This window comes from Alistipes intestinihominis, from assembly GCF_040095975.1.
GTDB lineage: Bacteria > Bacteroidota > Bacteroidia > Bacteroidales > Rikenellaceae > Alistipes > Alistipes senegalensis.
Genome location: NZ_JBBMFL010000012.1, coordinates 1 through 57,671, shown reverse-complemented (window position 1 = coordinate 57,671; position 57,671 = coordinate 1). Strand labels below are relative to the sequence as shown.

Here is a 57,671-nt window from a genome sequence, read left to right as displayed (position 1 = left end):
ATAGAGTCCCGAAACCAGCTTGGTTTCGAGGGAATGGTGCAGCTGCGTGGGCGGAAAATAGTCGTATTCGATGGCGTATCCGGGGCGATAGATGTGCAAATCTTCGAATCCCTGAATCTTATGCAACGCTTTCCATTGCACTTCCCAGGGCAGCGACGATGAAAAACCGTTGAGATAATATTCATTGGTCGTGCGTCCTTCGGGTTCCAGAAAGAGCTGATGTTGGTCCTTATCGGCGAAAGTTCGGAGTTTGTCTTCGATCGAGGGGCAGTAGCGCGGACCGATGCCGCGGATGGTTCCGTTGAACAGGGGCGACTGGTCGAAACCGCTGCGCAGGATGTCGTGAACCTCGGCGGAGGTATAGACCAAAAAACAAGGAAGTTGGTCTTTAACCGGTTGTGTATCAGGTGAAAACGAAAATTTAGCCGGATTTTCGTCGCCGTACTGGGGTTCGAGCCGTTCGAAGTCGATGGTCCGGGCGTCGAGACGCGCCGGAGTTCCGGTTTTCATGCGTCCGCTTTCGAAACCGATTCGGCGAAGGCACTCGGTGATTCCGTGCGAAGCGGCGTCCCCCGCCCTGCCGCCTTCGGCGTGCGAAATTCCGCAATGCATCAGTCCTCCGAGGAAAGTTCCCGAGGTGAGCACGACGGCGCGGCAGGTGAATTCGACGCCCATGCGGGTCCGGACCCCCGTGATACGGTACGTTTGCGCGGCGGACCGGAGGTTGTTCCGATTCGGGTTTGCTTCTGCGCCCGGGGTGGCCAGTCGCGCGGAATCCGTGCGCAGGGCGTCGTCGAACAGCAGTTCGGTCGCCGCATCCTGCCAGATATAGAGGTTTCGGGTGTTTTCCAGCGTATGCTGCCACTCCTCCGAGAAGCGGGTTTTGTCGCATTGCGCCCGGGGACTCCACATCGCGGCGCCTTTCGAACGATTGAGCATCCGGAACTGGACGGTCGTCAGGTCGGTGATGCGGCCCATCTGACCGCCCAATGCATCTATCTCTCTGACAATCTGACCTTTGGCAACTCCTCCGACTGCCGGGTTGCACGACATGGAGGCCATTTTGCCCATGTCCATCGTGAGCAGCAGCGTGCGCGAGCCCAAGCGTGCGGCGGCCGAGGCGGCTTCGCATCCGGCGTGTCCGCCGCCGATGACGATGATGTCGTAATCGAGTGTCATTGTTCGTTCTCCCAGAATTTCAGGTATTTATCCTCCTTGCGGTGCATCTGCGCATTGGTGCGGGGGGTCTTGTCGCCCTGACCGCAGAGGTGCAACACCCCGTGGACCACTACCCTGCGCATCTCCTGCAACGCCGTGAAGCCGTATTGACGGGCATTGTCGGCCACGGTCTCGACATCGATGAAGATGTCGCCCGAAACGATCCGCGTGCCTTTGCGGTCGCTGTAATCGAAGGTGATAACGTCGGTGAAATAGTCGTGCCCGAGGTATTGGCGGTTCATCTCCAGCAGGCGCTGTGCCGAGCAGAAGATATAGGTGACATCGCCCAGCGTATAGCCTTCGGCCTGTGCCACCTCGTGCAGCCATCGGGCCGTGAGGCGTTTCTGCGGGAGGCGGTAGGAGCAGTCGTCGGTATAGTATCTGACAGCCATTTTTCGTCGTTGTTAAGTCGTGCCCGTCCCGGGCTTCGGTGCGCAGGGGCGGCGGTTTCACTTGAAACAGTCTTCGGCGCGCATCTTCTGCCCGGGATTGGGCGGGTAGATGCCGAAGACGAGTTTGTATTCGGTTTCCATGGTCATCACGTTGACCGACGAGCCGATGGTTCCCAACTGTGCGTTTCTCGCCACTTTCTGGTCCTTTTCGACGCAGATCGTCCCCAGGTTGGCATAGGAGGTTATGTATTCGCCGTGGGCCACGTAAACGTCGTATTTGTTGGTGATGCGGTTGCGTTTGATGTCAACGACCTTGCCGTCGTAGATCGAGATCACGTGGGCGCCCTTCGGACCCGTGATTTCGGCCATGTTCTCCTTGTAGCGTTTCACGCGCCCGGCCGTGACGGGAAGCCGCAGTCCCGATGTCTTCGTCGAGAACGAGGCGCCTTCGGTGTTGCCCTTCGTGAGCTTGCGCAGTTCGCTGATCGCCACGCCCAGCTGCTGTTCCTGCGACATCTTGCGCTGGAGGGCCTGCTTCTCCTTCTGCGATAGCGAACGGATGCTGGCCTTGGCGTTGCGGGCGTCGCGCTGGAGTTTTGCGCGCTGGGCCGAGAGGCTTCGCGTCACCGAGTCGAGCGACCGTTTGCGGAGGTCGAGCTCCTCCTTTTCGTGACGCATCTGAACGGTCAGTTCCTCGATGTCGCGCAGTTTGCGTTCGCGCAGCGAGGCGACTTCGCGCAGCGCGGTGATCTTGCGGGCTACGTCCGCGAAGTCGCGCGACGAGAAAAGGAAGGTCAAATAGTTGTTGTGCTTGTAGTTGCGGTAGGCTTCGCGCACCATCTCCCCGTATTGGGCACGGTCGCGTTCGAGCGTCGCCGAGAGATTGCCGGCCACGCTGTCCGTGCGGGCTATCTCCTCGCACAGCAGGCGGGCCTGCTTCTCGGTTTCGTCGAGCAGCTGGTTCCGGGAGTCGATCTGACGCGCCAGACGGCGGACCCGCTCTTCGGTGGCCGAGCGGCCCTTTTGGAGCTTGGATATCTCCTGCTCCTCGGAGGCGATCCGCTTTTCGAGGACCGCGATGACCTTTTTCTGCGCCTCGATGCGGCTGTCGTGCTGGGCGGCGGCCGCAAAGGCGAAGAGCAGGAAGACGAGGGGCAGTGTGCGGAAGGGTCTCATGGCGTGTTATTCGGCGGTTTTGGAGCTTTTGGCGGGCTGTTTCAGCCGCAGTTCGATCTGTCGGGCATCGTAGCCCTTTTCGAGGGCGCGTTTCCAGTAGATTTCGGCCATGAACTGTTCGCCCAGTTCGTGAAGGATGTCGCCGTAGTGGACCATCAGTTCGGGACTCTTCTGCCCGTCGAGCGCCACGGCCTTTTGCAGGACCTTCTTGGCTTCGTCCGTGCGTCCCAGCTTGAAAAGCACCCACGCATGGGTGTCCAGATAGGTCGGATTGTTGTCGGTGAGCGCCACCACGCGGCTCGACATCGAGAGGGCCCGTTCGAGATCGCGCTCCTCCAGCGAGAGGAAATAGGCGTAGTTGTTGAGCACCAAGGGGTTGTCGGGACGGTACGCGAGACTGCGCTCGTAAGCCTTGTAACACTCCTTCATGGCCTTGCGGTAGGGTCCCGAACGGCCCTCCTTCGCCGTGCGGCTCTCGTCCTGTTCGGAGATGCCCGCGGCAGCCTGCTGGTGCCACGTGTCGCCGATCATGCCCCAGATCACGCCCCGCAGCGAGTCGGTGTCGGCGTAGCGGAGCGACTCCTTGTAGGCTTTGACCGCCTGGCCGTACTGCTTCGAGCTGTTCATCACATGCCCTTTCGAGATGTGGAAATCGACCTTGTCGGGGAAGAGTTCCAGCGCCTTGCCGACGTATTTTTCCACCGAATCGGGGTGTTGCAGATAGGTTTCGATGTCGATCACCGTCCGGTAGAAGTCCTCCACGGGCGGACGGTCTCCGAGACGGCTCTTGTAGAGCGTAAGGGCCTGTTCCAGTTCGCCCGAGGCGATCAGGTGGTTGGCGTAGAGCTCCACGACGCGCCGATCCTCGGGATAGCGGATCGCCAGGATCGAGGCCAGGTCGTTCAGCTGGAAATAGTATTCGCGGTAGAAGCGCGTGTCGGAGGTGAACTGTTCGAAGCGCTTGATCTTCGTTTCGAGCGGCAGGGCGTCCGAGAGAAACAGTTTCCGGGTGACGGCCAGCAGCGAGCGGTAATCCTGCCGTCCGGTGTGGAAATCAGCCAGCGACATCAGCGTCTGTACGTTCGTGGAGTCGATCTGCAACGCCCGGCCGTACTCGGCGAGGGCCAGCGAGTCCTTGCCGTCGAGCCCGTAGAGGTCGGCCAGCACGACGTGGTGCTGCGCTTCGTAGGGTGCGGCTTCGACCATTGCGCGGGCTTCGTCGATGGCTTTGCCGATCTGGTTCGTGGCCACCAGCATCTGCCGTTTCATGGCGCTCAGCAGCGGGATGCGTCCGAAACGCAGCTCTGCCGAATCGAGCGTCGCAAGGGCCATGAACGGCGACCGCTTCTGTTCGTAGAGGGCCGCCACGATGCGGTAGTTGTCCGGGTCCTTCGGGTCGTTTTCCAGCAGGCGGCGGTAGACTTTCAGCGCTTCGTCGAGGCGGTTGGAGATGATCAGCGCCTGTCCGTAGAACTGGTGGTACCATTTGTTCGCGGTGTCGAGCCGGTAGGCGCGGCGGGCCATTTCGACGGCCTCTTCGGGCGACGAATTCAGAAGGTTCCCGGCCAGTTCGTACCACGCCGGGGCATAGGTCGAGTCGTTGCGGACCGCTTCGAGAAACAGTTCCCGGGCCCGGGCCGTGTCGCCCGCGATGATGTTTTGCTTGATGCCCTCGGTGTAGAGCCACACGCTGCGCAGCGAATCGGGGTATCCGGGCGTTTCCGCAGGGCCCTTCCCGGCGACGAACGCCGAAAAGAAGAGCAGGCAGAAAAGCGTTGTCGCTGTCAGGCGTTTCATGGGCGGCGGGGGTTTAGAGCGCTTCGTCGAACTGGTGGAGGAACCGCACGTCGTTTTCGAAATAGAGACGCAGGTCCTTCACGCCGTATTTGAGCATGGCGATGCGTTCAATACCCATGCCGAAAGCGAATCCCGAGTACTTTTCGGGGTCGATTCCGTTGGCTTTCAGCACGTTCGGGTCCACCATGCCGCAGCCCATGATCTCCAGCCACCCCGTGCCTTTGCAGACCGGGCATCCCTTGCCGCCGCAGAGGTTGCACGAAACATCGACTTCGGCCGAAGGCTCCGTGAAGGGGAAATACGACGGGCGCATGCGGATCACCGTCTGCTCGCCGAAGACCTCCTTGGCGAAGTAGAGCAGCGACTGTTTCATGTCGGCGAACGAGACTCCCTCGTCGATGTAGAGACCCTCGATCTGGTGGAAGATGCAGTGCGCACGGTACGAAATGGCCTCGTTGCGGAACACGCGGCCGGGGCAGATGACGCGGATGGGGGGCTTCTGGCGCTCCATCGTGCGGACCTGGATCGACGAGGTGTGCGTGCGCAGCAGGATGTCGGGGTCCTTCTCGACGAAGAACGTGTCCTGCATGTCGCGCGCCGGGTGCTCGGGCGGGAAGTTCAGGGCCGAGAAGACGTGCCAGTCGTCCTCGATCTCCGGACCGTCGGCCACGGTGTATCCCAGCCGGGAAAAGACCTCGACGATCTGGTTCTTGACCAACGAAATCGGGTGGCGTGACCCGAGGTGTTCGGCCGATCCGGGGCGCGTCAGGTCGTCCGTCCGGGCGGCGTTGTCCGCCGCGGCGTTCTGCAACTGCTCGCGCAGGGTGTTGATGCGCTCCGTGGCCTCGTTTTTGAGGCGGTTCAGCTGCTGTCCCAACTCGCGTTTGAGCTCGGGGGCAACCGTCTTGAACTCCTCCATCAGGGCGGTCAGCTCGCCTTTCTTGCCGAGGATTTTGATGCGGAAATCCTCGATCTCGGCGGCGGCTTTGGGCTTAAACTCCTCGACTCGTCGGAGGAGTTCATTGATTTTGTCGGTCATATTTTGCTCGTGTTTCTTTTTTGTCTACTTTTGAGAGACATCGTAGTAACGTGCAAAGTTATAAAAAAATTGAGATATGTTGCGTAAAATCGGCTCATTTGTCCTGACGTGCCTGCTGGCCGCGCTCCCCGCCTCGGCCCAGAAGGTCGGGGTCGTGATGAGCGGCGGCGGTGCGAAGGGGCTTTACCATATCGGCGTTTTGGAAGCGCTCGAAGAGAACGGCGTGCCGATCGACTATGTGGCCGGAACCTCGATGGGCTCGATCATCGCCGCGATGTACGCCGCCGGATACTCCCCGGCCGAAATGCGTGCGATCGTCAACTCCGGCGTGGTCCGCGAGTGGGTGTCGGGGCGCATCGACCCCAACCGCTACATGGCCTACTACCGGCAGCTGGGGAGCAATCCCGGCTTCCTGAGCATGCGCATCGACGTTGAAAGCCCCGCCGGAAAGCGGCTGCGGGCACCCCGGAACCTGATCTCCTCGACGCAGATCGACATGGCCCTAACGGAACTGTTCGCTCCGGCGACGGCCGCGGCGGACGGTGATTTCGACCGTCTGATGGTCCCCTTCCTCTGCGTGGCCAGCGACATGAACCACCGCGGACCGGTGGTGATGCGCCGCGGCGACCTGAGCGAAGCGGTCCGTTCGTCGATGTCCATTCCGCTGGTATTCAAACCCATGAAGGTCGATTCGATGCTGCTCTACGACGGCGGCATCTACGACAATTTCCCCTGGAAGCCTCTCGACCGGGATTTCCGGCCCGACGTGATCGTCGGGTCGATCTGCACCGAGGGCAACACCCCGCCCAGCGAGCAGAGCAACATCATGGACCAGGCTTTCATGCTGGCCATGCACGACACCAACTACACGCTGCCCGAGGGGCGCAGCGTCACGATCCGCCGCGCCGTGGATGTCAACATGCTCGACTTCGACCAGGCCGAAGCGATCATGGACGCCGGTTACGAGGACGCTATGGCGGCGATGCCGCAGCTGCTCGAAAAGGTCGGGGAGCGGCGCGATTCGGCCTATTACGCCGGGCGCCGCGAGGCTTTCCGCGCGAAGTGTCCGCCGCTGATCTTCAACGACTACAAGCTCGAAGGGCTGAAACGCACCCAGCGGGAGTATATCCGCGATTTCGTGCAGGTGGACCGCCGCACGCCGGGCATCCAGCGGCCGATGGGCTTCGAGGAGCTGAAAGACAATCTCTTCGAGGTGCTTGCGGGCGGCGATTTCACGATGGATTTCCCCGTCGTGCGTTACGATTCGCTCCGGAAGGGCTATTCGTTCGAAGCCCGGTTCGAGACGCGGCCCAATTTCAAGATCACCGTCGGCGGAAACATCTCCTCGACGGCTTTCAACCAGGCTTACATCGGCGTCAACCACCATTGGATCGGCCGTGTGTCGCAGCAGCTGGGGGCCGACCTCTATCTGGGGCCCATCTACACGTGGGGTGCGGTCGGCGGCCGCACGGATTTCTACGCCTGGAAGCCGATTTTCCTCGACTATTCCTACAACTTCGCGGTCCGCAACTTCCGCCACGGCTACTTCGGCAACGTCACCAAGGTCCGCAATGCCGAGCAGGTCAAGAACAGCGAGAGCTTCTTCTCGACGGGCGTGGGAATGCCGCTGACCCACCGCAGCGTCCTGACGCTGCGCGCCAATGCCGGACACATCAACTACCGCTACGATTCGGACGTGCTGTTCGCCGACGACACCGACCATTCGCGCTTCTCGTTCTTCGGCCTGCGGGCCGGGGTCGCCCGCAATACGCTCGACAAGTTCCTCTATCCCCGGCGGGGTTCCGATCTGCGGCTTTCGGCTGTTTTTATCACCGGCCGCGACAAGTACCAGCCCTATGATTCGGGCCGTTTCATCTCGCGCGAAACCCGCCAGTGGTTCGGCGGGCGTTTCACCTGGGACAAGTTCTTCGACGTGCCGGGAATCAGCTGGTTTTCGTTCGGCATCAACGTGGATGCCGTTCTGACGAACCATCCGAGGTTCCGGACCGCATCGGCGACGCTGATGTCGATGCCCGACTACGCGCCCGTGTCGCATATGCAGATGGTCTACATGCCCGACTTCCGGGCCCGGCGCTTCGTGGCCGGCGGGCTGATGCCGACCTTCGACCTGATGCCCAACTTCTTCTTCCGCACGGGATTCTACGCCATGTACCGCGACAAGCGCGACTTCAATCCGCTCGGGGAGTCCGACCGGCGCTGGCATTGCGTCGCCGAGGCATCGTTGGTCTACCATACGCCGATCGGTCCCGTGAGCCTCGCCCTGACGAAATACGAGGTGCAGAACTGGAAGAACATGTACCTGACCTTCAATTTCGGCTATGCGATCTTCGCCCCCAAGGGGACGTTCTATTGACGAAACTCGCACGGCCGCCAAAAGCGGCCGTGCGAGTTTTTGAGCCTTCCCCGGTGTCTGTTCAACGCACTTCGATGCTGTTCAGCAGGTCGGTTTTGCCCTCGTCGGCCAGCCGGAGAATCAACTCGCCGAAAAGCGTGTTGGCCCACGCGAACCAGGGGCGGGTGAAGTTCGAAGGGTCGTCCTTGTGAAAGGATTCGTGCATGAATCCGGTTCCCCCGTCGGTGTTTACGAGCGTTTCGACGCATCGTTTGATCTCCGCGTCGTCGTCGCTGGTCAGAGCCCGCATGATCAGGCTCATGGGCCAGATCATGTCGGCGCCGATATGCGGCCCGCCGATCCCTTCGGCCGCCGTGCCCCGGAAGAAATAGGGGTTCGATTCGCTCCATACGAAACGCCGGGTATTCCGGTAGACGGGGTCGTCCTGCGCGATGTCTCCCAGATAGGTCATGGCGAGCAGGCTGGGGACGTTGGCATCGTCCATCAGCAGGCGGTTGCCGAAGCCGTCTGTTTCGAAAGCGTAGATCTTCCCGAACTGCGGATGGTCGCAGACGGCATGCTTTTTCAGGGCCTGTTCGACCTCGTCGGCGAGCGTTTCGCAGGCGGATGCCAGGGTTTCGTCGCGGTTTACCGTGCGCAGGATCTCCGCAGCCTTGCGCAGCGACGAGACGGCGAAGAAGTTGGACGGAATCAGAAACGGAAAGGTCGTGGCGTCGTCCGACGGCCGGAACGACGAGGCGATGAGTCCGACGGGTCTGGCCGGATGTCCGTATCCGTTTTTGAGCTGGGTGTCCAGTGCATCTTCGGTCACGCGCTGGAATCGGTACGCCCCCGGCCCTTCGCGGCGCTGCTGGTCGCGCAGGGTTTTCAGCACGAGGCGCATGGCTTCGGTCCACCGTGCGTCGAACACCGAGGCGTCGCCCGTGGCTTTCCAGTAGCCGTGGGCCAGTCGGATCACGTAACACGGGGAGTCCAGCTCCCATTTGCGTTCGTGCAGTTCGGGCTTCATCTCCGTCCAGTCGTCCTGCCAGCCGGTTCCGGTGGGGCCGTCGTTGAAGGCGTTGGCGTAGGGGTCCGTCAGCAGGCATTTCAGCTGGCGGCGGACGACGCCCCGGATCAGCCGGCGCAGGGCTTCGTCCTCGCGCGCCAGCGGGAGATAGGGCCACACCTGCGCCCCCGAATCGCGCAGCCACATGGCGTGGATGTCGCCCGTATATACAAAGGTGTCGTCTTCGCCCTCCTCGTCCTGACGGTAGTGGACGGTGGTGTCGAGCGTATTGGGGAAGCAGTTTTCGAACATCCATGCCAGCTTGGGAACCGTGACCGTCTGCCGGATGCGTTCGATCTGCCGTTCGACGGCCTGCGAAGTGAAGAGCCGCTCCGAGGCTTCCGGACGGTTGGATGTCCCGTAATCGGGGCCGGATGCGCCGACGGCTGCCGCCGCGGAGAGCATCAGGGGCAGAAGAAGCAGTTTTTTCATGCGGTTGAGTTATTGGTTTCTGCAAAAATAGCAGGATTGCCGTCCGCTCGCTTCCCGATATGCGCGTCCGGGTCTTCGTTTTGCGCAGGTTCGCCGTGCGTCAGAATTTGGCCCGTATGACCTGCTGCCGGTATTCCGAGGGGGTTATGCCCTTGATCTGTTTGAACGAGCGCGAAACGTTTTTGAGGTCGGAGAATCCCAGTTCGACGGCCGCCTCCGAGACGCTCATCCCTTCGCACAGCAGCTGCGTCATCTTTTCGATCCGGACCTGAATGATATAGTCGTAGATCGACGTGCCCATGCTCTTCTTGAACCGGGTCTCCAGCAGGCGGCGCGAGAGCGGTACGAGCGAGACCAGATTATCGACCGAGATTTTCAGGCTGATGTTTTCATGGATGTATTTCAGCACCTCGGCGATGTGGGGGTCGTTGTTGGCGTAGATGTCCGTTGACTGACGGGTCACGATGTGGGTCGGGAACACCATGACATCCTCCCGTTCGGCCTTCGGGTCGCGGATGATCCGGTCGATCAGCCGGGCCACGTCGTATCCGCCCTGTTCGATGTTCTGGTTAAGCGACGAGAGATTCGGGTCCGACAGCCGGCAGATCGTCTCGTCGTTGTCTACGCCGAGTACGGCAATGTCGTCCGGGATGCGGAATTTCCCCCCCCCTCCGCCTTCGGCCTGCAAACAGGCTTCGGTGATGTGATAGGCCTGATTGTCGTCGCAGGCCATGATTGCGACCGGTTTGGGCAGCGATTGCAGCCAGGTGGTCAGCTGGATCGGGTCGTAGAGCCACAGGTCGGTCTGCGACGTGTTCCGTAGCGCCGAGAAGGTGAATTCGGGATTGGCCCGGCGGACCGTTTCGCGGAAACCCTGATAGCGTTCGTCGGACCATACGATTCCGCGGGTGCCGTAGAATGCGAAGTGGCGGAATCCTTTTTTCAGGAAGTACTCCGCGCCCATCTGCCCGGCCCGGTAGTGGGGTCCGGTGATGTTGGGGATCGTCGTGAAGCGGGCTTTGAAATCCTGTGCGACGGCGATGATGCCGTTGCGGGCGAACAGTTCGACGTTGTCCGTGTTGTAGAACTGTCCGATGACGGCATCGGCACGCATGCGCAGCGCCCAGTCGATCACGGCTTCGATGCCGAATTTGTCGCGGATGGAGAGAGGCAGCCGGCAAAGGCTCCAGGCTTGTCCGGTGTCGTGGGCGTAGCGTGCGATACCCAACAGAAGGCCCCGGGCGTAGGCTTCGGAGAAATCCGTCAGAAAGATAATGCGTGCCATTTTGGTGCTCTTTTGTGGGTTAAAGATAGCTTTTTTTGCAGAAACGGCGCTGTCCGGTCCGCTTTTTTGTCCGCAATTTTTCGCGGTGCGGGGTTTCTCCGGCGAAATGTCTGCGTGAAATGAGGATGCAAAAGCGGAAATCGCCGCTGGTTGCGGCGGCGGCCTTGTGTATATTTGTGTACACGAAACTCCAACCCATCCGAACGACCATGATGCGAACCTTGATTTTGGCATTTGCAGCGCTTGCGGGCGCCGCCTGTGCCCGCTCTTTCGATCCGCTCGAATACGTCGATCCCTTCATCGGGACCGGATTCCACGGCCACACCTATCCCGGTGCCGCAACTCCGTTCGGCATGGTGCAGCTCAGCCCCGATACGCGGGCGGACGACTGGGACGCCTGTGCGGGCTATCACTACGACGACACGACGATCGACGGATTTTCCCATACGCATCTGAGCGGAACGGGGTGCGCCGATCTGGCCGACATCCTGTTCCATCCCACCACCCGGACCGAAGTGGTGTGCGACGGCGAGTATCTGCCGCAGCCTTACGCCTTTTCGCACGACCGCGAACGGGCCTCCTGCGGTTATTATGCGGTCGAACTGCCCGAAGAGGGGCTTGCGGTCGAACTCACGGCGGCGCCCCGTACGGGCGTGCACCGCTATGCGTTCCGCGGCGCCGGGCCGCGGAGGGTGGTCATCGATCTGATGCACACGATCACCGATGAGAAAATCGACCTGCGCGAGCTGCGGCAGACGGCGCCCGACGAGATCGCGGGCATGCGGCGCACGCAGGGATGGGTCTCCGACCATTACGTTTTCTTCTCGGCCCGCTTCTCGGAGCCTTTCGCCGACGTGCAGCTGCTCGGGGACAGACAGGCCGTGCTGACGTTCGCCCCCGATCTCAAGACGCTGACCGTCGCAGTCGGACTGTCGTCCGTGAGCGCGGAAAATGCGCGCGAGAACCGGATCGCCGAGGTTCCCGAGTTGGATTTCGACGCCGTGCGCTCGCGCGCGGAGGCGTTGTGGCGCGATGCGCTCGGCGACATCGTCGTCGAGGGCGGCACCCGCGGCGAGCGGATCAATTTCTATACGGCGCAGTACCACGCCAAACTGACTCCCAATCTGATGAGCGATGTCAACGGGGAGTACCGCCGCAGCGATCGGACCATCGCCCGCGTCGCCGACGGCCGTGCGTACTATTCGACGTTCTCGCTGTGGGATACCTTCCGGGCGTGGCATCCGCTGCAAACCCTCGTCGATACGGCGCGTGTGAACGACATGATCGCCAGCCTGCTCGACATGTACGACGCGACGGGCGAACTGCCCGTCTGGCCCCTCGCCTCGGGAGAGACCGGCACGATGATCGGCTATCACGCCGTGTCGGTCATAGCCGACGCCTATCTGAAGGGCATCCGTGGCTACGACGCCGGGAAGGCGCTCGATGCGATGATCCGCTCGTCGAACATCAACAAGAAGGGTTCGGAATACTACGTGGCGCAGGGCTTCATCCCGTCGAACGTCTGCCGCGAATCGGTCTCCTGCGCCCTGGAATACGCCTATGACGACTGGGCCGTCGCCCGCATGGCCGAGGCGATGGGGCGGACCGAAACGGCCCGCGAGTACGACCGCCGGGCGCTCAACTACGTCCGTGTCTTCGACGGTGCGACCCGCTTTTTCCGGGGCCGGCAGGCCGACGGAGGCTGGTCGGAGCCTTTCGACGAATTCATGGCCGGACGCGACTATACCGAGGCTACGCCGTGGCAGTACCGCTTCTTCGCGCCGCACGACGTGAACGGTCTGGAACAGCTTTTCGGCGGCCGGGAGGCTTTCGTCCGGGAGCTGGACCGCCTCTTTACGCTCGAATCGCCGCACGAGGATGCGGGGCTGGTGGACATTACGGGCCTGATGGGGCAGTATGCCCACGGCAACGAGCCGAGCCATCACATGGCCTACCTGTACAGTTATGTCGGTCAGCCGTGGAAGACGCAGGAGCTGACGCGCCGCCTGCTCGACGAGATGTATGCCCCGACCCCGGAGGGAATCATCGGCAACGAGGACTGCGGGCAGATGTCGGCCTGGTATATCTTCTCTTCGCTGGGTTTCTATCCGGTGTGTCCGGGTTCGAACGAATTCGTGCTGACGGCGCCGCTGTTCGAAAAGGCGACCGTGCGGCTGGCCAACGGCCGCACGCTGACCGTGACGGCCGACAAGCCGCGGCGCAACCGCTATGTCGGGAGCGTGACGCTCGACGGGCAGACGATAGACAAGAATTTCATCACCTACGATCAGCTGATGGAGGGCGGAGAGCTGCATTTCGAGATGGTGCCTCAGCCCGCTTTCGACCGGGCGTCGGACCCGGCCGCACAGCCCTATTCGCTGACCCGCGGCGAGGCGGTCTCGATCCCCTATACGACGCAGTCGGTGAGTCTCTTCACCGAGCCGGTCGATGTGGCGCTGGCGACGACGACTCCGGGAGCCGAAATCCGCTATACGCTCGACGGCTCGGAGCCCGATTCGCTCTCGGCGCTTTACCGGACGCCGCTGCGGGTGGACCGTTCGCTGACGCTCTGCGCCAAAGGCTTCAAGGCGGGGGCCGCACCCAGCCAGACCCTGACGCTGCGGGCCGAGAAGGCCGTTTTCCTCTCCCCGGCGGCTGCGGCTGCGACTGTTCCGGGAGTCCGCTTCGCCTATTACGAGGGGACCTTCTCGAAGGTGGCCGACATCACTCGCGGGAAATTCGTCTCCACGGGCGTGATAGCTGCTCCTTCGATTGCCGAAGCGCCGCAGGAGGACCATTTCGGTTATGTGTTCGAGGGTCTGATCCGGATTCCCGAGCGGGGCGTCTGGGAGTTTTTCACGCGGAGCGACGACGGCAGCGTGCTGCTGATCGACGGCCGCAAAGTCGTGGACAACGACAGTTCGCACGCCGCGGTCACGGCCACCGGGCGCGTGGCCCTCGAAGCGGGGCTGCATGCCTGCGAACTGCTCTATTTCGAGGATTACGAGGGGCAGGAGCTCGAATGGGGCTGGAAAGCCCCCGGCGAGGCGGCGTTCTCGCCGATTCCCGCTGAAAATCTGTTCGTAAAATGATACGGCCATGAAGAAGTTGCTTTTTCTGCTGACGCTGACGGCTGCGGTTTCCTGCAACACCCCGCAAGAGCTGGCCGTGATGACGCTCAATATGCGCTATGACAATCCCGAAGACGGGATGAACAACTGGCGTTTCCGCCGCGAACGGATCGCCGGGCTGATCCGCTCGGAGGCGGTCGATCTGCTGGGGACGCAGGAGGTGCTTGCCAACCAGTTCGACGACTTGCAGGCCCTGCTGCCCGGTTACCGGGCGGTCGGCGTCGGCCGGGAGGACGGGGCGCGGGCGGGCGAGTTCAACGCCGTGTTTTTCCGCAGCGACCGTTTCGAACTGCTCGACTCCGGGGTGTTCTGGTTGAGCGAGGAGCCCGAGACGCCCGGTTCGAAGGGGTGGGACGGGGCCTGCGAACGACTGGCGACATGGACCGTGCTGCGCGATAAAAGCGGCCGCGAACTGCTCTTCATCAACACCCATCTCGATCATGTCGGGGAGCAGGCCCGCCGGGAGGGTGTCGCGTTGCTGCTGCGGCGCATTGAGACGCTGCGCGACGGCCGTCCGGTGATCCTTACGGGCGATTTCAACGCCGAACCCTCGTCGCCGGTCATCGCGCACGTGGTGGCCGACGGAACCCTGCGCAGCGCCTGGGACACGGCGCCCGAACGGCACGGAACGGCGTGGAGTTTCTCCGATTTCGGGCAGCTTCCGGAGGAGGAGCGTCCGTTGATCGACTATGTGTTCTGCGGCGGCGGCCTGGAGGTCCGCTCCTGCTCGATATTGCCCGACACGCTCGGCGGAGGGTACCTCTCCGACCATGCACCCGTCGAGGCCCGTTTGAAATATGTACGATAAAAAATAGACCGCTATGAAAAAGATTTTGAGAATCGGGTTGTCCGCCGCGGCGTTGTTCGTCTGCGGCGTGGCTGCCGCCCAGCCGCCCGTGCTGATCCATTCGCACAACGATTATGCCCGGCGGGTGCCCTTCTATCAGGCTTACGCCCAGCAGGTCGCCTCGATCGAGGCCGACGTGTTCCTGCAGGACGGAAAGCTGCTCGTGGGACACGAGGTCGGGGAGCTGTCGCCCGACATGACCTTCGAGGCGCTCTACGTGGAGCCTGTCGTGACGCTTTTCAAACGGAACGGCGGACGCGTCTGGAGGGATTCGGACCGGCATCTGCAACTGATGGTCGAACTCAAGTCCGAGACCGGTCCGACGCTGCGCGCCGTCGCCGAGGTGCTGGGGCGCTGGCCCGAGGTGTTCGATCCCGCGGTGAATCCCGACGCCGTGCGCGTCACCGTGACGGGGCGGGTTCCCGAGCCTGCGGATTTCGGCGATTACCCGGCTTACATCCGTTTCGACGGGGCGTGGGACGCGGAGTACACGCCCGGCCAGCTGGAGCGCGTAGCCCTGATAAGCGCCGATTTCAAACGGTTCTCCCAATGGAACGGCAAGGGCTCCATCATCCCCGCCGAGCGCGAGAAGCTCGAACGGGTCATCGACAAGGCCCATGCGTGGGACAAGCCCGTGCGCTTCTGGGGAGCTCCCGAGGGGGTGACCGTCTACTACACGTTCTACGACATGGGCATCGACTACATCAACACCGACCGTCCGGAGCTCTGCGCCGAGTTCTTCAACGATTTCGGCAACAAGAATTTCCAGATCGGCGAGCGCCGCGCGGCCTCTTCGACCGTGACGGGCACGAAGCGTCTGGACAAGGCGACCCGCGATTTCAAGGGCTTCCAGAGCGATAAGTTGCAGCTTTCGAAGGGCATCGACGTTTATACGCCGACCTACCGCAACGACGGGGGCAAGGGAAAGGTGAAGAACGTGATCTTCCTGATCGGCGACGGCATGGGGCTGTCGCAGATCGTGGCGGCCATGTTCGCCAACAAAAATCTGACGCTGATGGGGCTGAAGAACATCGGCTTGCAGCAGAACAATGCGCTGGACGCCTTTACGACCGATTCGGCCGCCGGAGGCAGCGCCCTGGCTACGGGCGAGGTGCATGCGAACCGTCATATCTCGGCGGGGGTGGACGGAACGGCCTATCCTTCGCTGAGCGACTTCTTCTACGACCGCGGCCGTGCCGTCGGCGTCGTGACGCTGGGCGACATCGCCGACGCCACGCCGACGGCGTTTTTCGGCCATTCGGTCGAGCGCGACAATTCGGACGAGCTGACCGCGTGGCTGCTGAAAGGGCGTCTGGACCTGCTCTGCGGCAGCGGCATCCGCAAATTCACGCACCGCGACGACGGCATCGACCTGGTGGGCGAGCTCTCGAAACAGTACGATTTCGTTCGTTCGGTGGACGAGCTCAACGCCGCGAAGGGCAAGGTGATCTGCATCGACGAGGAGATGGACGAAGCCGCCGAAGAGAAGAACCTCACCCTGCTGGCCGACGCCACGCGCGGGGCCATCGAGAAGCTGCGGGAGCGTAGCGGCAAGGGCTTCTTCCTGATGGTCGAGGGAGCCAAAATCGACTATGCGGGCCATTCTCGCTGCCTGCCCGGCTCCGTCATCGAAACGCTGAGCTTCGATCTTGCGGTCGCCGAGGCGCTGAAATTCGCCGATTCGAACGGCGAGACGCTCGTCGTCGTCACGGCGGACCACGAGACGGGCGGCCTGACGCTGATCGACGGCGACGAGGCTACGGGGCGGATCATGGGCGTTTACGTCTCCGACGACCACACGCCGGTCATGCTTCCCGTCTTCGCCTACGGGCCGGGTTCCGACCGTTTCCGCGGCACCTACCGCAATACGGAGATTCCGCGCAGAATCAAATCGCTTGTAAAATAGACCGGTATGAAGATCGGAAGAGATATGGCGCTCGTTTTGCTCGCCGCAGCCGCACCGGTTGCGGCCGGAGCGCAGGATTTGCGTTCGGGACCCTACCAGCTGCCCTATAAGAACACCTACGTCAAGGAGGTGTTCGTGGCCGAGAACGATTTCCGGACGATGAAACCCGAGACGATACGGCCCCGTCCGTTCGCCGAGGCCCGGAAGATTCTGCCCGCACCGATTTGGGAGGGGCATGACCGGGAGATCGAAATGTACTGGCATGCCTGGCGGATCGCCGTGGGCAACATCCGTCAGCCCCGGGAGGGTTCGGGATTCGTCTCTCCTTACCTCGACATCGCCTACAACGGCAATATTTTCATGTGGGACGCCTCGTTCATGATGATGTTCGCCCGTTACGGCTACCGCTTCTTCCCCTTCCAGCGGACGCTGGACAACTTCTATTCGCACCAGCATCCCGACGGCTTCATCTGCCGGGAGATCCGCGCCGACGGCTCCGACTGTTTCGAACGCTACGACCCCACCTCGACCGGGCCGAACCTGCTTCCGTGGACCGAGCTGATGTACTACCGCCAGTTCGGGGACATCGACCGCCTGCACAAGGTTTTCCCGGCCCTGTGCGCCTATGCCAAGTGGTGGAAGCTGAACCGGACGTGGCCCAACGAGACCTACTGGTCGAGCGGCTGGGGCACGGGCATGGACAATACGCCCCGGGTTCCGGAGGGGTACAATCAGATCTTCTCCAACGGCCACATGGAGTGGCTCGACGCCAATTTGCAACAGATGCTCGTCAACGAGTCGCTGCTCCAGATCGGATTTTACATCGAACGCTGGCAGGAGATCGAAGAGGTCGAGGACGAAAACCGCTTCCTCAAAAAGCATATCAACGACTTCATGTGGAACGACGCGGAGGGCTTCCTCTTCGACCGTTACGCCGACGGGTCGCTGGGTACGGCCAAAGGCATTTACGCCTATTGGGCGTTGCAGACCGACGTTCTCGGCAAGGAGCGTCTGGACCGTTTCGTGGCTCACTTGAGCGACTCGACGGAGTTCGACCGTCCTCACCGCGTGCCGTCGCTCTCGGCCGACCACCGCAAATACAACGCTCTGGGCCGCTACTGGCAGGGCGGCGTCTGGCCCGGGGCCAACTATATGGTGATCGACGGCCTTTGGCGCAAGGGCTACCGCGCCGAGGCGCAGCGGATCGCCGAGAACCACTACGCCGCGGTCTTCGAGGTGTGGAAGAATACGGGGACCTTCTGGGAGTATTACGCGCCGGAGAAGCTCGAACCCGGATTCATGGCCCGCAAGGATTTCGTCGGATGGACCGGACTGCCGCCCATCGCCGTCTTCATCGAGTACATCCTCGGCATCAAGTCCGACTATTCGGAGCGGCGGATCGAGTGGGACCTCACCCGGACCGAGGCGCACGGCATCGAACGCTATCCGTTCGGTCCCGACGGCGTCGTGGACCTGAGGGTCCGCGCCCGCAAATCGGCCGACGAAACGCCCGCGGTGACTGTCTCGACCAACGTGCCGTTCGAGTTGGTGGTGACGTGGGGCGACGGCCGCAGCAGCACCGTGCAGGTGGAGAAGAGCGGCAGCGTGAAGTTGAACCAATGAATTTTCAGGAGATGAACAAGTGGATTCTCTCGGCCTGCGCCCTCTTCGTCTGGGGTGCGGCCTCCGTCCGGGCGCAGCAGCCTGTGCTGCGCTTCGGCAGCGACAAAACTTTCAAGATAGCGCAGTTCACGGATATGCACCTCGACCCCTCCAAACCCCGGAGGCTTGCCGAGGCCGAAAAGACCTTTGCCCGCCTGGACCGCATTCTGGCGACGGAACGTCCCGATCTGGTCGTCTTCACGGGCGATGTGGTGACGGGGGCCCCGGCCGAAGGCATGTGGCGCCGCCTGCTCGATACGATGACTGCGCGCAGGGTGCCTTTCTGCGTGGTGCTGGGCAACCACGATTCCGAGCAGGACCTCAGCCGGCAGCAGATCGGCCGTATCGTGACCTCGTATCCCGGAAGCCTGAATACGCTCGACGCGGCCGGGGAGCTGGCGGACCGGGAGCTGGAGATTCTCGGCAGCGGCTCGCGGCGGCCCGCGTGGCTGCTCTACTGCCTCGATTCGCACTCCGAGTCGCTCTTGGAGGGGATCGACGGCTACGACTGGTTCCGGCCGGAGCAGGTCGCGTGGCTGCGCGACCGTTGTACGGCCCGCCGGACGGCCAACGGCGGCCGTGCGGTGCCTTCGCTGGCGTTCTTCCACATCGTGCTGCCGGAGTACCTCGCGGCGTGGCGCAATCCCTCGAACACGCATATCGGACGGGCCGCCGAGGCGGAGTGTCCGGGCGCGCTGAATACGGGGATGTTCGCGGCCATGATCGAGACGGGCAGCGTGGCGGGAACCTTCGTGGGGCACGACCACGACATCGACTACCTGGTGGCCGAGAAGGGCGTTTGCCTCGGTTACGGCCGTTTCTCGGGCGACAATACGACTTACAACAACCTGCGTCCGGGCGTGCGGCTGCTGCTGCTGACCGAAGGGGAGCGGGGATTCGAGACCTGGATACGCGAAGACGACGGCCGCATGGTGGATCATGCCCGTTTCGCGGAGGGTAAAATCACGGAAATAGCAGTGGAGCGATGAGAATAGGAGTGGATTTGGGTGGCACGAACGTGCGCGTCGGTCTGGTGGCCGGCGGCCGGATCGTGCGGATGATTTCCGAACCTTGCCGGGCGGATGGTTCCGAGGCGGAGGTTCTGGATCATATCGCTTCGCTCGTCGATCGGCTCATCACGCCCGATGTCGAGTGCATCGGCATCGGTGTCCCTTCGGTGGTGGATGCGGAGCGGGGAATCGTCTACGACGTGGTCGGCATTCCCTCCTGGCGGGAGGTGCATCTCAAAGAGCGTTTCGAAAAACGCTTCGGGGTGCCCGTTTCGGTCAACAACGACTGCAACTGCTTTGCGCTGGGCGTCTGCCGCTTCGGCGAGGCGCACGGATACCGCGACGTGGTTTGCATCGCGCTCGGCACGGGGGTGGGCGCCGGCGTCGTGATCGGCGGGAAACTCTACTGCGGCCGCAACACGGGCGCCGGGGAGATCGGGGGCATCCCCTATCTGGACCGCGATTACGAATACTATTGCAGCAGCCGCTTTTTCGTCGGCCGCGGCACGTCGGGCAAGGAGGCTTATGAACGGGCCCTGGCCGGCGATTCCCGGGCGCTGGAGCTGTGGCAGGAGTTCGGAACGCATATCGGGCAGCTGGTCATGCTGGCGCTCTATGCCTACGATCCGCAGGCCATCGTCTTCGGAGGGAGTATCTCCCATGCGTTCGGGTTTTTCCGCGACGCCATGTACGAACAGCTGAAACGGTTCCCCTATGCAAAGACCGTCGAGAGGTTGCATATCTGCTGCTCGGGGATCGAATATGTCGGGTTGCTGGGGGCTTCGGCCTGCGAATAGAACAACGCTATGGGAAAATTACGGATATTGCTTGTTTTGGGCGTGCTGTGCTGCGGGTGCGGCCGTGTGGTTCCGGTGGACGGCCCGGTCTCCGTGGTGCCTGCGCCGGTGAGCGTGACGCCCGCCGAAGGGGTTTTCCGACTGTCGGCATCGACGCGCGTGGTCGTCCGGTCGGCGGACGAGCGGATGTCGTTCGTGACCGATGCGCTGGACGACGTGCTGTGTCCGATTTTCGGCCGGGGGCTGACCGTGTGCCCTGCGGCCCCGGCACAGGACGGGGCGGTGAATTTCATCGGGACCGATTCGATCCCCTCGGACGGCTACTCCCTGACGATCGCGCCCGACCGGATCGAGGTACTTTCCGGAGGTCCCGAGGGGGCTTTCTATGCCGTGCAGACCCTGCGCCAGCTGCTGCCCGCGGCGGCATTCGGGGCGGGACGGGTGAAGGCTGTCGAACTGCCGGCCGTGGTCGTCGAGGACTATCCGGGGATGGGTTACCGCGGGATGATGCTCGATGTCGCGCGGCATTTCTTTACGGTGGAGGAGGTGAAGCGCGTGCTGGACCTGCTCGCTCTGCACAAGATGAATGTTTTCCACTGGCATTTGACCGATGATCAGGGTTGGCGGATCGAGATCGTGAAATATCCCGAACTTACGCGCATCGGTTCGGTGCGCGCCCGCACGCTGATCGGCAAGGACCCGGGCGGCGAGTACGACGAGACCTGCCGCTATGACGAGACGCCTCACGGAGGGTTCTACACGCAGGACGAGATCCGCGATGTGGTCGAATACGCCGCCCGCCGCTTCATCACGGTCATTCCCGAGATCGAGTTTCCGGGACACGCCGTGGCCGCGCTGGCCTCCTACCCGTGGCTGAGCTGCACCGGGGAGCAGTACGAGGTGCGCCAGACGTGGGACATCGACGACCGTGTCTTCTGCATCGGACGCGATTCGACCTTCCGTTTCATCGAAGGGGTGCTGGAAGAGGTCGTCGCTCTTTTTCCGTCGGCTTATATACATATAGGAGGCGACGAATGCCCGACCGACCGCTGGGAGCGGTGTCCCCGGTGCCGGGAACGGATGCGCGCCGAGGGGCTGTCCCGCCCGCGCCAGTTGCAGGGCTATGCCACCACGCGCATCGAGCGTTTTTTGAGGAGTCACGGCCGGCGGCTGATCGGCTGGGACGAGATTCTCGACAGCGGCGTTTCGCAGACGGCGGTCGTCATGTCCTGGCGCGGCACCGAGGGCGGCATCCGTGCGGCGCGTCGGGGGAACGAGGTCGTCATGGCGCCCACGACCCACTGTTATTTCGACTATTACCAGACCGCCGACACCGCCGGAGAGCCGCTGGCATGGGGCGGCTGCCTGCCGCTCGACAAGGTCTATGCCCTGAATCCCTGCGAGGGGCTCGATTCCGTGCAGCGGGCGTCGGTCCTCGGCGTGCAGGCGAATCTGTGGACCGAGTATATCCCCGATTTCGCGCAGGCGCAGTACATGCTGCTGCCGCGTCTGGGTGCGCTCGCCGAGGTGGGCTGGGCGCCCGACCGGAAGGACTATGCGGAGTTTCTGCCGCGGCTGAGACGCCTGACGCGCCTCTACGACGCCTGCGGATATGTTTACGCGCCGCATCCGCTGGCGGATTAGGCCGCCGGAGCCCGTCTGAAAACCGGGGAGGACGAAAAGTCCTCCCCGGTTTTTTCGTCCTCTCAATTGTGCGGAATGTGAGGACTTAAATACGTAAAATTCGCCCGTTCCGACTGTTAAGATGGATAATTTTGAATATTGAAAAAGTGAGAATATTACAAATGCGTTACGGTGTCGGGTATTTATTAAATAATTTAATAAATTATTCTCTGTCGCTGCTTACAACCAGATATCTTAATTATTAACCTTAACTTTATGGAAATGAATTTGACTTTTACGGGGAAGAGACGGAGGATCGTCCGTTTTCTTCTGATGAGCCTGCTGAGTTGCATGCTCATTCTTCCGGCCCAGGCTCAGGACCGTGTCACGGTTTCGGGCCGCCTGACCGATACCGGTCAAAATCCGCTTATCGGCGCTTCGGTCATAGAGCGCGGCACGACCAACGGTGTTACGACCGATGTGGACGGCCGCTACCAGATCTCCGTGGCCAAGAACGCCACGCTGGATTTCTCGTTCGTAGGCTATAAAACGCAGAGCGTTGCGGTGGCGAACCGCACGCAGATCGACGTTACGCTGGAGGAGGATGCCATGATGATCGGCGAGGTGGTCGCCATCGGTTACGGCTCCCAGCGCAAGGAGGACCTTTCGATGGCCGTTACGACGGTCAAGGTGGACGAGGGGGCGCGCAGCCGCGCCGCAGACCTCGGAACCCTGCTCCAGGGCCGCATGCCGGGCGTGACGATCCTGCAATCGGGCGGCGACCCGATGCGCAAGGCGTCGTTCTCCATCCGCGGACGCGGCTCGAAAGGCAACGATGACGATCCGACCTCGGGCGACGGCGTGCTGGTCGTCGTGGACGGCGTTCCCAACGCTCCCTACTCGGTCGAGGACGTAGAGACGGTGACGGTCCTGAAGGATGCGGCATCGGCGGCCATTTACGGTGCGTCGGTCGGATCGAGCGGCGTCATCCTGATCACCACCCGGAAGGCCGAGGCGGGCAAGATGCGCGTGAACGTGAATGCCGCGATCGGTGTCCAGAAGGCGATGAATCTGCCGAACATGCTCAATGCCCGGCAATACTGCGACGTATGGGCCAAGGCCGTCGGCAATTCGGTGAACGGATCGCTGCCCAACCTGGCCAATCCGGAGGTGTACGCCGGTGCGGACGTGACCCGTACCGACTGGCTCGACGAGATTTTCCGGACGGGCATGACGCAGCACTACGGCATCTCGCTCAGCGGCGGAACGGAGAAGATTTCGTCGATTCTTTCGGTGACCTACGACAAGAAGGAGGGTACGATCATGAATACCTGGAGCGAATCGCTGGGCGCAAAACTCCATACGGACCTCCGGCCGACCAAATGGCTGAAGGTTTCGGAGCATGTTTCGTTCGAATACCTGGACGGACAGGGCAAAGTCAACCGCTCCCATACCGGACCTATTCTGGGCGCCATGTGGTTCCCCTCGTCGGCTTCGGTGTATGACCGCGACGCCGAGGGCAATATCATCTACGACGACAAGGGCAAACCCAAATACGGCGGCATCGCTTCGTCGGCCGATATGGCAGCGGGCGTCACCGGCCCCAACGTCGTGAATCCCGTCGCCCAGCTCGAAACGATGCACAGCCGCGCTCCGGAGATGCGGTTCTTCTCGACGACCTCGTTCGAGGTGAAGCCCGTGCGGGGACTGACCCTCAAATCGGATTTCACGGCCGATCTCGACGTTCTCGAAACGGATGCCTTCCAGCCGGTCATCGACGTTCCGGGCGGCTCCACCACGACGCTCCGCGAGCAGGAGCACACCCGCACGTTCCACTATCTGTGGGAGACGACGGCCACCTATGCCGAGGTCTTCGGCAAGCACCACATCTCGGCCATGGCGGGCTTTACGACCGACTACAAGAAACTGCGCCTGTACGACTTCCGGACGCAGAACTATCCCAGCGACACGTGGGACAAATACCAGAACCTTTGGCAGAACGGATCGTGGTACCGCGACCCGACGGAGAACTACTACGAGTATGCCATGGTGTCGTTCCTCGCCCGTCTGGGCTATTCGTTCGACGACCGTTATTTCCTGACGGCCAGCATTCGCCGCGACGCCTCGTCGAAGCTGCCCTCCTCGAAGAACTACGACTGGTTCCCGGCCGTTTCCGGTGCCTGGAAACTCTCCTCGGAGAAGTTCTTCGCCAATTCGTCGCTCGCCGGTGTCTTCGATCTGATCAAGATCCGCGCCGGCTGGGGTATGGTGGGTAACGTGGACCTCTACCCGAACACCTCTTCGGTCGATGTGCCGCTCTCCATCTATCCCGACGGTTCGCTCATCGGCGGCAACACCGTCTACGGAAGCTATTACGACACCATCGCCAATCCCGGCGCCACGTGGGAGACGACCGTGCAGACCAGCGCCGGTATCGACCTGACGCTTCTGAAAAACACGCTGGACATCTCCGTCGATTATTACGACAAGGAGACGCGCGACCTGGTGGACTACGTGCCTACGCCCCCGCAGATGGGCGTCACCACCTCGCCGATGGGCAATATGGGCCGTGTGACCAACAAAGGCTGGGAGTTCTCGGTGGCCTATCGCAATACGGCGGCGCAGGGCAAGCTCAATTATAGCGTCTGGGGCAACTTCTCGACCAACAAGAGCAACGTGGAAGAGTACGGTTCGCAGCCGCTCGTGCGACACGAAAATCCCAACATCAACAGCCAGTCGATTCTCTATTCGGGCGTCGGACATCCGTGGTACTCCTATTACATCTATCGCACCGACGGCATCTTCCGTTCGCAGGAGGAGATCGACCGCTACGTCAGCAAGAACGCCGAGACGGGCGAGGTCATGCAGGTGCAGCCCAACGCCAAGGTGGGCGACCTGAAGTTCATCGACACGAACGGCGACGGTGTCATCACGGACGCCGACAAGGTGCTGACGGGCTGCTATACGCCCAAGCAGACCTTCTCGTTCGGGGCTTCGCTGGATTGGAAAGGCTTCGACTTCAGCTTCATGTTCCAGGGCGTTGCCGGCAACTACATCTACAACGGCACCAAGCAGATGGGCATGAACGGTCATGGAGGCGATTTCGGCAATCTGATCGAGGACGTTTTCGATACGTGGGACTTCAATCCTTCGGGCAGCAAATATCCGCGTCTGGGCCTTGCCGAAGACAATAACGGCAACTACACCAAATTCTCGGATGCCTTCCTCGAAAAGGGCGACTACCTGCGTTTGAAGAATATCACCCTGGGCTATACGCTGCCCAAGCACATCGCCCGCCATATCGGTCTGACGAACGGTTCGCTGCGCGTCTATGTCAGCATCGACAACGTTGCGACGATCACCGGTTATTCGGGCATCGACCCCGAGGTGGGCAACTACGGTCTCGATGCCGGCATCTATCCGTCGTCGCGTTTCTTCAACTTCGGTGTAAACCTCAACTTCTAAACTTTAAGGACCATGAAAAAAATCATATTCAGCATTTGCCTGGTCGTCGGCGTTCTCGCCATGTCGGGGTGTGCCGATTTCCTCGAGCGGGAATCCTACGGTAAAGACGAGACCTGGAAGACGCAGGAGGACGTTATGCAGGCCATATACGGGCTCTACCATTTCGTCTCGCCCTATTGGAGCGAAGAGATCTGCGGCCGCGGCCACATGTGGTTGGAGTGTGCCAGCGACAACATTCTGATCGGCCGCGACCGTGCGTCGGTGGACGAAATCCGCGAATTCCGCATGTCCCCGTCGAACAGCAACGACGTGTCGCGCGTCTGGGAGGTGATGTACCAGAACGTAGCCAAGGCCAACAATATCATCAAACTCGTCCCCGACATGAACCTCGACGGGTCGTTCAAGAACCAGGCGTTGGGAACGGCGCTCTTCTTCCGTGGATTCTCGATGCTGTGGATGGTGCCCTACTACGGTGACGACACCAACGGCGGCATTCCGATCATCACGGACAAGACGCCGACCGCCGAGATCGACTCTCCGCGTCCGTCGCACGTGCTTCAGAACTACGACCAGATCATCGAGGATTTCCGTGCGGCCGGCGAGATCCTGCCTTACTATTCGCAACTTCCGGCAGATCAGATCGGTCTTCCGCACAAGGCTGCGGCCTGGGCCTATGCCGCCCGTGCGGCGCTTTACGCCTCGATGTACGACGCGAAGTACTACGATGTCGTGATCGAGATGTGCGACAAGGTGATGAACATGACCGGGGCCGACAAGCGGTCGCTCTACGTCGATTCGTCGGACAAGTCCAAGTCGTTCGCCAACCTCTGGCGCAAGGAGCAGAACCACTCTTCGGAGTACATCTTCTCCCTGGAGGGCAGCAATACCAACGGCGCCCGTTATCACGGCGTATCGTTCGTCAATGCCGGCTGGGGCCTTTACAATACGTGGGGCTATTATACGCCGAGTCTGGAGCTCTACAAAGCCTTCGAGGAGGGCGATACGCGCCGCGATGCGACGATCCTCTCGCCGGGCCAGCACATTCAGTTCATGGGGCGGGATATTCTTTTCGCCGGCTACTCGCCCGACGGTTCCGTCACGTCGATATCCAGCAGAACCACGGCTCACGTCTCTGCGGGAATGGTCCTGCGCAAGTTCATGTCTCCGTGGGAGACGGGCAGTTACAGCGAGGTTTCCAATCTGCGTGACAAGCTCTGGAATTCGCTCAACTGCTGCCTGATGCGTTATGCCGACGTGATGCTGATGAAGGCCGAGGCGCTGATCTGGACCAAGGGCGAAGGCGACGGCGAGGCCAAGGAGCTGCTCAACGACATCCGCGAGCGTGCCGGTCTGCCCCGCAACAGCCAGGCCACCAAGGCCCAGTTGCAGAACGAGCGCCGCTGTGAACTCGCCTTCGAATTCCAGCCCAGCCGTTTCGTGGACGTGATCCGCTGGGGGCTGGCTCCGACGCTGCTTACGACGCCGCTGCACAGTGTCATTTCGAAGGGGCAGGACGGTCAGATCGTCACCGAAGAGGTCGAAGTCTATCCGGCCCGGACGTACAATCCCACCTACAACAAGGTGTTCCCCATTCCGGAGCGGGCATTCACCGGTACGGAGAACCTGACACAGAACAAAGGGTATTAACCGACGCAAATTCGATATAAGCATATGAAAATTTATAGATATATATTGGGAGCGCTCCTGCTGTCGGGGCTGGCTCTCCCGCTGACGAATGTACGGGCGCAGGATGTTCAGCTCAAATGCCTGGAGTGGAATGTCAAGGCCCTGGAGTTCTACAACAACAGCAACGTGAGCAAGGACATCAGCCGTTTCGTCACCCTGATTCAGGAACAGCAGGCGGAAATCATCTTCTTCAACGAGTTCGAGACCCTCTCCGGTGCGATGTTCCTCAAGGAGAAGGCGAACGAGTTCGCCAAAGAGCTCGGGATGTACTCGTTCTTCATCCACTCCTACAATAAGAGAGGCAACGACGGCTACTACGGCAATGTGATTCTGTCGAAATATCCGATCGTGAATACGGGCCGCGTGCTGCTCGGCATGTATGAGGGCGCCGACCAGCGTTCGGCGGGCTGGGCCGATGTGCTGGTTCCGACCGATTCGCATCCCGAGGGCGTGAAGGTGCGCATCGTCTGCACCCACCTCGATGCTTTCGGCGGCAACGTGACCTGCCTCGAACAGGCCAAGGAGGTGCTTGAGTATGCCATACAGCCGGCCGTGGACGAAGGCATTCCCGTACTGCTGGCGGGCGATATGAACTGCGGTCCTTCCTCCACTGCAATTGCGGAATATGTGAAATCGGGAGACCGGCTCTGCAACAACGACGGGACTTACGAACGAAGCAGCAAACTCGACTATCTGATCGGCTTCCCGAAGCAGAAATGGACCTGCTCGGACTATCAGGTAATCCGTACCGCCGAGGCGGACGCGCTTTCCGACCACAGCCCCATTACCGGCACGGCGGTGCTGAAAAATTAGATCTGTAGACTCGAAGTAAATCAAAGCGATGAAAAACATGAAAACATACATTTCGATTTTCCTGTCCTTTGCGATGGCGGCTCCGCTCCTTACGGGCTGCGACAACGGGCTGGACGAATATCCTTCGGACGCTCCGATTCCGGCTCCGTCGGATAAGTTTACGACCGACGTGCAATTCGTCTCTTCGCTGAGCGACGCTTCGCTCGGAACGGGCTATGTCGATTACCTGAATGCGCTCGACGACAAAAATACGTGGATGACGATTATCGACCGCGTGGACGACGGCAATCAGGCTGCCGTTATGAAAGCCGCATGGGATACGGAGCGCTGGATGACTTTCGCCTTTAACAAAATGGCCAATAAGAAGGCGGAGGGCAGTATGCTCTATCTGGGTCCCTGGGGGACGCTGAACACCTATATCACCGGTGCGACCGGGGTTCCTTCGGGCAGCGGCTGTTATGTGACCGAGGTGAAGACCCTGCTGGCCGGCGTTCGTTCCGACAAGGACGAGGACGGCGTGGTGACCGCTACGAAGGACGTGTCGTTCGATGTCAGCTTCCTGACGGCGCGTTTCGAGACGGCGGATCAGATCGCGGCTTTCGGCGGCAGGAACGGCATACTGCGTTCGTGCTACGACCGGACCATGTCGCTGCTGATGATCGGAACTGTCAAGAACGATCTTTTCGCACAGCTGGAGTCGGCCGCAAAGTCGGCTGCCGGAAGCTATGACTTCAAAGTCATCAATGTGGCTGCCGGATCGCAGTATACGATTTTTATGTTGACGGAGGAGCGTTTCTGGGGCCTCAACGGCGTCGAAACGAAGTCGTTGTCCAACGGCGTCTCGGCTTACGATATCAGCGTTATGTGGTAATCGGCTTCGAGGGGCGCGGCCGTTGTGCCCAGCCTCTCGGTTCCGGTGTTGAAATGAAAAAGAGGATGTCTAACTCCAAGTTAGACATCCTCTTTTTGTTTCGCCGGGCGCGGAACCGGCTCGGAAGCCCGATGACCCGGCATCGCCCTCTGAATCCCGCCTCTTAGGCGGGCTCTTAGGCGGGCGGGGCGCAGTATAGGGTCAGAGCCTCACCGGCTTTCCGTTGCCCCCTAAATCCCGCCTCTTAGGCGGGTTACCAGATGATTACTCGTTCTTCCTCGGGCATGAACATCGCACCGTCGGTGATCGAGAATGCGTCGTAGAAGTCTTGCAGGTTGCGCAGCGAGGCGTTCACGCGCCATTTGCCCAGCGAGTGTACGTCGAGCTTCGTCAGACGGGCGATCTCCTCGTCACGGATGTTCTGGGCCCACAGCGTGGCATACCCCAGGTAGAACCGTTGTTCGGGGGTGAATCCGTCGATCGGGGCGGGTTCAGCCTTGCCTTCGAGCGAGTTGCGATAGGCCGTGCGGGCTACGCGCAGACCGCCCTGATCGGCGATGTTCTCGCCCAGACAGAGGGCGCCGTTGGCGAAGACCGCAGGTTGGTCACCCTTGGCCGGAAGCACTTCAATCGCGTCGAATTGCTTGACCAGAATCTCCGTCTTGGCCTTGAATGCGGCGGCATCGGCGTCGGTCCACCAGTTGTTCATGTTGCCGTCCTTGTCGAAGTTGCGGCCCTGATCGTCGAATCCGTGGGTCATCTCGTGGCCGATCACCACGCCGATGGCTCCGTAGTTCACGGCATCGTCGGCATCGGGATTGTAGAACGGCGGTTGCAGAATGGCGGCCGGGAAGCAGATTTCATTGGTCGTGGGGCTGTAATAGGCGTTGACCGTCTGCGGGGTCATGTGCCATTCGTCCTTGTCCACGGGTTTGCCCAGCTCGGCGATGTTGTCGGCCGTGTACCACTTGTTGGCCTCGACGATGTTCTCCCAGTAGCTCTTCGAGGGGTCGATCGCAAGCGTCGTGTAATCCTTCCACTTGTCGGGATAGCCGATCTTCACGGTGAAGGCCGCGAGTTTCTCCTGCGCCTTGGCCTTCGTGGCATCGGACATCCAGTCGAGCCCGGCGATGTGCTGCGAAAGCGCCGTTTGCAGATTCCTGACCATCTCCAGCATGCGGGCCTTGTCCTTTTCGGGGAAGTACTTGGCCACGTACATCTCGCCGACGGCTTCGCCGAGGGTGCTGTTGGGCACCGACATCGCACGCTTCCAGCGGGGTTTCTGCTCCTGCTTGCCCGACATGGCGCGTCCGTAGAAGTCGAACGAGGCGTCGATGAAGTCGTCGCTCAGGTAGCCGGCTGCCGCGTCGATGTACTGGGCGGCCAGGTAGTAGCGGATGTCGTCCAGCGGGGCGTTCTTCATCAGTTCGTTGGCGTTGGCCAGCGCCGAGGGGGTCGTCACGATGATCCGTTCGAAATCACCGATACCCATCGTCTTGTAGTACTCGGCCCAGTCGATGGCGTCGTAAGTCTTTTCGAAGTCGGCCTTGGACGTGGGGTTGTACATGGCGGGGATGTTGCGCAGTTCGACGCTCGACCAGTTCTTCTCGGCGAGCTTCGTCTCGATCGACATCACGCCGGCGACGGCCTTCTCGATGTCGGCCTCCGGAACGCCTGCCAGCCGGAAGATCTTGCCCAGATACTCCTTGTAGGCGGTGCGGATCGACTCGTTTTCGGCGTCGAGGTAGTAGTCGCGGTCGCCCATCATCAGCTCGGGCTGCGAAGCGTAGAGGGCGTTGATGTCGCTGTTCATCAGGTCGGACTGCACGCCTATGCCGAAGAACGGATTGGCGATCGAGGTGTGGAGCCTGGCGATGGCGGCGGTCAGCTGCGGGCGGTCGCCGATGGCGAGAATCTCCTCCACGGCGGCCTTGATCGGCGCGGCGCCTTCGGCGTTCAGACGCACCGAGTCGAGGCCCATCTTGTAGAGGTCGGAGATCTTCTGCTCGACGGTGCCCGGGGCGGCCGTCGTCTTGGCCATCTCGGCGAAGAGCTCGTTGATGCGCGTTTCGTTGTTGTCGCGCAGGATGTCGAACGATCCGTAGCGCGCGTATTCGGGTTTCAGGGGGTTGTTTTTCTGCCAGCCGCCTGTGGCGTACTCGTAGAAATCGGCGTTGGGGGCTATCGAAAGGTCGAAGTTGGCCATGTCGATCGCCGGGGTCTTCGGGGTATTCTGGCAGGCTGTCATACAGGCTATCGTTGCTGCGAAAAGAACGTTTTCGATAAGCCGAGAGCAGTGCCGCGCTTGCGCAGGCAATGCCGAGGCGAGAAAAGGTGCGTGAAAACGAATGATTTTTTTCATATTGTTCGGGTTTTTAAGGAACGGGGACCTCCGGACAAACCGGAAGCCCCCGTTCGGATCGTTGTTTCGCGGGATGTCCGGTCTATTCGCGGATAGCCGCAACGCCGGGGAGGTCGCCGAACTCGATGTATTCGAGCAGCGCGCCGCCGCCCGTCGAGATGTACGATACCTGGTCGGCCAGACCGAACTTGTTGATGCAGGCCACCGAGTCGCCGCCGCCGATGAGCGAGTAGGCGCCCTTCTTGGTGGCCTCGGCGATGGCCAGCGCCACCTCTTTCGAGCCGGTTGCGAACTTGTCGATTTCGAACACGCCCACGGGACCGTTCCAGAGGATGGTCTTGCAGCTCAGGATGTGGTCGCGGAAGAGCTTCTTGCCCTTCGAACCGATGTCCAGACCCTCCCAGCCGTCGGGAATGTCGTTGGCCGGGGCCTCCTTGGTGTTGGCATCCTCCGAGAATGCGTCGGCGACCAGTGCGTCGGGCGACATCACCAACTCTACGCCCTTCTTCTTGGCCAGTTCGAGGATTTCGAGCGCTACGGAGAACATGTCGGGCTCGCAGATCGAGTCGCCGACCTTGCCGCCCTGTGCGGCTGCGAAGGTGTAGGTCATGCCGCCGCCGATGACGATCGAATCGACCTTCTCGATCAGGGCCTTGATGACGCCGATTTTCGACGACACCTTCGAACCGCCGATGATGGCGCAGAACGGATGCGCCGGGGCCTCCATCAGCGAGGAGATGGCCTTCACCTCCTTCTCCATCAGGTAGCCGAACATCTTGTCGTTGGGGAACTTCTTGGCGATCAAGTAGGTCGAGGCGTGCTTGCGGTGGGCCGTGCCGAATGCGTCGTTGATGTAGCAGTCGGCGTACGAAGCGAGCTTCTGGACGAACTCCTTCTGCGGACCCTCTTTCAGGGCCTTCTTGGCGGCGTCCTTCTCCTCCTTGGTGGCGTCCTCGGCCAGGCCGCGGGGCTTGCCCTCCTCCTCGGCGTAGAAACGCAGGTTTTCCAGCAGCATGACCTGTCCGGGCTTGAGGGCCTTGGCCATTTCGGCGGCCTTCTCGCCGATGCAGTCGCCGGCGAACTCGACCTTCACGCCGAGGTTCTTCTCGACGGCGGGAACGATCTGTTCGAGCGAATATTTGGGATCGGGATTCTTCTTGGGGCGTCCCATGTGCGACATCAGGATCACCGAGCCGCCGCCGGCGAGCACCTTCTTGACGGTGGGCATGGCGGCGCGGATGCGCGTGTCGTCGGTCACTTCGCCCTTCTCGTTGAGGGGCACGTTGAAATCCACGCGGATGATCGCGCGTTTGCCTTTGAAATCGTAGTTGTCGATCGAGATCATAGCTGTTTGATTTTTAAGTATTTTGTTGAAATGATTTTCGGTAAGTCCTAATCCGGGACAAATTTATGAAAATTTTCAGTAAATCTGTTATTTCGCTAACGGAAAAAACTCAATACTTATACCGAATCCATTTGAACAGCTCTTTGAGCGACGGTTTTTTGCCGTACATGAAGATGCCCACGCGGTAGATCTTCGACGCCACCCACACCATGCCCACGAACGATCCGTAGAGCAGCACGAGCGAGAGGACGATCTCCCACAGCGGGATGTCGTAGGGGATGCGGGCCATCATGACGATCGGCGAGGTGAAGGGGATGATCGAGAACCAGAAGGCCATCTGCGAGTTGGGGTCGCGGATCACGACGAACATCATCAGCAGGGCCAGGATGATCGGCAGCGTGATGGGCATCTGCAACTGCGAGGCGTCCTGCACGTTGTCCACGGCCGAACCCACGGCGGCGAACATCGCCGAGTAGAGCAGATAGCCGCCGAAGACGAACAGCAGCAGGCTGACGAAGATCTTGACGATATAGCCCAGGTCGGTCATGGCGGCCACGGCCTGGAGCATCTCGGGATTCATGTCGGTCATCGCGGCCGCGTCGGGCATGCCCTGCTGCATGGCCTGGGCGCCCGCCATGACCTCTTCGGGCATCAGGTGGGGCATTACGAGGGCTCCGACGCCGACGATCAGCACGCCCCAGATCAGCACCTGCACGACGGCCACCGAGGCCACGCCGAGGATTTTGCCCATCATCAGGTCGAAGGGGCGGACCGACGAAACCATCACCTCCAGCACGCGGTTGTTCTTCTCCTCGATCACCGACTGCATGACCATCGCGCCGTAGATCAGCAGGAACATGTAGAGGATGAATCCCAGGACATACCCCAGGCCCGTGGCCACGGCCGACGACTGCGCCTGGGTGTCCTCCTCCTGCGACTTGTCGTTGCGGAAGGTCTGCATGACGACCTTGGTTTCGACCTGTTCGAGAATCTGCGAGAGGTTTTCGATGTTGTAGGCTTTGAGTTTCTCGGTTTCGAGAATGCGCTCGATCTGCCCTGTGATGTTGCTTTCGAGGGCGAGCGACGACGACGAATTGGCGTAGAGCCGGACGTTGTTGGAGTTTTCCAGAATGTCGCCGCCGATCCAGAGCACGCCGAATTTTTCGGTCAGCTCCCTGCGGGCCTCTTCGGTCGGGAGTTCCGTGGTCTCGAAGCGGATCTCCTCGTCGCTTTCGAGCTTCGGGGCTATCAGGCCGCTTTCGTCGATGACGGCGATGACCTTCTCGTCGCCCCGCGAAAACTGCATGATGAGCGCCGGGGCGGCCATCAGGGCGATCATCAGCACGGGCATCAGCAGCGTGGTGATGATAAAGGATTTTTTGCGTACGCGTTCGTTGAACTCGCGCTGGATGATGATGGATATGTTGGACATGGCTTTTCCGTTTTAGAGTTGGCCGTTGACGGCTCTTATGAAAATGTCGTTCATCGAGGGGATGATCTCGCGGAACGAACGCAGTTCGACGGCTTCGTTGACGGCGGAGATCACCCCGCGCACCTCGGAGTCGTCGTTGACGTGGAGTTTGAGCATGCGGTAGACCGACTCCTCCTGCGTTCCGTCGAGAATCTCGCAGCGTCCGGCGACGGCCTGCCGCAGGACGGCTTCGTCGCCCCGGTAGGCCACCTCGAAGATGTTCGACCCGTGGCGGCGGCGGATGTCATCGACCTTGCCCGAGAGGATATTGCGCGATTTGTTGATGAGCGTGATGTGGTCGCAGATCTCCTCCACGGAGGACATGTTGTGTGTCGAGAAGATCACCGTGGCGCCCTTGTCGCGCAGCCCCAGAATCTCCTCTTTCAGCAGGTTGGCGTTGATGGGGTCGAAGCCCGAAAAGGGCTCGTCGAAGATCAGCAGCTTGGGTTCGTGGAGCACCGTGACGATGAACTGCACCTTCTGGGCCATGCCCTTCGAGAGCTCTTCGACCTTCTTGTCCCACCACTCCTGAATGCCGAATTTGACGAACCACTCCTTCAGCCGCACGACGGCTTCGCGGCGCGAAAGACCTTTGAGGCGTGCGAAGAAGACGGCCTGTTCGCCGACCTTCATTTTCTTGTAAAGCCCGCGCTCCTCGGGGAGATAGCCGATGCGGTAGACATCTTCCGGGGCGATCTCGCGGTCGCCGAACAGCACGCGGCCCGAATCGGGCGCCGTGATGCGGTTGATGATGCGGATCAGGGTCGTTTTGCCCGCTCCGTTGGGGCCCAGAAGCCCGTAGACCGAGCCTTGGGGGATGGCGAGCGATACGTCGTCGAGCGCCGTGTGCGAGGCATAGCGCTTGGTGACGTGTTCTGCTGTGAGTAAATCCATAGTCGCGGAATGTTTGTTTTTCGGATCGTTCCGGCGACAAATATAGAAACAAATTTTGAATATCAAAAAATATTTATCGTTTTTCGATAAATCGTCGTACCCGGGTGCCCTGCGCAATCCCCGGGATGCGGTTCGGTGAGGGTTGGGCGGGTTTGGCGTTGCGCGCTCCTTTCATTATCTTTGACGCTGTGAAGGAGTCGAAATTCGTCAAAACGAAGATGGTCGCGGGCTACGTCCTGCTGATCGCGGTCTGTGTGCTCGCGGTGGGCTATGTCTACCGGGTGGTGGTCCGTTTTTCGGCTCCCGACAGCAGCTACGTGCAGTTGCAGACCAAGCACAGCGCCGTCAGCCGGACCCTTTACCACCTCTATCAGGCCGAAAGTTACGGGCAGCTGATGATCGCTGGCTACCAGTCCTACGAGGCGCGTTACAAACGCGAACTGCGCACCGTGAGGGCCTGCATCGACTCGCTGCGTTCGCTGACGGGCGACCGGGATTCGTTGCAGACGATGCGTCTGGACAGCATCACGCGGCTGCTCGCCGACAAGGAGCGGCGCACGATGAGCCTGCGCCGCACGATTCGCGCCGGTTCCACGGCCAAACTGCTCGACAAGAACATCCGCGACCTGATCGGTCCCCAGCAGGGGATCGTGGCTGACACGACGCCGTTCCGCCGCATCGTGAGGCAGGACACGACGGCCGTGCCGCGCTCCCGGCGGCGTTTTCTGCAACGGCTGGGCGATCTGTTCAGTCCTCCGAAGGAGGATTCGAGCGTGGTGATCTCCCGCCGCGAACTGGTGGCCCCCGCGGTGCCCGCCGGGTCGGTGAAAGATACCATTACGCTGGTGCTGAGGGCCTTGCAGGATAGCGTCACGAGCAACCGCCTGGGCATCTACGACCGGGCGTGGCAGGAGGGACTGCGGCTGAGTTACAGCAACGAACTGGTCAACACGAAGATATACCGCCTGATCATGGACTTCGAGGCCGAGGATACGGAGTTCTTGATGCGGCGCATCGAGCGCACGGAGGCTTTCCGCCGCAGGTCGTCGCGCGTGCTGGGAGGCGTGACCGTCGGGGCCGTGGTGCTCGTGCTGTTGTTCGTCGGGATATTGTGGCGCGACATCAGCCGCAGCAACCGCTACCGCCGGGAACTGGAGCAGGCTAACCGCGACAAGGAAGCCCTGCTGGCCGCCCGCGAGAAGCTGATGCTGGCCATCACGCACGACATCAAGGCCCCGTTAGGGTCGGTGATGGGCTATATCGACCTGCTGTCGCGGCTGACCGACGACAGGCGGCAGGAACTTTACCTGCACAATATGAAGGACTCCTCCGAACACCTGCTGGCGTTGGTCAACAGCCTGCTGGATTTCTACCGGCTGGACATCAACAAGATCGAGGTGGCCCGGGTGGCTTTCAGCCCCGCGCAGCTGTTCGAAACGATCCGGGCGGGATTTGCCGCCGCGGCCGCGGCCAAAGGGCTGGAACTGCGTCTGGAAACCGGTCCGGACGCCGCGCGGACGGTGACGGGAGACGCTTTCCACATCCGGCAGATCGCCGATAATTTGGTTTCCAACGCCTTGAAATTCACCAATAAGGGCTCCGTGACGCTTCGCGCCGACGTTCGGCAGGGGCGGCTGGTCTTCTCGGTCCGCGATACGGGCCGCGGCATCGGCCGCGAGGAGAAGGAGCGGATTTTCGGGGAGTTCGTGCGCCTGAGTTCGGCGCAGGGCGTCGATGGGTTCGGACTGGGGCTGTCGATCGTCGATCGCCTCGTGAAGCTGCTCGAGGGGACCATTTCGCTCGAAAGCCGTCTCGGCGAGGGGAGCAAATTCATCGTGTCGGTGCCCGTCGGGGAGGCCGGGCCCGCGGCGGTGCAGGAGGTCCGGGAGCCGGAGCCTCCGCAGCCGGGACTGCGGGTGCTGCTGATCGACGACGATCCGTTGCAGCTGGAGATGACCGCCGCGATGTGCCGCCGGGCGGGGATCGCCGCCGAGTGCTGCCAGTATCCCGAATACGCCGCCAAACTGGTCGCCGACGGCCGCTTCGATCTGGTGCTGACCGACATACAGATGCCCTCGGCCGACGGATTCAGCGTGCTGAAAGCCGTGCACGGGGTCGATCCCGCGCTGCGCGTGGTCGCCGTGTCGGCCCGCGGGGAGCTGGACGCCGCGGATTTCACGGCCCGCGGATTCGCCGGATGTCTCCGCAAACCGTTCGCATACGGCGAACTGCTCGCCGTGGTCCGTGCTGCCTGCGGCGGGGCGGTTCCGGCGGCGGAAGAACCTGGGGTCCCGGCGGCGGAGGGGGTGGATTTCGGTCCCCTGACGGCCTATGCGGGCGACGATGCCGGTGCGGCGCGGAGTATTCTGGCCTCCTTCGCCGAACAGACCGCGGCCAATGCCCGGGAGCTCGAAAAGGCGGTCGAAAGAGGCGATGCGTCGGCGGCGGGAGCCTTGTCGCACAAGATGCTGCCGATCTTCACGATGCTCGGCGCGGCGGAGGTCGCCGACATCCTGCGCCGGGCCGAGAACCGCGAGGGGCCCCTGACCGACGCGCTGTGCGGCGAATTGCGCACGGCGATCGAAAAAATCCGCGCGATTGTCGCGGAAGCCGAAAAAACGGTAACTTTGTAGCGTTATGGAAGAGCGTATTCTGATCGTAGACGACGACATCACCTTTGCCCTGATGCTGCGCACATGGCTTTCGAAACGCGGTTTCGGAGTCGAGACCGCATCCTCCGCGGCGGCGGCCCGCACGGCCCTCGGCGCCGGCGGATTCTCGCTGGTGCTGAGCGACATGCGTCTGCCCGACGAGGACGGAATCGCCCTGCTGCAATGGATGGCCGGGGCGGGCGTGACGGTGCCGGTGATCGTGATGACGAGTTACGCCGAGATTCAAAACGCCGTGCGGTGCATGAAACTCGGCGCCCGCGACTACGTGGCCAAGCCGGTGAATCCCGACGAACTGCTGAAAAAGATACGCGAGGCGCTGGACGCTCCGGAGGCGCAGGCCCCGGCGGCCAAACCGGCTCCGCGTGCGGCGAAAGGGGTTTCGGCCGCGGCGCTCAACTACATCGAGGGGCGCAGCGACGCCGCGCGGCAGCTGTACGAACACATCCGGCTGGTGGCCCCGACCAATATGTCGGTGCTGGTGAACGGCGAGAGCGGCACGGGCAAGGAGCACGTGGCGCAGCTGATCCACCGGGAGAGCAAACGGGCCGGAAAACCCTTCGTGGCGGTCGATTGCGGGGCCGTTCCCCGCGAGCTGGCGGCATCGGAGTTCTTCGGGCACGTCAAGGGGTCGTTCACCGGAGCCCTCGCCGACAAGACCGGCGCTTTCGAGGCGGCCGACGGCGGCACGCTCTTTCTCGACGAGGTGGGCAACCTCACCTATGAAACGCAGGTGCAGCTGCTGCGCGCCTTGCAGGAGCGGCGCATCCGCCCCGTGGGCAGCAACCGGGAGATTCCCGTCGATATTCGTCTCGTGGCCGCGACCAACGAGGACCTCGAAGCGGCCATTGCGCGCGGGACGTTCCGCGCCGACCTCTACCACCGCATCAACTCCTTCACGCTGCGCATGCCCTGCCTGCGGCAGATGCGCGAGGACATACCGCTCTACGCCGATTTCTTCCTCGACCAGGCCAACCGCGAACTGGACAAACGGATCGTGGGATTCGACCCGGCGGCCGCGGCGGCCCTCGCTGCCTACGACTGGCCGGGCAATCTGCGCCAGCTGCGGAATACGGTGCTTTCGGCGACGCTGCTCGCCGCGGGCGAGTACATCACCTGCCGGGACCTTCCCGGCGAGATCACGGGCGTGTCGGCGGCGGAATCCGCGGCGGCGCCCCATCCCCTGCGCGACCGGGCCTCGGAGGAGGAGCAGATCCGCCGGGCGCTCGCGGCGGCGGGCGGCAACAAGTCGCAGGCGGCCAAACTGCTCGGCATCGACCGCAAGACGCTCTACAACAAACTGCATCTCTACGGCATCGAATAGCGCCGTTCCACACTCCGGATGTGGAATAATTCCACACTCCCGGCCCCGGCTCCACACTTTTTCCACATCCGCCGAATTTTCGGCGCGCCGCATCGTCCGTTGAAAGACAATGCGTTGCATCTCATCTGTCCGTATGGCATACGGCTTGAACTTCCGGAAAGCAGAAACGGTGAGGAAACGAACCGCAGAACTGAGAAAATGAAGTTTAACCACTAATTCTTAAAGCTATGAAAAAGACAGTTGTAATGATGGCCGCGATGATGCTGATGGCCGGCGGCATGGCGTTCGCCCAGCAGCCCGAACAGCCCGAAGCTCCGAAGCAGGAGAACCCCGCACCCGAGCAGAAGCCCGACGAGAAGTCGGAACCGACGGAAAAGAGCGAGCCCGAGAAAACGGAGAAGACCGAAGCTCCGACCTGCGGCGTGTTCGTTCGATAACCGTTCGTCCGGAATCATTTAGTTAAACGATTGTTTGCCTGGTACCCTGCCTTCGGGCGGGGTATTTTTATGGGCGGCGGGGTGCTTGTCGTGCTCCGTTCTGTTGTGCCGCACTCCATATCCGACGAACGGCGCCCTCCGACTGTCGGAAGGCGCCGTTCGTTCGTCCGCGACCGTGCGTCACGGCTGCATCCACTCCACGTTCGGGGCGTCGCTGAAGAGGAGGTTCAGCGGCCGGGGGAGGCTCGCGGCGTCGGCCGCGAAGAGGAATCCCACTTTGTCGAGCGGCACGGAGAGGAACGTCGTCGAGGGATAGCCGCCGATGAGGTTCACCTCGTCGAGCAGCGACCAGACGAAGATCTCGAACGGCATCTGTCCCGGCAGGAGCGTCAGCCCCGGGAACCGCTCTTCGTAGTCGGACGACGAACCGTTGGCCGGATGGGGTTTGAAGAATACGTCGTATTCGGCGCCGTACTGCTCCATGATGCGCTGTACGTAGGCGGCCTGCTGTCGGCGGCTCTCGTCGGTGGTGTGGCTCGTGCCGAGGATGATGAGGTTTCCTTTCGGCGAGGCGTCGAACAGGGCCTTGAACCGGTCGTAGTCGAAATTGGCCATGCGGTAGAACTCCTTCTTGGCCTCTTCCGGGAGGGCCGTCAGCAGTTCGTAGGGCTGGACGCTCTCCATCTTCATCTCGGCGAGTTTCTGCGTCATAAAGGGCCCCGACGACTCCATCAGGGAGGCGTTTTGGAGCATCAGCCGGTAATTGGGGCGCGTCGAGAGATAGGCGATCCATTCGTCGGAGACGAGGTCCTGCGGGGCGCGGGTTTCGGGATAACGGCCGCCGTGGTTCCAGTCGAGGGCCTCGACCCGGGCGGCGTAGTCGTTCCAGTTCTGCTCGGCCGTGGCCGGATCGCCGAAGAAGGTGTGGAAGTTGTTGTAGGTGCCCGTGCCGTCGGAGAGCATCGTCACCTTCACGCGCGCCGAGTCGATGCCCTGCCCGACGAACCAGTCGTAGCCCGCGCGGCAGGCCAGGTCGGTGACGTAGAGCCCGAATACGGCCGTGGGGCCCTCGGCGTTGATCTCCAGAATGCGGCGTTTCATCTGCTCGTTTATTGCGTAAATCTCCTCGGTGGTGGCTCCGGCATCGGGATTTGCGGCGGTGAAAACCGTGGCGTAGTCCGGGAACAGCTTCGGATCGTAGGTCTGGGGACGCTCGTAGAAGAAATAGCTCGGTTTGTCGTGCGAGAGCAGGTGCAGACCCGCATAGAGGGCCGGCATCGTGCCGTATGCGGCGTAGAAATAGTAGTCCGGGGCGTCGAATCCCGTGTCCCGGGCGCTCTGCGAGAGGGTGAAGGAGGTGATTTCCCCGTTGCAGACGAAGAGCAGGAAGGCGCGGCGCGCGGCGCCGGGGTTGGCCTCGAAACTCACGTCGATCTCCGAATAACCTTCCGGTCCCTCTTCCGCCGAGAGGGTCACCCAGTCGGGCTGCTCGTCCCCGCCGTAGCTCCCTGCCGAGAGGATGACGGTCCACGGGGCCGGGGCGTTTACGGTGATTTTTCCGCTGCGGGCCAGGTAGTCGAGCGAAAGGAATTCGGCGCCGTCGTTGATGCGGACCTCCGAAGTCTGGTCGTCGGAACAGGCCCACGCTCCCGTCAGGAGGGCGAACGCCGCGAAAAGGCGAAATAGTCGTTTCATACCAAGAGATGTTTTTGGGTTTTCAGTGTTTTCCGCTAAATGTGTCCATCCGGCGATTATTGCATTGCGGGTGCAAAATTCGGGCCGATCGGACCATTTTTGTGGAAGAAATGACTATCAGGAGAGCCTGTGCCGAAAAAAAGCGGAGCGCTTAGGCGTTCCGCTTTTTCTTCATCCGTTCGAGGTGTTCGCGCAGGTGTTCGCTGAACTCCTCGCGGCGGTGTTTGAGGTTGGCCCTCCACCCCAGCCAGCGGGTGTAGCGCAGGCGTTTTTCGGGATAGATGTCCCGGATCGTGACCAGGATGCCCGTCTCCTCCACATCGCCGAAATCGGGGTTCGACACCGTGTCGAAGACCCGCATCGTGGGCGAGAGATTCATGTAGGCGTTGATCAGCGGCGGGATATTCTCGTTGAATTCGCGGATCTTCTGGATCAGGATGCGGTAGTTCTCCATGTAGGTCGCGCCGCAGAACAGCTCCTCGTAGTAGGGGTCGTCGAGGTCGAGCTCGATCGGGCGGATGCCCTCCACCAGTTTGTCGCGGTCGGGGAAATAGCGGCGCAGGAACCAGATCAGCGCGTTGCGCGCCACCGACTTGTAGTTGGTGTACATCGTGACCTTCCCGAAGAGGTATTTGGCTTTGGGGTTCAGCACGATCAGTGCCCCGAGCCCGTCCCAGAGGTTGTCCAGCGCGTAGATGCTCTTGGCATTGCCGCGGGCCTGGTAGGCGGGCTGCACGAACGAACGCCCCAGTTCGATGGTCCGGGGGAGGAATTTGCGGCGGAAGCGCTCGCTGAAACGGAAATAGTGCTCGGTCGAGAGATGGCGGGGATTGGGCGTGGTGCAGACGATGAAGCGGTAGCCGCCGACGATCTCCTGCGCCGCGGGGTCCCAGACGATCAGCTGGTAGTAGCCGTCGCGGGCGAGGTCCTCCGCGTCGATGTCCACCTCCTGACCCGTGCCGCCGCCTGCGCCGCGGAAGGCGATTTCGCGCAGACGCCCCACCTCGCGCATCAGCGCGGGACATTCGGCGGCCGAGAAGATGTAGATCTCGTTCCCGGCCTTGTTCGTGTCGCGCATTTTGCGGGCGGGTGTCAGCTCCGCGAGCAGCGACTCCCGGTCGAGGGGTTCTATAATGGGTGCCATCTCTTTCTGTTCCATAGACGGGGCAAAAATATCAATTTTACCGCTACTTTGCCGGGGGATCGAGTCTGTTTTTCAAAAAATACGCTTTTTTGCGTACTTCTTCCGTCTGTTCGTGCAACGATCCGTAGCGTTGCAGGTCGGCCACGGGGATCGGGTCGCCGACGACGATGCGGAAGTGCTTGCCCTTCTGCGAGAACATCTCGTCGGGAAGCCACAGCATCTCGATGTTGAATTTGATTCCCAGCGCCTTGCGTATCCGGTAGACGCGGTAGAAGAATTTCGACAGCTCGCCTTCGACGAAGACCGGGACGATCTGCCGCTGCGAGGCGTAGGCTTTTTTCAGGAAGCTGATCTTCCACACGGGGTCGGTCACCTCGCCGTCGATGCAGCGCGAGCAGAGGCCCGCGGGGAAGGTCAGGATCGGCCGCTCGCCGAAGAACTCCTCGTCGAACTTGCGAGCGTAGGCCGTGCTCTGCGAACCGTGTTTGTTCACCGGAATCCACAGCGGCCGCAGCGGTTCGAGGTGCATCAGCAGGTCGTTGACCACCACCCTCGCGTCGCCGAAGCGGTCGATCAGCTTGTCGGCCAGCATCATGCCGTCCATGCCTCCGAACGGGTGGTTCGAGGCGAATATGTAGCGTCCTCTGGGATCGAGTTTTTCGAGCCCCTCGATCGAATAGGTGACCTGCCATTCGCGGAAACAGGCGCGGATGAACTCCTGCGGCGGCAGGTTCCAGTAGTGTTCGAGGATGTGGTTTATCTCCTTTTCGTGAATGGTGCGGCGCAGCCAGCTTATGGCCGGGCGCGGAATCCAGCGGGCCAGTCGTGGAGCCTTCTTCCTGAGTATGGCGCCGATGTCGATTTTTGGCATGGAGTGTTCACAAAATTATATCCACAAATATAGGTATTCTTTTTTGAAAAATCCCTAACTTTACACCCAAATAGACCTTTGCAAACAACCGTTATGTCGCAATATCATACTCCCGTGCTGCTGGAAGAGTCTGTGGCTCTGCTCGGTATTGATCCCGCGGGCACCTACGCCGACCTCACTTTCGGCGGAGGCGGCCATTCGCGCCGCATCCTCGCCGGACTGGGTCCCGAAGGGCGTCTTTACGGCTTCGATCAGGACCGCGATACGCTGGCCAACTGCCCCGACGACGCGCGGTTCCACTATGTGGAGAGCAATTTCCGCTTCCTGCGGGGCGCGTTGAGGCTGCGCGGCGTCATGGAGGTGGACGGCATTCTGGCCGACCTGGGGGTCTCGTCGCACCATTTCGACGCCCTCGAACGGGGCTTTTCGTTCCGTGGCGAGGCGCCGCTCGACATGCGCATGAACCAGCGGGGACGACTGACGGCGGCGGATGTCGTGAACAACTATACCGCGGAGGAGCTGACCCGCATTCTGGGCGACTGGGGCGAGATCGAAACCCCGTGGAAGGTCGCCAACTGTCTGGCGAAGGCCCGGGCCGCGGAGCCCGTGACCACCACGGCGCAGCTGGTCGCGGCGGTGAAGCCCTGCACCCCCCGGAAGGACGAATCCAAATTCCTGACCAAGCTCTTTCAGGCGCTCCGCATCGAGGTCAACGGCGAGATGGAGGCGCTGAAAATGGCGCTGGAGCAGAGCCTCAAGGTGCTGAAACCCGGCGGGCGGCTGGTGGTGATCTCCTACCATTCGCTCGAAGACCGGCTGGTGAAGAATTTCATGCGCAGCGGCAACTTCTCGGGCACGGTCGAAAAGGATTTTTTCGGCCGTCCGCAGGTGCCGTTCGAGCCGGTCACGCGCAAGGCCGTGACCCCTTCGGCCGAGGAGCTCGGCCGCAACCCTCGTTCCCGCTCGGCGAAACTCCGGGCGGCCGTAAAACGCTGATACGATGTACCGCGACCACGAATTCGATCCCGTGACCCCCGAGGAGCAGGCCCGCCGCGAGCAGGACGAGGAGTTCGCGCGCCGCGTGCGCCGCGAGGTGTTGCGCATGGAGCGCGGCGAGGCGGAGGAGGACATCCGTGCCGACGAGGAGCGCGAGGCCGAAGAGCGTGCCGAAGCCGAGGAGCGCGAGCGGCGGGAGAGCCGCCGCAGGGCGAGCACTTTCTGGCAGTTGTTTTCGGGTTCGATCCTCGTGCGCGAGGGCGTTTCGAAATACTATCCCTACATGCTGACCATCGCGGGGATGTTCTTCCTGAGCATCGTGGTGATGTTCTGGTCGCTGCACCTCGACATGCGCTACACGCGCCTCGAACGCGACGTGCAGAAGCTCCGCGAACGCTCGATCCGCATGCAGGAGCAGCGTTACCAGCGCACGACCCATTCGGCCATCGTGCGCCAGCTGGAGGCGCGGGGCATCGAACTTTACGACCCGCTTGTTCCGGGCGAGATCATTGACGACTGAGCGGCTATGAAACAGGAACGGTCGAAGGTCAAAAGCGATATTCTGCTGCGGGTGAGGCTTCTCTACGTGCTGTTCATCCTCGCCGGGGGCATTGTGCTCGCGCGGCTCGTCTGGGTGCAGCTGTTCAGCGCGGAGGTGGCCTACAACGCCGACCGTCTCGCCGGCCGCATCTTCACCGAGGAGGTGATTCCGGCCCAGCGGGGCAGTATCCTTTCGCGCGACGGCGAACCGCTGGCCACGTCGATCTTCCGCTATCAGGTCGCGTTCGACTTCGCCTCGCCGGGGCTCGATTCGCTCAAGACATTCCGGGAGCAGGCCGACTCGCTGGCCAAGCTGCTGGCCGCCTTTTTCCGGGACAAACCCGCCTCGGCCTACTCGAAGAGGTTCCGCGACGAACACGCCCGCCGCTACCGGCTGGTGAATCCCCGCGACACCTCCTACCTGCGCTCCGAGGGGTGGTTTTCGCGGATGATGGACCGCATGCGGGGCGAGGAGTATGTCACGCGACGCATCTACGACACGATCCGCGACCATACGCCCGTGATGATCTTCCCCCGCGAGGTGGATTACGCCGAGTGGGAAACCCTCCGGCGCTATCCGCTGTTGAACTGGAATATGGGCATGGTCTACCGGCTCATCGAGCGCGACGAACGCATCTACCCGCAGGGCGAACTGGCCCGCCGCACCATCGGACTGACGGGCGACAAGGGCAATTACGGCATCGAGGAGGCTTACCGCGAGGAGCTGGCCGGGCGCGACGGCAAAGCCGTGCGGCAGCGCATCGCGCGCGGCTTTTACGGCCGGGTGGCGGGCGGCGACCATGTGGACCCGGTGGACGGCTTCGACGTGGTGACGACGCTCGACCTCGATTTGCAGGATGTGGCCGACAAGGCCCTGCGGCGGCAGCTGGAGCAGCAGAACGCCCTGTGGGGCACGACGATCGTGATGGAGGTCCGCACGGGCGAGATTCTGGCGATGGTGAACCTCGGCCGCAATGCCGACGGGACCTTCGCCGAACGCGAGAATTACGCCCTGGGGCGCAGTATGGAACCGGGTTCGACCTTCAAGCTGGCGACGATGCTCACGCTGCTGGACGACGCCGAAATGCCGCCCTCGACGGTCTACGACACTCATAACGGCGACCCGGTGACGGTGGGCCCGGCCAAGAACATCCGCGATTCGCACCGCGGCGACCGCGAGATCGACTTCCGGCGCGCCGTGGCTTCGTCGTCGAACGTCTATTTCGCCAAGGCGATCTGGGACCGTTACGGGATCACGGGCAAGAAGCAGGAGTACAGCGATTTTCTCCATAAGGAACTGCATCTGGGCGAAACCGTCGGGCTGGAACGCCTCGGCGAACGGAAACCCTCGATCACGACCGACTGGAAGGTCCCCGACCCGGGGGTGATGCTGGTCAAGATGGCCTACGGCTACCGCGTGCGGATGGCTCCGATTCAGGTCATCACGTTCTACAACGCCATCGCCAACGACGGAAAGATGATCTCCCCGGTGCTGGTGCGCGAACTGCGCCGCGGCGAACGGGTCGAGGAGGAGTTCGAGAGCCGGACCATCGCTTCGTCCATCGCCTCGCGGTCGGCTCTGCGCGAGGTGCGCGCCTGCTTGCAGGCGGTCTGCACGGAGGGCACGGCCAGCGCGTTTTTCCGCGATACCGCCCGTGTCCGCGTGGCGGCCAAGACCGGCACGGCGCAGATCACGGCGCCCTCGGAGGGAGGACGGCCCTATCTGGGTTCGATGGTGGCCTATTTCCCGGCCGACGAACCCCGCTATACGGTGCTCACGACCATCGAGACCCGTGCGCAGCCCGGAAAAGCCTACTACGGAGGTCCGCTGGCGGGTCCCGTCGTGAAGCGCATGGTCGATTACATTTACAACCGGGGCCGCGACTGGTATGCCCGGATCGACGACGACGGGCCGCGCCGCTATCCCGAGCGGATGAAGGGCGGCGACATCGCCCAGATCCGCCGCGTGGCCGACAAACTCTCGCGCCGCACCTCGTTCGACAGCCGCACGGGGTGGGGACGCGCCACGGTGGACAGCCTTGCGAACGTTTCGATCTCCAGTCTGCCCGAAGACCGGAGCGTGATGCCCGACGTGCGCGGGATGGGGCTCAAGGACGCCCTCTTCATCCTCGAAAGCCGCGGCCTGAAGGTCCGCTTCACGGGGCAGGGGGCCGTGACACAGCAAAGCATCTCCGCCGGAACCCGCATCGTGCCGGGGACGGCGGTGAGTATAACATTGAAATGAAATGAAGAAACTTTCTGAACTGCTGGAAAATACGACGGTCGGGACGCTGTACGGCGACGGCTCGGCGGCGATCGCCGGACTGACCTACGATTCGCGGGCGGTGAAGCCGGGCGACTGCTTCTTCGCCGTGCCGGGGACGCAGAGCGACGGCCACGACTACATTCCGTCGGCTGTTGCGAGGGGCGCCGCGGCGGTGGTCTGCGAGCGGATGCCCGAGACGGCGGCCGAAGGCGTCGCGTATGTCGTGGTCGAAGACTCGGCGGGGGCGATGGCCGACATGGCGGCGGCGTTTTACGGCTATCCGAGCCGCGAACTGAAACTGGTGGGCATCACCGGGACCAACGGCAAGACCACGACCGTGACGCTGCTGTACGACCTCGTGCGGGCCCTGGGCTATAAGGCCGGGCTGGTCTCGACGGTGGTCTACAAGATCGACGGCCGCGAGATCGAGGCGACCCACACGACCCCCGACCCGATCCGTCTGAACGCCATGATGCGCGAGATGGCCGACGCCGGGTGCGAATTCTGCTTCATGGAGTGTTCGTCGCACGCCATCGTGCAGGAGCGCACGCGGGGGCTCGACTTCGCCGGCGGCATCTTCTCCAACATCACCCACGACCACCTCGACTATCACAAGACCTTCGCCGAATACATCCGGGCCAAGAAACTCTTCTTCGACGGACTGCCCAAAGGGGCTTTCGCGCTGACGAATGCCGACGACCGCAACGGCCGCGTGATGGTGCAGAACACGGCGGCCGCGGTGAGCACCTACTCGCTGCGTGCGATGGCCGATTTCCGCTGCAAGATCGTCGAGATGCACCTCGACGGCATGCTGCTGCGCATCGACGGGCAGGAGCTGTGGGTGGGGCTGCTGGGGCGGTTCAACGCCTACAACCTGCTGGCGGTCTACGGCGCGGCGGTCCTGCTGGGGCTCGACCGGAGCGAGGTGCTGCGCGTCCTGAGCGTGCTGCACGCCGTGAGCGGCCGCTTCGAGAAGGTCCGTGCGGCGAACGGCACGACGGCCATCGTGGACTACGCCCACACGCCCGATGCGCTGGAGAACGTGATCCAGACCATCGGGGAGATCCGCACGCCCGGCCAGCAGCTGATCGTGGTGTGCGGCTGCGGCGGCGACCGCGACCGGACCAAGCGGCCCGAGATGGCGCAGATCGCCGTGAAATACGCCTCGACGGCGATCTTCACGTCGGACAATCCGCGCCACGAGTCGCCCGAGGCGATTCTCGACGACATGGTTGCGGGGCTCGATCCCGGGGTGCGCTACCTGCGCATCGCCGACCGGGCCGAGGCGATCCGCACGGCCGTGATGCTCTCGCGTCCGGGCGACATCCTCCTCATAGCGGGCAAGGGGCACGAGACCTATCAGATCGTCGGCGACGTGAAACACCATTTCGACGACCGCGAAGAAGTTCGAAAATCGTTCGAACTTCTCAATTAAAAATTAGAAATGAAGAATGAAAAATTTTTTCAATTTGGATTTTCAACGTAACCCCCCCCCTCCCGCTGTCGTAATTTTTTTAATTTTTAATTCTTAATTTTTAATTGAGATAATGCTTTATCACCTTTTCAAGTATCTGGACGAAGCCTATAACCTGCCCGGTTCGGGCATGTTCCAGTACCTCTCATTCCGCGCCGCGGCGGCCGTCATCCTGTCGCTGCTGATCGTCATCATCTTCGGACGCCGGATCATCGACTTCCTGCGCCGCAAGCAGATCGGCGAGGAGATCCGCGACCTCGGGTTGCAGGGCCAGCTGCAAAAGAAGGGCACCCCCACGATGGGCGGCGTCATCATCCTCATTGCCATCCTGGTCCCGATGCTGCTCGTCGGCAACCTGGGCAACGTCTACGTCCGGCTGATGCTGGTCTCGACCGTCTGGCTGGGGCTGATCGGCGGTCTTGACGACTACATCAAGGTCTTCCGCCACCGGAAAGAGGGGCTGAAGGGCCGCTTCAAGATCGTGGGGCAGGTGGGCCTCGGCATCATCGTCGGCACGACGATGTGCCTGTCGCCCGACATCGTCGTCCGCGAGAAGGTCACCCAGCCCGAGCAGACGGTCTACACGGATGCCGACGGCACGGTGGTCGGGAGCGTCCAGCGCAACGTGGTGCTCAGTTCCGAGAGCCTCAAGACCACGCAGACGACCATTCCCTTCGTCAAGAACAACGAGTTCGACTACGGCTGGCTGACGGGAGGAAATTCCACGGCGACGTGGCTGCTCTACGTGCTGGTGGCGATCTTCGTGGTGACGGCCGTGTCGAACGGCGCCAACCTCACCGACGGACTCGACGGACTGGCGACGGGCGTTTCGGTCCCGATCGTCGCGGTGCTGGGCGTGCTGGCCTACCTTTCGGGACACATCGTCTACGCCGACTACCTCAACATCATGTACATCCCCGACAGCGGCGAGCTGGTGGTCTTCGCTGCGGCGCTGGTGGGTGCGCTGGTGGGATTCCTGTGGTACAACTCCTTCCCGGCGCAGATATTCATGGGCGACACCGGGTCGCTGGCCATCGGCGGCGTCATCGCCGTCTTCGCCCTCTGCATCCGCAAGGAACTGTTGCTGCCGCTGCTGTGCGGGGTCTTCCTCGTCGAGAGCTTCTCGGTGATGATGCAGGTCGGCTACTTTAAGTACACCAAACGCCGCTACGGCGAGGGGCGGCGCATCCTGCTGATGTCGCCGATCCACCACCACTATCAGAAGAAGGGTATCTTCGAAACCAAGATCGTCCTCCGCTTCTGGATCATTTCGCTGCTGCTGGCGGCCATTACGTTGGTAACGTTGAAGATAAGGTAATATGAAACAGATCGTCGTTCTGGGCGGAGGGATCAGCGGCTACGGTTCCGCGATCCTCGCCAAAAAGAAGGGGTTCGGGGTCTTCCTCTCCGATGCGGGGCGCATCGCCGACCGCTACAAGGCCAAGTTGGACGAATGGGGCGTCCCCTACGAGGAGGGCGGCCACACCGAGGAGCGCATCCTCGCGGCCTCGGAGGTCGTGAAGTCCCCCGGGATTCCCGACACGGCGCCCATCGTGTGCAAAATCCGCGCGGCGGGCATCCCGGTGATCTCCGAGATGGAGTTCGCGGGCCGCTACACGGGCAAGGCCCGGTGCATCTGCATCACGGGTTCGAACGGCAAGACCACCACCACGTCGCTCATCTACAAGATCATGCGCGACGCCGGGATGAACGTCGCCCTCGGCGGCAACATCGGCGAGAGCTTCGCCTATTCGGTCGCCACGGGCGATTACGACTGGTATGTGCTGGAGCTGAGTTCGTTCCAGCTGGACGGCATGTATAAGTTCCGGGCGCATATCGGCGTGCTGATGAACATCACGCCCGACCATCTGGACCGCTACGACCATTGTTTTCAGAACTATGCCGACTCGAAGATGCGCATCACGCAGAACATGACCTCGCGCGACTGGTTCGTCTACTCGGGCGACGACGCGGTGATCCGCGATCAGCTGCCGAAATACGACCTCCGGATGCGCCAGCTGCCGTTCATGGCCCATGCGGCCGTGGCGAGCGGCGCGGGCGACGCCTTCCTGTGCGACGGGAAGTTCACGGCGACGGCCGGCAAGGCGTCGGTGGAGATCGACACCGCGAAGCTGCGGATCAAGGGGCTGCACAACGCCTACAACGCTATGGCGGCGGCTTTGGCGACCCTCGCGGCGGGCGTCGCCCCGGCGAAGATCCGCAGGTCGCTCTACGATTTCGCGCCCGTCGAGCACCGGTTGGAACCCGTGGCCGAGAAGGGCGGCGTGCTGTGGATCAACGACTCGAAGGCCACCAACGTCGATTCGGTCTACTATGCGCTGGAGAGCATGACGCGCCCCGTGGTGTGGATCGCCGGCGGCACGGACAAGGGCAACGACTACGAACCCCTGAAAGCCTTCGCCCGGGCCAAGGTCCGCACGCTGGTCTGCATGGGGCTGGACAACGCCAAGCTGGTGAAGGAGTTCACCGGGGTGGTTCCCGAGGTGGTTTCGACCGATTCGCTCGAAGCCGCCATGACGGCTGCGAAGGCCGCGGTGCGCCCCGGCGACGCGGTGCTGCTGTCGCCCGCCTGCGCGAGCTTCGACCTGTTCAAAAACTACGAGAACCGCGGCGAGCTGTTCAAAAACTGGGTGACGGAAAAGGCTTAGGACGATGTACCGGGACGAGATGAACGACGAACGTGCGGCGGCCGAACTGGCCCGCGACGCCGCGCCCCGGCGCCTCCGCCGGAGTGCGCTCGCGGACGAGGCGTGTGCCGCGGAGGGAACGGCCGGTGCCCGGGAGGGGGACGAAGGGCCCCGGTTCCGCTTCTTCACGGGCGACCGGGTGCTGTGGATCATCCTCGCCGCGCTGGCGGTGATCTCGGTGCTGGTGGTCTACTCCTCGACGGCCAAAATGGCCTACGACGCCCATACGGCCCGCACGACGGCGCATTTCCTGCGCCAGCAGCTGATTCTGCTGGTCGTCAGCGTCCTCGTCATGCTCGTCGTGCAGCGGATCGACTGCCGCATCTATAACTACCTCGCCCGACCCGCCTATTTCCTCTCGGTGGCGCTCACCGTCGCCGTCTACTTCATCGGCGCCACGACCAACGGCGCGGCCCGCTGGATTCCGCTGGGACCCTTCCAGTTCCAGCCCTCCGAGGCGCTGAAGGTCGCCACGGTGCTGTTCCTGGCCCAGCAGCTGGCCGGGCGGCAGTCGAAGATCGACAAGATACGCATCGTCCCGACGTGGAGGTTCTGGACCTGGCGTTCGTCGCCCGAGCAGCGGAAAATCTGGCGTGAGGGCACGTGGCCGATCCTGATGCCGGTGGCCGTTTCGGCGCTGGTGATCTTCCCGGCGCACACTTCGTCGGCGGTGCTGGTGTGCCTGGCGTCGTGGGTGATGATGCTGATCGGCCGCGTGCGCTTCGGCGAGCTGATGAAACTCGTGGGATGGGGCGCCGCCGCCATCGTCGTCGTCATGACGCTCAACCTCGGGCGCAGCGAGACCGCCGAAGGGCGCGTTTCGACATGGATTCACCTCTGGACCGAATCGCAGACCGAGAAGCCCATCGAACACCTCTCCGACACCGAACGCTCGATGATCGCCATCTACAACGGCGGCATTCTGGGCGAGGGTGCCGGACAGAGCGCCATGCGCGTGGAGATGATCCACCCCGAGAGCGACTACGTCTATGCCTTCTTCGTCGAGGAGTACGGCATCATTCTGGCTGTCGTGCTGCTGATGCTCTACCTGTGGGTCTTCTTCCGGGGGATCGAGATCTTCCGCCGCTGCGGAACGGCTTTCCCGGGGCTGCTGGTGCTGGGGCTGGCGTTGCTGATAACGTGTCAGGCGTTGCTGCACATCATGGTCACGGTGAACCTGATTCCCGAGACGGGGCAGACCCTGCCGCTGATCTCGCGCGGCGGATCGTCGATGCTCTTCACGATGATCGCCTTCGGGATGATTCTGAGCGTCAGCCGTCAGAACGACGAGCAGTCGCACGACCGGCCGAAAAACGAGACATTGTACGAAAAGTAGCTATGGAAGAGATTCGATTGGACAAATACCTTTGGGCGGTGCGGATTTTCAAGACCCGCAGCGATGCCGCCGACGCCGTCCGCACGAACAAGGTGACGGTCAACGGCTCCTATGCCAAGCCCTCGCGCGAGGTGAAGATCGGCGACGTGATCGCCGTGCGCAAGCAGGCCGTGACCTACTCCTACAAGGTGCTCGAACGGGTGTCGAGCCGCCAGCCGGCCAAGAACGTGCCGGAATACTGCCTCAACATCACGCCGCAGGAGGAGCTGGACAAACTCAACGTGCCCCGCGAAACGATCTTCGTTTTCCGCGACCGCGGCACGGGACGCCCGACCAAGAAGGAGCGCCGCGAGCTGGACGGGCTGATGGAGGAGATTTACTACGACGACGAGGAGTAATTGCCTGAGCCGGGGACGCAGGACTGGTTTCGAAGCTCTGGCAGCTTGCATCGCCCATAGAACCCGGCTCTTAGCCGGGAAAAGAGAGACCCGGCAGGAGCGCAACCCCTCTCTTTTTTCCTGAAGAATTCAAAAAAAGGAAAAAAGGAGGCAACCTGCCGGGCTCTTTTTTTCAGCGGAATCCGGCAGGTCCGCGCAAAACGAAAGGGCGGCGCCGAATCCTGGAATCTGAGGCTTTTGGCGGGCCCTGAACAAACAGAAAACAGCACACACCCTTCCGGGGGTGCTGTATCATTTGTCCATAAAATTCGCCAAAATTTCAGATTCCGATACAACGTGGTATGTTAAGAACACAATAAAGTCGGGGAGGCTTTACGCAGTAAAGATAACGAAAAAGTCGGGCAATGCAAAAAAATATTTGATTGCGTAGTTTCCGCGGCAGGACTGAACCGGGGAAAATAGAAAAAGGACGGCGCTGAATCCTTAAATCTGAGGCTTTTGGCGGGCCCTGCAATCACCAGAAAACAGCACCGCCCGAGGGGCGTTATATGGCAAAAAAGCGGCCCGAAAGCCGCTTTTTCTATTTCTTGTTGAAATAGTTCATCGTCAGCTGCGTCCCGACGGTTGCGAACGACCGGATGGCATCGACGAAGACTTTGAGCCGCTCGGGCAGGGCCGTCCGCTCCTCGTCGGACCACTCCCCCAGCACGTATTCGACCTGATGGCCCCGGGGGAAATCGCCGCCCACGCCGAAGCGCATCCGGGCGTACTCCTCCGTGCCGAGCAGTTCGGTGATGTTCTTCAGTCCGTTGTGGCCGCCGGCGCTTCCCTTCGGACGCAGGCGCAGCGTGCCGAACGGCAGCGCGATGTCGTCCGAGATGATCAGCAGGTTTTCCAACGGAATCTTCTCGGCCTCCATCCAGTAGCGGACGGCCTTGCCCGAAAGATTCATGTAGGTCGAGGGTTTCAGCAACACCAGTGTCCGGCCCTTGTGCCGGACTTCGGCGATGTCGCCGTAGCGGGCCGTCGTAAAAACAGCGTTGGACGCCTCTGCGAGGGCGTCCAACACTTTGAAACCGATGTTGTGGCGGGTTCCGGCGTACTCGGCGCCGATGTTCCCGAGCCCAACAATGAGGTATTTCATGCTCCGGATTATTTCTCGGCGGCAGCGGCGCCACGCGATGCGCGGGTCACGCGGACGGCGCACACGGCGGTCGATGCCGGAGTCACGAATTTCAGGTTCTCGATGGAGAGGTCGCCGACGAAGATGGTCTTGCCGACACCCAGCGTGGTCACGTCTACGACGATCTCGTCGGGCAGGTTCTCGACCAGGGCGCTGACGACCAGCTTGCGGGCCGACAGGGTCAGTTTACCGCCGACCTTCACACCCTCGGCGTTGCCCGTCAGGCGCACCGGAATGGCGATCGACACGGGTTTGCCGTCGGCGATGCGGAAGAAATCCAGGTGGAGAATCTCCTCACGGACGGGGTGGAACTGGGCCTCGCGCAGTACGGCCAGCTCTTTCTTGCCCTCGATGTCGAACTCCACGATATAGGAGTTGGGGGTGTAGATCAGGGGTTTGATCTCGCGGGGATCGACCGAGAAGGTCTCCGTCTCGCCATTGCCGCACAGTACGCAGGGCACCATGCCTTCGCGGCGTACAGCCTTGGCTGCTTTCTTGCCGAAATCGCTGCGTTTCACAGCCTTTACCGAAATAGTTTTCATGGTAATCGTTTGTTTTTTAATGTGTTTCCTTCAGCGGTTCTCAATGCGGCCTCTGCGGACCGCATCCCATTTCCGCCTGCTTTCGGAGCGCAAAGATAGTGTAAATAATCAGGAATTAAAAATGAAAAATGAAAAATTAAGAATTGCCGATTCGGTTTACGGGCCGATCGAGAGACCGCAAAACTCAATTTTTAATTCTTAATTCTGCATCCCTCTCACGTGTTTCTCCCAGGCCCAGGCGGCGCGGAGCGTCTCATCGAGCGTCCGGCCGGCCTTCCAACCCAACTCGGTGTTCGCAAGCGTGGGGTCGGCCCAGATGGCGACGATGTCGCCCGCACGCCGCGGAGCGATCTTGTGGGGAACCTTCACGCCGTTGACCTCCTCGAATTTGTGCACCAGCTCCAGTACCGAAACGCCGTTGCCGGTGCCGATGTTGAAGATCTCGTAGGGCTGTTTCTCCTTGCCGTCGATCATGCGGCCGATGGCTGCCACGTGGGCTTTGGCCAAGTCCACGACGTCGATGTAGTCGCGGATGCACGAACCGTCGGGCGTCGGATAGTCGTCGCCGAAGACCGAGAGGCATTCGCGCAGTCCGGCGGCGGTCTGCGTGATGAACGGCACGAGGTTCTGCGGCACGCCGCGCGGCAGTTCGCCGATCAGTGCCGAGGGGTGAGCCCCGATGGGGTTGAAATAGCGCAGGGCGATGCCCTTCATCCCGGGATAGGCGGCGATCGAGTCGCGCAGGATGTCTTCGCACATCTGCTTGGTGTTGCCGTAGGGCGAGGTGGCCGGCTTGCGGGGCGTCTGTTCGGTCACGGGCTGCTTCTCGGGCTCGCCGTAGACGGTGCACGACGACGAGAAGACGATGTTCCGGCGTCCGAATTCCCGCATCAGGCCGATGACGTTCATGAACGACGTGAGGTTGTTGCCGTAGTATTCGAGCGGCTTGGCGACCGATTCGCCCACGGCTTTCGACGCCGCGAAGTGGATCACCGAATCGAATTCGTACTGCTCGAAGACCTTGCGGAAAGCCGCGCGGTCGCAGCAGTCCACCTCGACGAAGGGGATGTCGGCGCCCGTGATCTTGCGCACGCCCTCGACGGCGTTCATGTCGCTGTTCGAGAGGTTATCGACGATCACGACATCATAGCCGGCATTGATGAGTTCCACGGTGGTGTGCGAGCCGATGTACCCCGCGCCGCCGCTGACCAATACACACGATTTTTTCATAGGTTGCTGGTTGTTATTTGAGTCACAAAGACAGTGCAAGCCGAGTGCAGAGCCGGGTTTACCCGGACTATGCCGAGGCGCCGCCTGTCTAAGCTGAAATTTATTTCAGCAAAGATATGATTTTTTCCGGCGGCGGCAAAAAAAACGGGCCCGGAAATCGGGCCCGGAGGCTTTCGGGACGCTTCGGCTAACAATTCGTAACCCGGTGTGCGAAAAAAGCGCCGGGAAAGTGTCGGTTTCTGAAATTTTTATCTATATTTGTAACAATTCGACACTCCAACGCGCGTAATTTTATCAAAACATAACGGAATATGTACGGAAAAATCAAAGAGCACCTGCAACGTGAGCTCGCCGAAATCGAGGCCGCAGGGCTTTACAAACGGGAACGGATCATCTGCTCGCCCCAGCGGGCCGAGATCGAGGTTGCAGGTCGGAAGGTGCTGAACTTTTGCGCCAACAACTACCTCGGCCTGTCGGACAACCGGCGGCTGATCGACGCTGCCAAACGCGCTATGGACGACCGTGGCTTCGGCATGTCGTCCGTGCGCTTCATCTGCGGCTGCCAGGACATCCACAAGGAGCTCGAAAAGGCCATCGCCGACTATTTCGGCACCGAGGATACGATCCTCTACGCCGCTTGTTTCGACGCCAACGGCGGTGTCTTCGAACCGCTCCTGACGGAGCAGGACGCTATCATCTCCGATGCGCTCAACCACGCCTCGATCATCGACGGCGTGCGTCTGTGCAAGGCCGTGCGCTACCGCTACGCCAACGCTGACATGGCCGAACTGGAGGAGTGTCTCCAGAAGGCGCAGGCCCAGCGTTTCCGCATCATCTGCACCGACGGGGTATTCTCGATGGACGGCAATGCCGCGCCGCTGGACAAGATCTGTGCGCTGGCCGAGAAATACGACGCGCTGGTGATGGTCGATGAGTGCCACTCGGCGGGCGTTCTGGGAAAGACGGGCCGCGGCATCACCGAACTCTACGACCTGCGCGGGCAGGTGGACATCCTGACCGGTACGCTGGGCAAGGCATTCGGCGGCGCCGTGGGAGGCTTCACGACCGGCCGCAAGGAGATCATCGACCTGCTCCGCCAGCGTTCGCGCCCCTATCTCTTCTCCAACTCGCTGCCTCCCGCTGTGGTCGGAGCCGGGATCGAGCTGTTCAAAATGCTCGGCGAGAGCGACGAACTGCACGACCGGCTGGTCGCCAATGTCGAACATTTCCGCAAGGGCATGATGGCCGCGGGCTTCGACATCAAACCCACCCAGTCGGCCATCTGCGCCGTGATGCTCTACGACGCCAAACTGTCGCAGGAGTTCGCCGCGAAGTTGCAGGACGAAGGGGTCTTCGTCACGGGTTTCTACTATCCCGTGGTGCCGAAGGGGCAGGCCCGCATCCGCGTGCAGGTCTCCGCAGGCCACACCACCGAGCAGCTGGACCGTTGCATCGCCGCCTTCGTCAAGGTGGGCAAAGCGTTGAACGTCATTAAATAAGCACGACTATGAAAACCTCATTGGACGCGATAGACCGCAAGATCCTCAAATACCTCATCAAGAACGCCCGCATGCCTTTCCTGGAGATCGCCCGCGAATGCGGCATTTCGGGTGCGGCCATCCACCAGCGCATCCGCAAGCTGGACGAGGCCGGCGTGATTCTCGGCAGCCGCCTGATCGTCGATCCCAAGATGATGGGCTTCGATGTCTGCGCCCACATCAGCATCACGCTCAAAGACCCGCAGCTGCTGAAGAAGACCGTCGAGGAGCTGCGCAAGGTCCCCGAGATCGTGGAGTGCCATTTCATCACGGGCAACGGCAATATTCTGGTGAAACTCTACTGCGTGGACAACGAACACCTCATGCGCACGATCTTCGACGGCATCCTGCGCATTCAGGGCATCGCCACCACCGAAACGAACATCTCGTTGCAGGAGGTTTTCCAGCGCGAGGTGAACATCGACTTTATCGAGGAGTAGATTTCCGCTTCTCCCCGGATACAGCAGCGGCCGACAGAGATGTCGGCCGCTTGCTGTTTTTACCGGACCGGCGTGATCCGGAAGAGGAATTCGTAATTTCCGTAGGGTATGCGGTATTCCCGGAGCGGGAGCTGTCCCCACGAGTCGATGCACCCCAATCCGTACTGCGCCTTGTCGATGCAGAGCCATACGGCGTCGTCGGGTTCGATCTCCTGCGAATGTCCCTGCTGCTTGGT

General features: G+C 61.7%; 43 protein-coding genes (1 of these 43 running past the window's edge). 25 read left to right on the top strand and 18 right to left on the bottom strand.

Annotation, left to right across the window (positions count from 1 at the left end):
* The 5 genes in view from mnmG to pheS are tightly spaced (at most 57 nt apart) and all read right to left on the bottom strand, a layout consistent with a single transcriptional unit that may run on beyond the window.
* Positions 1-1,179, bottom strand: the 5' portion of a protein-coding gene (gene mnmG / locus WMO46_RS10605; RefSeq protein WP_349094318.1) for a tRNA uridine-5-carboxymethylaminomethyl(34) synthesis enzyme MnmG. It extends 780 nt beyond the left edge of the window; 1,179 of the gene's 1,959 nt are visible here — the first part of the coding sequence; it begins with the start codon at positions 1,177-1,179; its stop codon lies beyond the left edge, outside the window.
* Positions 1,176-1,610, bottom strand: a complete 435-nt coding sequence (gene ybeY / locus WMO46_RS10600) for an rRNA maturation RNase YbeY (protein WP_129651077.1) — start codon at positions 1,608-1,610, stop codon at positions 1,176-1,178. The genes mnmG and ybeY overlap by 4 nt, the downstream gene beginning before the upstream one ends.
* A gap of 57 nt (positions 1,611-1,667) precedes the next feature.
* The gene (locus tag WMO46_RS10595) at positions 1,668-2,786 is read right to left on the bottom strand and encodes a murein hydrolase activator EnvC family protein (protein ID WP_349094317.1); all 1,119 of its coding nucleotides are present in this window, start codon (positions 2,784-2,786) and stop codon (positions 1,668-1,670) included.
* Positions 2,787-2,792: 6 nt separating this feature from the next.
* Positions 2,793-4,583, bottom strand: coding sequence for a tetratricopeptide repeat protein (locus WMO46_RS10590; protein ID WP_019151895.1), 1,791 nt, complete (start codon positions 4,581-4,583; stop codon positions 2,793-2,795).
* Positions 4,584-4,596: 13 nt separating this feature from the next.
* The gene (gene pheS / locus WMO46_RS10585) at positions 4,597-5,622 is read right to left on the bottom strand and encodes a phenylalanine--tRNA ligase subunit alpha (protein WP_019151894.1); all 1,026 of its coding nucleotides are present in this window, start codon (positions 5,620-5,622) and stop codon (positions 4,597-4,599) included.
* A gap of 76 nt (positions 5,623-5,698) precedes the next feature.
* On the opposite strand from pheS, the gene WMO46_RS10580 reads away from it, so the two are divergent.
* Positions 5,699-7,996, top strand: coding sequence for a patatin-like phospholipase family protein (locus tag WMO46_RS10580; protein ID WP_129651083.1), 2,298 nt, complete (start codon positions 5,699-5,701; stop codon positions 7,994-7,996).
* A 61-nt stretch (positions 7,997-8,057) separates the two neighbouring features.
* Here WMO46_RS10580 and WMO46_RS10575 read toward each other — a convergent pair whose 3' ends face one another.
* Positions 8,058-9,449: a glycoside hydrolase family 125 protein gene (locus tag WMO46_RS10575; RefSeq protein WP_044118841.1), complete on the bottom strand. Its 1,392-nt coding sequence runs from the start codon at positions 9,447-9,449 to the stop codon at positions 8,058-8,060.
* A gap of 127 nt (positions 9,450-9,576) precedes the next feature.
* A complete protein-coding gene (locus WMO46_RS10570; RefSeq protein ID WP_019151891.1) occupies positions 9,577-10,761 on the bottom strand; it encodes an AraC family transcriptional regulator in 1,185 nt (394 codons plus the stop codon).
* Positions 10,762-10,970: 209 nt separating this feature from the next.
* On the opposite strand from WMO46_RS10570, the gene WMO46_RS10565 reads away from it, so the two are divergent.
* The 11 genes from WMO46_RS10565 (at position 10,971) to WMO46_RS10515 (ending at position 28,572) form a co-directional block, all read left to right on the top strand.
* Complete coding sequence (locus WMO46_RS10565) at positions 10,971-13,853, top strand: GH92 family glycosyl hydrolase (protein WP_349094316.1); 2,883 nt, start codon at positions 10,971-10,973, stop codon at positions 13,851-13,853.
* Positions 13,854-13,860: 7 nt separating this feature from the next.
* The gene (locus WMO46_RS10560) at positions 13,861-14,700 is read left to right on the top strand and encodes an endonuclease/exonuclease/phosphatase family protein (protein WP_129651089.1); all 840 of its coding nucleotides are present in this window, start codon (positions 13,861-13,863) and stop codon (positions 14,698-14,700) included.
* 13 nt (positions 14,701-14,713) lie between these two features.
* A complete protein-coding gene (locus WMO46_RS10555) occupies positions 14,714-16,645 on the top strand; it encodes an alkaline phosphatase (protein WP_278964322.1) in 1,932 nt (643 codons plus the stop codon).
* 6 nt (positions 16,646-16,651) lie between these two features.
* Positions 16,652-18,268, top strand: coding sequence for an MGH1-like glycoside hydrolase domain-containing protein (locus tag WMO46_RS10550; protein ID WP_349094315.1), 1,617 nt, complete (start codon positions 16,652-16,654; stop codon positions 18,266-18,268).
* Between the two features lie 11 nt (positions 18,269-18,279).
* Entirely contained in the window at positions 18,280-19,296 is a 1,017-nt protein-coding gene (locus WMO46_RS10545) for a metallophosphoesterase family protein (protein WP_349094314.1), read from the top strand.
* A complete protein-coding gene (locus WMO46_RS10540; RefSeq protein ID WP_019151884.1) occupies positions 19,293-20,114 on the top strand; it encodes an ROK family protein in 822 nt (273 codons plus the stop codon). The genes WMO46_RS10545 and WMO46_RS10540 overlap by 4 nt, the downstream gene beginning before the upstream one ends.
* A gap of 9 nt (positions 20,115-20,123) precedes the next feature.
* Positions 20,124-21,758: a beta-N-acetylhexosaminidase gene (locus tag WMO46_RS10535; RefSeq protein WP_349094313.1), complete on the top strand. Its 1,635-nt coding sequence runs from the start codon at positions 20,124-20,126 to the stop codon at positions 21,756-21,758.
* Positions 21,759-22,013: 255 nt separating this feature from the next.
* Complete coding sequence (locus WMO46_RS10530) at positions 22,014-25,202, top strand: SusC/RagA family TonB-linked outer membrane protein (protein WP_026076756.1); 3,189 nt, start codon at positions 22,014-22,016, stop codon at positions 25,200-25,202.
* A gap of 12 nt (positions 25,203-25,214) precedes the next feature.
* Complete coding sequence (locus WMO46_RS10525; protein ID WP_276714141.1) at positions 25,215-26,849, top strand: RagB/SusD family nutrient uptake outer membrane protein; 1,635 nt, start codon at positions 25,215-25,217, stop codon at positions 26,847-26,849.
* A gap of 24 nt (positions 26,850-26,873) precedes the next feature.
* Entirely contained in the window at positions 26,874-27,701 is an 828-nt protein-coding gene (locus WMO46_RS10520) for an endonuclease/exonuclease/phosphatase family protein (RefSeq protein ID WP_302588901.1), read from the top strand.
* A gap of 37 nt (positions 27,702-27,738) precedes the next feature.
* Positions 27,739-28,572 carry a hypothetical protein gene (locus WMO46_RS10515; RefSeq protein ID WP_302588899.1) on the top strand — a complete coding sequence of 278 codons (834 nt, stop codon included), beginning with the start codon at positions 27,739-27,741 and terminating at the stop codon, positions 28,570-28,572.
* Positions 28,573-28,825: 253 nt separating this feature from the next.
* Here the strand turns inward: WMO46_RS10515 and WMO46_RS10510 are convergent, their stop codons facing one another.
* The 4 genes from WMO46_RS10510 to WMO46_RS10495 form a co-directional block, all read right to left on the bottom strand.
* A complete protein-coding gene (locus WMO46_RS10510) occupies positions 28,826-30,820 on the bottom strand; it encodes a M13 family metallopeptidase (RefSeq protein WP_349094312.1) in 1,995 nt (664 codons plus the stop codon).
* A 196-nt stretch (positions 30,821-31,016) separates the two neighbouring features.
* A complete protein-coding gene (locus tag WMO46_RS10505) occupies positions 31,017-32,279 on the bottom strand; it encodes a phosphoglycerate kinase (protein WP_349094311.1) in 1,263 nt (420 codons plus the stop codon).
* A gap of 109 nt (positions 32,280-32,388) precedes the next feature.
* Complete coding sequence (locus tag WMO46_RS10500; protein WP_276762306.1) at positions 32,389-33,711, bottom strand: ABC transporter permease; 1,323 nt, start codon at positions 33,709-33,711, stop codon at positions 32,389-32,391.
* Positions 33,712-33,723: 12 nt separating this feature from the next.
* The gene (locus tag WMO46_RS10495; RefSeq protein ID WP_288661645.1) at positions 33,724-34,644 is read right to left on the bottom strand and encodes an ABC transporter ATP-binding protein; all 921 of its coding nucleotides are present in this window, start codon (positions 34,642-34,644) and stop codon (positions 33,724-33,726) included.
* A 188-nt stretch (positions 34,645-34,832) separates the two neighbouring features.
* Between WMO46_RS10495 and WMO46_RS10490 the strand changes: the two genes are divergently transcribed.
* From WMO46_RS10490 to WMO46_RS10480, 3 genes are all read left to right on the top strand, one after another.
* On the top strand, positions 34,833-37,277 hold the full coding sequence (locus WMO46_RS10490; RefSeq protein ID WP_349094310.1) for a hybrid sensor histidine kinase/response regulator: 2,445 nt from the start codon (positions 34,833-34,835) through the stop codon (positions 37,275-37,277).
* 4 nt (positions 37,278-37,281) lie between these two features.
* The gene (locus WMO46_RS10485; RefSeq protein ID WP_129651112.1) at positions 37,282-38,637 is read left to right on the top strand and encodes a sigma-54-dependent transcriptional regulator; all 1,356 of its coding nucleotides are present in this window, start codon (positions 37,282-37,284) and stop codon (positions 38,635-38,637) included.
* Positions 38,638-38,864: 227 nt separating this feature from the next.
* Entirely contained in the window at positions 38,865-39,074 is a 210-nt protein-coding gene (locus WMO46_RS10480) for a hypothetical protein (RefSeq protein WP_227900989.1), read from the top strand.
* Between the two features lie 180 nt (positions 39,075-39,254).
* On the opposite strand, the gene WMO46_RS10475 is transcribed toward WMO46_RS10480, so the two are convergent.
* The 3 genes from WMO46_RS10475 to WMO46_RS10465 form a co-directional block, all read right to left on the bottom strand.
* A complete protein-coding gene (locus tag WMO46_RS10475; RefSeq protein WP_349094309.1) occupies positions 39,255-40,769 on the bottom strand; it encodes a BACON domain-containing protein in 1,515 nt (504 codons plus the stop codon).
* Positions 40,770-40,920: 151 nt separating this feature from the next.
* On the bottom strand, positions 40,921-41,928 hold the full coding sequence (locus WMO46_RS10470) for a GNAT family N-acetyltransferase (protein ID WP_019151870.1): 1,008 nt from the start codon (positions 41,926-41,928) through the stop codon (positions 40,921-40,923).
* Positions 41,929-41,956: 28 nt separating this feature from the next.
* A complete protein-coding gene (locus WMO46_RS10465) occupies positions 41,957-42,784 on the bottom strand; it encodes an acyltransferase (RefSeq protein ID WP_019151869.1) in 828 nt (275 codons plus the stop codon).
* Between the two features lie 93 nt (positions 42,785-42,877).
* Here WMO46_RS10465 and rsmH point away from each other — a divergent pair, with 93 nt between their 5' ends.
* The 8 genes from rsmH (at position 42,878) to WMO46_RS10425 (ending at position 52,502) form a co-directional block, all read left to right on the top strand.
* Positions 42,878-43,780 (top strand): 16S rRNA (cytosine(1402)-N(4))-methyltransferase RsmH, encoded by a 903-nt coding sequence (rsmH, locus tag WMO46_RS10460; RefSeq protein WP_278819294.1) that lies wholly within the window; start codon positions 42,878-42,880, stop codon positions 43,778-43,780.
* A gap of 4 nt (positions 43,781-43,784) precedes the next feature.
* A complete protein-coding gene (locus WMO46_RS10455; protein ID WP_026076753.1) occupies positions 43,785-44,300 on the top strand; it encodes an FtsL-like putative cell division protein in 516 nt (171 codons plus the stop codon).
* Between the two features lie 6 nt (positions 44,301-44,306).
* A complete protein-coding gene (locus WMO46_RS10450) occupies positions 44,307-46,565 on the top strand; it encodes a penicillin-binding protein (RefSeq protein WP_349094308.1) in 2,259 nt (752 codons plus the stop codon).
* A 1-nt stretch (position 46,566) separates the two neighbouring features.
* Positions 46,567-48,021: a UDP-N-acetylmuramoyl-L-alanyl-D-glutamate--2,6-diaminopimelate ligase gene (locus WMO46_RS10445; protein WP_349094307.1), complete on the top strand. Its 1,455-nt coding sequence runs from the start codon at positions 46,567-46,569 to the stop codon at positions 48,019-48,021.
* A 112-nt stretch (positions 48,022-48,133) separates the two neighbouring features.
* Positions 48,134-49,378 (top strand): phospho-N-acetylmuramoyl-pentapeptide-transferase, encoded by a 1,245-nt coding sequence (gene mraY / locus WMO46_RS10440; RefSeq protein WP_019151865.1) that lies wholly within the window; start codon positions 48,134-48,136, stop codon positions 49,376-49,378.
* Position 49,379: 1 nt separating this feature from the next.
* Positions 49,380-50,729, top strand: a complete 1,350-nt coding sequence (murD, locus tag WMO46_RS10435) for a UDP-N-acetylmuramoyl-L-alanine--D-glutamate ligase (RefSeq protein ID WP_349094306.1) — start codon at positions 49,380-49,382, stop codon at positions 50,727-50,729.
* Positions 50,730-50,733: 4 nt separating this feature from the next.
* On the top strand, positions 50,734-52,104 hold the full coding sequence (locus WMO46_RS10430) for an FtsW/RodA/SpoVE family cell cycle protein (protein ID WP_349094305.1): 1,371 nt from the start codon (positions 50,734-50,736) through the stop codon (positions 52,102-52,104).
* A 2-nt stretch (positions 52,105-52,106) separates the two neighbouring features.
* The gene (locus WMO46_RS10425) at positions 52,107-52,502 is read left to right on the top strand and encodes an RNA-binding S4 domain-containing protein (RefSeq protein ID WP_349094304.1); all 396 of its coding nucleotides are present in this window, start codon (positions 52,107-52,109) and stop codon (positions 52,500-52,502) included.
* Positions 52,503-53,082: 580 nt separating this feature from the next.
* Here WMO46_RS10425 and pth read toward each other — a convergent pair.
* The 3 genes from pth to galE all read right to left on the bottom strand — a co-directional run bounded on the left by pth (position 53,083) and on the right by galE (position 55,457).
* Positions 53,083-53,646 (bottom strand): aminoacyl-tRNA hydrolase, encoded by a 564-nt coding sequence (gene pth, locus WMO46_RS10420; protein ID WP_278819280.1) that lies wholly within the window; start codon positions 53,644-53,646, stop codon positions 53,083-53,085.
* An 8-nt stretch (positions 53,647-53,654) separates the two neighbouring features.
* On the bottom strand, positions 53,655-54,227 hold the full coding sequence (locus tag WMO46_RS10415) for a 50S ribosomal protein L25/general stress protein Ctc (RefSeq protein WP_276762296.1): 573 nt from the start codon (positions 54,225-54,227) through the stop codon (positions 53,655-53,657).
* A gap of 198 nt (positions 54,228-54,425) precedes the next feature.
* Positions 54,426-55,457 (bottom strand): UDP-glucose 4-epimerase GalE, encoded by a 1,032-nt coding sequence (gene galE / locus WMO46_RS10410; RefSeq protein WP_349094303.1) that lies wholly within the window; start codon positions 55,455-55,457, stop codon positions 54,426-54,428.
* Between the two features lie 311 nt (positions 55,458-55,768).
* Between galE and kbl the strand changes: the two genes are divergently transcribed.
* Complete coding sequence (gene kbl / locus WMO46_RS10405; RefSeq protein ID WP_019151842.1) at positions 55,769-56,956, top strand: glycine C-acetyltransferase; 1,188 nt, start codon at positions 55,769-55,771, stop codon at positions 56,954-56,956.
* 8 nt (positions 56,957-56,964) lie between these two features.
* Complete coding sequence (locus tag WMO46_RS10400) at positions 56,965-57,435, top strand: Lrp/AsnC family transcriptional regulator (protein ID WP_044118783.1); 471 nt, start codon at positions 56,965-56,967, stop codon at positions 57,433-57,435.
* Between the two features lie 59 nt (positions 57,436-57,494).
* On the opposite strand, the gene WMO46_RS10395 is transcribed toward WMO46_RS10400, so the two are convergent.
* Positions 57,495-57,671, bottom strand: a 177-nt coding sequence (locus WMO46_RS10395) for a beta-galactosidase small subunit-related protein (RefSeq protein ID WP_349094351.1), incomplete at its 5' end; no start/stop codon positions are given.

What these genes read in the sequence shown, in the direction of transcription:
- WMO46_RS10475 (WP_349094309.1), bottom strand. Translation starts at nt 40,769, where the DNA reads ATGAAACGACTATTTCGCCTTTTCGCGGCGTTCGCCCTCCTGACGGGA.
- WMO46_RS10455 (WP_026076753.1), top strand. Translation starts at nt 43,785, where the DNA reads ATGTACCGCGACCACGAATTCGATCCCGTGACCCCCGAGGAGCAGGCC.
- WMO46_RS10530 (WP_026076756.1), top strand. Translation starts at nt 22,014, where the DNA reads ATGGAAATGAATTTGACTTTTACGGGGAAGAGACGGAGGATCGTCCGT.
- murD (WP_349094306.1), top strand. Translation starts at nt 49,380, where the DNA reads ATGAAACAGATCGTCGTTCTGGGCGGAGGGATCAGCGGCTACGGTTCC.
- WMO46_RS10415 (WP_276762296.1), bottom strand. Translation starts at nt 54,227, where the DNA reads ATGAAAACTATTTCGGTAAAGGCTGTGAAACGCAGCGATTTCGGCAAG.
- WMO46_RS10580 (WP_129651083.1), top strand. Translation starts at nt 5,699, where the DNA reads ATGTTGCGTAAAATCGGCTCATTTGTCCTGACGTGCCTGCTGGCCGCG.
- WMO46_RS10545 (WP_349094314.1), top strand. Translation starts at nt 18,280, where the DNA reads ATGAACAAGTGGATTCTCTCGGCCTGCGCCCTCTTCGTCTGGGGTGCG.
- WMO46_RS10515 (WP_302588899.1), top strand. Translation starts at nt 27,739, where the DNA reads ATGAAAACATACATTTCGATTTTCCTGTCCTTTGCGATGGCGGCTCCG.
- WMO46_RS10445 (WP_349094307.1), top strand. Translation starts at nt 46,567, where the DNA reads ATGAAGAAACTTTCTGAACTGCTGGAAAATACGACGGTCGGGACGCTG.
- WMO46_RS10525 (WP_276714141.1), top strand. Translation starts at nt 25,215, where the DNA reads ATGAAAAAAATCATATTCAGCATTTGCCTGGTCGTCGGCGTTCTCGCC.
- WMO46_RS10425 (WP_349094304.1), top strand. Translation starts at nt 52,107, where the DNA reads ATGGAAGAGATTCGATTGGACAAATACCTTTGGGCGGTGCGGATTTTC.
- WMO46_RS10400 (WP_044118783.1), top strand. Translation starts at nt 56,965, where the DNA reads ATGAAAACCTCATTGGACGCGATAGACCGCAAGATCCTCAAATACCTC.
- WMO46_RS10510 (WP_349094312.1), bottom strand. Translation starts at nt 30,820, where the DNA reads ATGACAGCCTGCCAGAATACCCCGAAGACCCCGGCGATCGACATGGCC.
- WMO46_RS10550 (WP_349094315.1), top strand. Translation starts at nt 16,652, where the DNA reads ATGAAGATCGGAAGAGATATGGCGCTCGTTTTGCTCGCCGCAGCCGCA.
- WMO46_RS10485 (WP_129651112.1), top strand. Translation starts at nt 37,282, where the DNA reads ATGGAAGAGCGTATTCTGATCGTAGACGACGACATCACCTTTGCCCTG.
- WMO46_RS10470 (WP_019151870.1), bottom strand. Translation starts at nt 41,928, where the DNA reads ATGGAACAGAAAGAGATGGCACCCATTATAGAACCCCTCGACCGGGAG.
- WMO46_RS10540 (WP_019151884.1), top strand. Translation starts at nt 19,293, where the DNA reads ATGAGAATAGGAGTGGATTTGGGTGGCACGAACGTGCGCGTCGGTCTG.
- kbl (WP_019151842.1), top strand. Translation starts at nt 55,769, where the DNA reads ATGTACGGAAAAATCAAAGAGCACCTGCAACGTGAGCTCGCCGAAATC.
- WMO46_RS10430 (WP_349094305.1), top strand. Translation starts at nt 50,734, where the DNA reads ATGTACCGGGACGAGATGAACGACGAACGTGCGGCGGCCGAACTGGCC.
- WMO46_RS10520 (WP_302588901.1), top strand. Translation starts at nt 26,874, where the DNA reads ATGAAAATTTATAGATATATATTGGGAGCGCTCCTGCTGTCGGGGCTG.
- ybeY (WP_129651077.1), bottom strand. Translation starts at nt 1,610, where the DNA reads ATGGCTGTCAGATACTATACCGACGACTGCTCCTACCGCCTCCCGCAG.
- pth (WP_278819280.1), bottom strand. Translation starts at nt 53,646, where the DNA reads ATGAAATACCTCATTGTTGGGCTCGGGAACATCGGCGCCGAGTACGCC.
- WMO46_RS10590 (WP_019151895.1), bottom strand. Translation starts at nt 4,583, where the DNA reads ATGAAACGCCTGACAGCGACAACGCTTTTCTGCCTGCTCTTCTTTTCG.
- WMO46_RS10495 (WP_288661645.1), bottom strand. Translation starts at nt 34,644, where the DNA reads ATGGATTTACTCACAGCAGAACACGTCACCAAGCGCTATGCCTCGCAC.
- WMO46_RS10575 (WP_044118841.1), bottom strand. Translation starts at nt 9,449, where the DNA reads ATGCTCTCCGCGGCGGCAGCCGTCGGCGCATCCGGCCCCGATTACGGG.
- WMO46_RS10535 (WP_349094313.1), top strand. Translation starts at nt 20,124, where the DNA reads ATGGGAAAATTACGGATATTGCTTGTTTTGGGCGTGCTGTGCTGCGGG.
- WMO46_RS10480 (WP_227900989.1), top strand. Translation starts at nt 38,865, where the DNA reads ATGAAAAAGACAGTTGTAATGATGGCCGCGATGATGCTGATGGCCGGC.
- WMO46_RS10565 (WP_349094316.1), top strand. Translation starts at nt 10,971, where the DNA reads ATGATGCGAACCTTGATTTTGGCATTTGCAGCGCTTGCGGGCGCCGCC.
- WMO46_RS10570 (WP_019151891.1), bottom strand. Translation starts at nt 10,761, where the DNA reads ATGGCACGCATTATCTTTCTGACGGATTTCTCCGAAGCCTACGCCCGG.
- WMO46_RS10505 (WP_349094311.1), bottom strand. Translation starts at nt 32,279, where the DNA reads ATGATCTCGATCGACAACTACGATTTCAAAGGCAAACGCGCGATCATC.
- WMO46_RS10465 (WP_019151869.1), bottom strand. Translation starts at nt 42,784, where the DNA reads ATGCCAAAAATCGACATCGGCGCCATACTCAGGAAGAAGGCTCCACGA.
- WMO46_RS10560 (WP_129651089.1), top strand. Translation starts at nt 13,861, where the DNA reads ATGAAGAAGTTGCTTTTTCTGCTGACGCTGACGGCTGCGGTTTCCTGC.
- WMO46_RS10500 (WP_276762306.1), bottom strand. Translation starts at nt 33,711, where the DNA reads ATGTCCAACATATCCATCATCATCCAGCGCGAGTTCAACGAACGCGTA.
- galE (WP_349094303.1), bottom strand. Translation starts at nt 55,457, where the DNA reads ATGAAAAAATCGTGTGTATTGGTCAGCGGCGGCGCGGGGTACATCGGC.
- WMO46_RS10555 (WP_278964322.1), top strand. Translation starts at nt 14,714, where the DNA reads ATGAAAAAGATTTTGAGAATCGGGTTGTCCGCCGCGGCGTTGTTCGTC.
- rsmH (WP_278819294.1), top strand. Translation starts at nt 42,878, where the DNA reads ATGTCGCAATATCATACTCCCGTGCTGCTGGAAGAGTCTGTGGCTCTG.
- WMO46_RS10595 (WP_349094317.1), bottom strand. Translation starts at nt 2,786, where the DNA reads ATGAGACCCTTCCGCACACTGCCCCTCGTCTTCCTGCTCTTCGCCTTT.
- mraY (WP_019151865.1), top strand. Translation starts at nt 48,134, where the DNA reads ATGCTTTATCACCTTTTCAAGTATCTGGACGAAGCCTATAACCTGCCC.
- WMO46_RS10450 (WP_349094308.1), top strand. Translation starts at nt 44,307, where the DNA reads ATGAAACAGGAACGGTCGAAGGTCAAAAGCGATATTCTGCTGCGGGTG.
- pheS (WP_019151894.1), bottom strand. Translation starts at nt 5,622, where the DNA reads ATGACCGACAAAATCAATGAACTCCTCCGACGAGTCGAGGAGTTTAAG.